At 67.6% G+C, this 55,517-nt stretch carries 53 protein-coding genes, 1 tRNA gene and 1 pseudogene (2 of these 55 cut by a window edge); 44 read left to right on the top strand and 11 right to left on the bottom strand.

Annotated elements, in window-relative coordinates:
• The 5 genes in view from CEK29_RS18225 to CEK29_RS18205 are tightly spaced (at most 21 nt apart) and all read left to right on the top strand, a layout consistent with a single transcriptional unit that may run on beyond the window.
• On the top strand, positions 1–1,137 hold the 3' portion of the coding sequence (locus CEK29_RS18225; RefSeq protein WP_094802865.1) for a carbon-phosphorus lyase complex subunit PhnI. It extends 21 nt beyond the left edge of the window; only the last 1,137 of its 1,158 coding nucleotides appear in the window; the start codon falls outside the window, past its left edge; it ends in the stop codon at positions 1,135–1,137.
• Positions 1,134–2,027 (top strand): alpha-D-ribose 1-methylphosphonate 5-phosphate C-P-lyase PhnJ, encoded by an 894-nt coding sequence (locus CEK29_RS18220; RefSeq protein WP_094858890.1) that lies wholly within the window; start codon positions 1,134–1,136, stop codon positions 2,025–2,027. The genes CEK29_RS18225 and CEK29_RS18220 overlap by 4 nt, the downstream gene beginning before the upstream one ends.
• A complete protein-coding gene (gene phnK, locus CEK29_RS18215; RefSeq protein WP_094858889.1) occupies positions 2,024–2,800 on the top strand; it encodes a phosphonate C-P lyase system protein PhnK in 777 nt (258 codons plus the stop codon). Before CEK29_RS18220 ends, phnK begins: the two co-directional genes overlap by 4 nt.
• Positions 2,801–2,802: 2 nt before the next feature.
• Complete coding sequence (gene phnL, locus CEK29_RS18210; RefSeq protein WP_094858888.1) at positions 2,803–3,531, top strand: phosphonate C-P lyase system protein PhnL; 729 nt, start codon at positions 2,803–2,805, stop codon at positions 3,529–3,531.
• Between the two features lie 21 nt (positions 3,532–3,552).
• Positions 3,553–4,752, top strand: coding sequence for an alpha-D-ribose 1-methylphosphonate 5-triphosphate diphosphatase (locus CEK29_RS18205; protein WP_094803293.1), 1,200 nt, complete (start codon positions 3,553–3,555; stop codon positions 4,750–4,752).
• A gap of 38 nt (positions 4,753–4,790) precedes the next feature.
• Here the strand turns inward: CEK29_RS18205 and CEK29_RS18200 are convergent, their stop codons facing one another.
• On the bottom strand, positions 4,791–6,113 hold the full coding sequence (locus tag CEK29_RS18200; RefSeq protein ID WP_094858887.1) for a dicarboxylate/amino acid:cation symporter: 1,323 nt from the start codon (positions 6,111–6,113) through the stop codon (positions 4,791–4,793).
• Positions 6,114–6,647: 534 nt separating this feature from the next.
• On the opposite strand from CEK29_RS18200, the gene fba reads away from it, so the two are divergent.
• Complete coding sequence (gene fba, locus CEK29_RS18195; protein WP_094802855.1) at positions 6,648–7,712, top strand: class II fructose-bisphosphate aldolase; 1,065 nt, start codon at positions 6,648–6,650, stop codon at positions 7,710–7,712.
• A gap of 243 nt (positions 7,713–7,955) precedes the next feature.
• On the opposite strand, the gene CEK29_RS18190 is transcribed toward fba, so the two are convergent.
• Positions 7,956–8,597 carry a GntR family transcriptional regulator gene (locus CEK29_RS18190; RefSeq protein WP_249279147.1) on the bottom strand — a complete coding sequence of 214 codons (642 nt, stop codon included), beginning with the start codon at positions 8,595–8,597 and terminating at the stop codon, positions 7,956–7,958.
• Positions 8,598–8,824: 227 nt separating this feature from the next.
• On the opposite strand from CEK29_RS18190, the gene gabT reads away from it, so the two are divergent.
• From gabT to CEK29_RS18140, 10 genes are all read left to right on the top strand, one after another.
• The gene (gabT, locus tag CEK29_RS18185; protein ID WP_432759250.1) at positions 8,825–10,165 is read left to right on the top strand and encodes a 4-aminobutyrate--2-oxoglutarate transaminase; all 1,341 of its coding nucleotides are present in this window, start codon (positions 8,825–8,827) and stop codon (positions 10,163–10,165) included.
• On the top strand, positions 10,162–11,142 hold the full coding sequence (locus CEK29_RS18180; protein ID WP_094802851.1) for an aminopeptidase: 981 nt from the start codon (positions 10,162–10,164) through the stop codon (positions 11,140–11,142). Before gabT ends, CEK29_RS18180 begins: the two co-directional genes overlap by 4 nt.
• Positions 11,139–11,912 carry an enoyl-CoA hydratase/isomerase family protein gene (locus CEK29_RS18175; protein WP_094858886.1) on the top strand — a complete coding sequence of 258 codons (774 nt, stop codon included), beginning with the start codon at positions 11,139–11,141 and terminating at the stop codon, positions 11,910–11,912. The genes CEK29_RS18180 and CEK29_RS18175 overlap by 4 nt, the downstream gene beginning before the upstream one ends.
• 13 nt (positions 11,913–11,925) lie before the next feature.
• Positions 11,926–13,128, top strand: a complete 1,203-nt coding sequence (locus CEK29_RS18170; RefSeq protein WP_094858885.1) for a CaiB/BaiF CoA transferase family protein — start codon at positions 11,926–11,928, stop codon at positions 13,126–13,128.
• Between the two features lie 161 nt (positions 13,129–13,289).
• Positions 13,290–14,531 carry an ABC transporter substrate-binding protein gene (locus CEK29_RS18165; RefSeq protein ID WP_249279146.1) on the top strand — a complete coding sequence of 414 codons (1,242 nt, stop codon included), beginning with the start codon at positions 13,290–13,292 and terminating at the stop codon, positions 14,529–14,531.
• A 13-nt stretch (positions 14,532–14,544) separates the two neighbouring features.
• The gene (locus CEK29_RS18160; protein ID WP_094802843.1) at positions 14,545–15,420 is read left to right on the top strand and encodes a branched-chain amino acid ABC transporter permease; all 876 of its coding nucleotides are present in this window, start codon (positions 14,545–14,547) and stop codon (positions 15,418–15,420) included.
• A 5-nt stretch (positions 15,421–15,425) separates the two neighbouring features.
• Positions 15,426–16,322, top strand: a complete 897-nt coding sequence (locus CEK29_RS18155; RefSeq protein WP_094802841.1) for a branched-chain amino acid ABC transporter permease — start codon at positions 15,426–15,428, stop codon at positions 16,320–16,322.
• The gene (locus CEK29_RS18150; RefSeq protein WP_094802839.1) at positions 16,319–17,080 is read left to right on the top strand and encodes an ABC transporter ATP-binding protein; all 762 of its coding nucleotides are present in this window, start codon (positions 16,319–16,321) and stop codon (positions 17,078–17,080) included. The genes CEK29_RS18155 and CEK29_RS18150 overlap by 4 nt, the downstream gene beginning before the upstream one ends.
• Positions 17,077–17,832, top strand: coding sequence for an ABC transporter ATP-binding protein (locus CEK29_RS18145; RefSeq protein ID WP_094858884.1), 756 nt, complete (start codon positions 17,077–17,079; stop codon positions 17,830–17,832). The genes CEK29_RS18150 and CEK29_RS18145 overlap by 4 nt, the downstream gene beginning before the upstream one ends.
• Positions 17,829–19,163: an amidase gene (locus tag CEK29_RS18140; protein WP_094802835.1), complete on the top strand. Its 1,335-nt coding sequence runs from the start codon at positions 17,829–17,831 to the stop codon at positions 19,161–19,163. Before CEK29_RS18145 ends, CEK29_RS18140 begins: the two co-directional genes overlap by 4 nt.
• An 18-nt stretch (positions 19,164–19,181) precedes the next feature.
• On the opposite strand, the pseudogene CEK29_RS18135 reads toward CEK29_RS18140, so the two are convergent.
• Positions 19,182–19,645: pseudogene (locus CEK29_RS18135) on the bottom strand (GFA family protein).
• Positions 19,646–19,927: 282 nt separating this feature from the next.
• Here CEK29_RS18135 and CEK29_RS18130 point away from each other — a divergent pair.
• The 14 genes from CEK29_RS18130 to CEK29_RS18070 all read left to right on the top strand — a co-directional run bounded on the left by CEK29_RS18130 (position 19,928) and on the right by CEK29_RS18070 (position 32,683).
• The gene (locus CEK29_RS18130) at positions 19,928–20,809 is read left to right on the top strand and encodes a phosphoribosylaminoimidazolesuccinocarboxamide synthase (RefSeq protein WP_094802833.1); all 882 of its coding nucleotides are present in this window, start codon (positions 19,928–19,930) and stop codon (positions 20,807–20,809) included.
• 168 nt (positions 20,810–20,977) lie between these two features.
• A complete protein-coding gene (locus CEK29_RS23955) occupies positions 20,978–21,130 on the top strand; it encodes a DUF5993 family protein (protein ID WP_170948523.1) in 153 nt (50 codons plus the stop codon).
• Between the two features lie 16 nt (positions 21,131–21,146).
• Positions 21,147–21,824, top strand: coding sequence for a disulfide bond formation protein DsbB (locus CEK29_RS18125; protein ID WP_255176188.1), 678 nt, complete (start codon positions 21,147–21,149; stop codon positions 21,822–21,824).
• A gap of 78 nt (positions 21,825–21,902) precedes the next feature.
• Complete coding sequence (gene purE, locus CEK29_RS18120; RefSeq protein WP_094802831.1) at positions 21,903–22,418, top strand: 5-(carboxyamino)imidazole ribonucleotide mutase; 516 nt, start codon at positions 21,903–21,905, stop codon at positions 22,416–22,418.
• A 98-nt stretch (positions 22,419–22,516) separates the two neighbouring features.
• Complete coding sequence (locus CEK29_RS18115) at positions 22,517–23,704, top strand: 5-(carboxyamino)imidazole ribonucleotide synthase (protein ID WP_094858883.1); 1,188 nt, start codon at positions 22,517–22,519, stop codon at positions 23,702–23,704.
• The gene (locus CEK29_RS18110; protein WP_094802827.1) at positions 23,701–24,750 is read left to right on the top strand and encodes an L-threonylcarbamoyladenylate synthase; all 1,050 of its coding nucleotides are present in this window, start codon (positions 23,701–23,703) and stop codon (positions 24,748–24,750) included. The genes CEK29_RS18115 and CEK29_RS18110 overlap by 4 nt, the downstream gene beginning before the upstream one ends.
• Before the next feature lie 152 nt (positions 24,751–24,902).
• A complete protein-coding gene (locus CEK29_RS18105; protein ID WP_094858882.1) occupies positions 24,903–25,925 on the top strand; it encodes an amino acid ABC transporter substrate-binding protein in 1,023 nt (340 codons plus the stop codon).
• A gap of 97 nt (positions 25,926–26,022) precedes the next feature.
• The gene (locus tag CEK29_RS18100) at positions 26,023–26,838 is read left to right on the top strand and encodes an IclR family transcriptional regulator (RefSeq protein WP_094802823.1); all 816 of its coding nucleotides are present in this window, start codon (positions 26,023–26,025) and stop codon (positions 26,836–26,838) included.
• 275 nt (positions 26,839–27,113) lie between these two features.
• A complete protein-coding gene (locus CEK29_RS18095; RefSeq protein ID WP_094803289.1) occupies positions 27,114–28,022 on the top strand; it encodes an arginase family protein in 909 nt (302 codons plus the stop codon).
• A gap of 28 nt (positions 28,023–28,050) precedes the next feature.
• On the top strand, positions 28,051–28,842 hold the full coding sequence (locus CEK29_RS18090; RefSeq protein ID WP_094858881.1) for an ABC transporter substrate-binding protein: 792 nt from the start codon (positions 28,051–28,053) through the stop codon (positions 28,840–28,842).
• 19 nt (positions 28,843–28,861) lie between these two features.
• The gene (locus CEK29_RS18085; protein WP_094802819.1) at positions 28,862–29,554 is read left to right on the top strand and encodes an amino acid ABC transporter permease; all 693 of its coding nucleotides are present in this window, start codon (positions 28,862–28,864) and stop codon (positions 29,552–29,554) included.
• Between the two features lie 3 nt (positions 29,555–29,557).
• Positions 29,558–30,316: an amino acid ABC transporter ATP-binding protein gene (locus CEK29_RS18080; protein WP_094858880.1), complete on the top strand. Its 759-nt coding sequence runs from the start codon at positions 29,558–29,560 to the stop codon at positions 30,314–30,316.
• Positions 30,317–30,498: 182 nt separating this feature from the next.
• Complete coding sequence (locus CEK29_RS18075; RefSeq protein ID WP_094858879.1) at positions 30,499–32,058, top strand: acetolactate synthase large subunit; 1,560 nt, start codon at positions 30,499–30,501, stop codon at positions 32,056–32,058.
• 184 nt (positions 32,059–32,242) lie between these two features.
• Complete coding sequence (locus CEK29_RS18070; RefSeq protein WP_094802813.1) at positions 32,243–32,683, top strand: MaoC family dehydratase; 441 nt, start codon at positions 32,243–32,245, stop codon at positions 32,681–32,683.
• Between the two features lie 74 nt (positions 32,684–32,757).
• Here CEK29_RS18070 and CEK29_RS18065 read toward each other — a convergent pair whose 3' ends face one another.
• Together CEK29_RS18065 and CEK29_RS18060 are read right to left on the bottom strand one after the other, a co-directional pair.
• On the bottom strand, positions 32,758–33,951 hold the full coding sequence (locus CEK29_RS18065; RefSeq protein WP_094802811.1) for an acyl-CoA dehydrogenase: 1,194 nt from the start codon (positions 33,949–33,951) through the stop codon (positions 32,758–32,760).
• Positions 33,952–34,035: 84 nt separating this feature from the next.
• Positions 34,036–35,736 carry a thiamine pyrophosphate-binding protein gene (locus CEK29_RS18060; protein ID WP_094858878.1) on the bottom strand — a complete coding sequence of 567 codons (1,701 nt, stop codon included), beginning with the start codon at positions 35,734–35,736 and terminating at the stop codon, positions 34,036–34,038.
• A 199-nt stretch (positions 35,737–35,935) separates the two neighbouring features.
• Between CEK29_RS18060 and CEK29_RS18055 the strand changes: the two genes are divergently transcribed.
• The 3 genes from CEK29_RS18055 to ybaK all read left to right on the top strand — a co-directional run bounded on the left by CEK29_RS18055 (position 35,936) and on the right by ybaK (position 38,371).
• A complete protein-coding gene (locus CEK29_RS18055) occupies positions 35,936–36,850 on the top strand; it encodes a LysR substrate-binding domain-containing protein (RefSeq protein WP_094802807.1) in 915 nt (304 codons plus the stop codon).
• A gap of 73 nt (positions 36,851–36,923) precedes the next feature.
• Positions 36,924–37,856: a site-specific tyrosine recombinase XerD gene (gene xerD, locus CEK29_RS18050; RefSeq protein ID WP_094858877.1), complete on the top strand. Its 933-nt coding sequence runs from the start codon at positions 36,924–36,926 to the stop codon at positions 37,854–37,856.
• A 20-nt stretch (positions 37,857–37,876) separates the two neighbouring features.
• Positions 37,877–38,371: a Cys-tRNA(Pro) deacylase gene (gene ybaK, locus CEK29_RS18045; protein ID WP_094858876.1), complete on the top strand. Its 495-nt coding sequence runs from the start codon at positions 37,877–37,879 to the stop codon at positions 38,369–38,371.
• Between the two features lie 45 nt (positions 38,372–38,416).
• Here ybaK and CEK29_RS18040 read toward each other — a convergent pair whose 3' ends face one another.
• Both CEK29_RS18040 and CEK29_RS18035 read right to left on the bottom strand, forming a co-directional pair.
• On the bottom strand, positions 38,417–39,226 hold the full coding sequence (locus CEK29_RS18040; protein WP_094802801.1) for an IclR family transcriptional regulator: 810 nt from the start codon (positions 39,224–39,226) through the stop codon (positions 38,417–38,419).
• Complete coding sequence (locus CEK29_RS18035; RefSeq protein ID WP_094858875.1) at positions 39,223–39,855, bottom strand: flavin reductase family protein; 633 nt, start codon at positions 39,853–39,855, stop codon at positions 39,223–39,225. The genes CEK29_RS18040 and CEK29_RS18035 overlap by 4 nt, the downstream gene beginning before the upstream one ends.
• A 245-nt stretch (positions 39,856–40,100) precedes the next feature.
• Here CEK29_RS18035 and CEK29_RS18030 point away from each other — a divergent pair, with 245 nt between their 5' ends.
• The 8 genes from CEK29_RS18030 (at position 40,101) to CEK29_RS17995 (ending at position 46,001) form a co-directional block, all read left to right on the top strand.
• Positions 40,101–41,066 (top strand): Bug family tripartite tricarboxylate transporter substrate binding protein, encoded by a 966-nt coding sequence (locus CEK29_RS18030; protein WP_094858874.1) that lies wholly within the window; start codon positions 40,101–40,103, stop codon positions 41,064–41,066.
• Between the two features lie 41 nt (positions 41,067–41,107).
• Positions 41,108–41,488 (top strand): RidA family protein, encoded by a 381-nt coding sequence (locus tag CEK29_RS18025; protein ID WP_094858873.1) that lies wholly within the window; start codon positions 41,108–41,110, stop codon positions 41,486–41,488.
• Between the two features lie 10 nt (positions 41,489–41,498).
• A complete protein-coding gene (locus CEK29_RS18020) occupies positions 41,499–42,371 on the top strand; it encodes an amidohydrolase family protein (RefSeq protein WP_094858872.1) in 873 nt (290 codons plus the stop codon).
• Positions 42,368–43,252 carry a fumarylacetoacetate hydrolase family protein gene (locus tag CEK29_RS18015; RefSeq protein ID WP_094802791.1) on the top strand — a complete coding sequence of 295 codons (885 nt, stop codon included), beginning with the start codon at positions 42,368–42,370 and terminating at the stop codon, positions 43,250–43,252. The genes CEK29_RS18020 and CEK29_RS18015 overlap by 4 nt, the downstream gene beginning before the upstream one ends.
• A complete protein-coding gene (hpaH, locus tag CEK29_RS18010) occupies positions 43,242–44,024 on the top strand; it encodes a 2-oxo-hept-4-ene-1,7-dioate hydratase (protein ID WP_094858871.1) in 783 nt (260 codons plus the stop codon). Before CEK29_RS18015 ends, hpaH begins: the two co-directional genes overlap by 11 nt.
• A 10-nt stretch (positions 44,025–44,034) precedes the next feature.
• Positions 44,035–44,802: an HpcH/HpaI aldolase family protein gene (locus CEK29_RS18005; protein WP_094802787.1), complete on the top strand. Its 768-nt coding sequence runs from the start codon at positions 44,035–44,037 to the stop codon at positions 44,800–44,802.
• 138 nt (positions 44,803–44,940) lie between these two features.
• Positions 44,941–45,519 (top strand): DJ-1/PfpI family protein, encoded by a 579-nt coding sequence (locus CEK29_RS18000; RefSeq protein ID WP_094802785.1) that lies wholly within the window; start codon positions 44,941–44,943, stop codon positions 45,517–45,519.
• Positions 45,520–45,614: 95 nt separating this feature from the next.
• Complete coding sequence (locus tag CEK29_RS17995) at positions 45,615–46,001, top strand: ribbon-helix-helix domain-containing protein (protein WP_094858870.1); 387 nt, start codon at positions 45,615–45,617, stop codon at positions 45,999–46,001.
• 106 nt (positions 46,002–46,107) lie between these two features.
• Here the strand turns inward: CEK29_RS17995 and pbpG are convergent, their stop codons facing one another.
• The 4 genes from pbpG to CEK29_RS17975 all read right to left on the bottom strand — a co-directional run bounded on the left by pbpG (position 46,108) and on the right by CEK29_RS17975 (position 52,065).
• On the bottom strand, positions 46,108–47,223 hold the full coding sequence (gene pbpG / locus CEK29_RS17990) for a D-alanyl-D-alanine endopeptidase (protein ID WP_094858869.1): 1,116 nt from the start codon (positions 47,221–47,223) through the stop codon (positions 46,108–46,110).
• Between the two features lie 362 nt (positions 47,224–47,585).
• Positions 47,586–47,660, bottom strand: a tRNA-Arg gene (locus tag CEK29_RS17985).
• Positions 47,661–47,762: 102 nt separating this feature from the next.
• Positions 47,763–48,692, bottom strand: coding sequence for a response regulator transcription factor (locus CEK29_RS17980; RefSeq protein ID WP_212590920.1), 930 nt, complete (start codon positions 48,690–48,692; stop codon positions 47,763–47,765).
• Positions 48,661–52,065 (bottom strand): hybrid sensor histidine kinase/response regulator, encoded by a 3,405-nt coding sequence (locus CEK29_RS17975; RefSeq protein WP_094858868.1) that lies wholly within the window; start codon positions 52,063–52,065, stop codon positions 48,661–48,663. Before CEK29_RS17975 ends, CEK29_RS17980 begins: the two co-directional genes overlap by 32 nt.
• 233 nt (positions 52,066–52,298) lie before the next feature.
• Between CEK29_RS17975 and urtA the strand changes: the two genes are divergently transcribed.
• From urtA to urtC, 3 genes are all read left to right on the top strand, one after another.
• A complete protein-coding gene (gene urtA, locus CEK29_RS17970; RefSeq protein ID WP_094802777.1) occupies positions 52,299–53,570 on the top strand; it encodes an urea ABC transporter substrate-binding protein in 1,272 nt (423 codons plus the stop codon).
• Between the two features lie 81 nt (positions 53,571–53,651).
• Positions 53,652–54,569: an urea ABC transporter permease subunit UrtB gene (urtB, locus tag CEK29_RS17965; protein ID WP_094858867.1), complete on the top strand. Its 918-nt coding sequence runs from the start codon at positions 53,652–53,654 to the stop codon at positions 54,567–54,569.
• 17 nt (positions 54,570–54,586) lie between these two features.
• A protein-coding gene (gene urtC / locus CEK29_RS17960) for an urea ABC transporter permease subunit UrtC (RefSeq protein ID WP_094858866.1) crosses the window boundary here: on the top strand, positions 54,587–55,517 show its 5' portion. 191 nt of this gene lie beyond the right edge of the window; only the first 931 of its 1,122 coding nucleotides appear in the window; it begins with the start codon at positions 54,587–54,589; the stop codon falls past the right edge of the window.

Here is a 55,517-nt window from a genome sequence, read left to right as displayed (position 1 = left end):
GGCGAACGTGCCATCCTCAATTCGTACCGCCTGCTGGACGCCTATCGCCGCGGCGACGTGGCCCTGCCCGAGCTGAGCGTGGCGCAGATCCGCGAACAGATGCCGCTGGCGGTGTCGCGCGTGATGGCCGAAGGCGCGCTGTACGACCGCGATCTGGCGGCCCTGGCCATCAAACAGGCCGCGGGCGACACGCTCGAGGCCGTCTTCCTGCTGCGGGCCTATCGCACCACGCTCTCGCGATTCGGCTACACGGAGCCCGTCGACACCGGCCGCATGCGGCTGGATCGGCGCATCTCGGCCACGTTCAAGGATCTGCCCGGCGGCCAGATGCTGGGTCCGACCTACGACTACACCCAGCGCCTGCTCGATTTTTCGCTGATGGACGAGGGCGAGCCGGACGCGCCGGGCGATGCGGCGCAGGCCGATGCCGCCCGCGCCGAGGCGGCCGTGCAGGCCCATACACCGCGCGTCACCGATCTGCTGGCCCAGGATGACCTGATCGACCCGGAGCTGCCGACACCGGATGCGCCCGCGCCGTTCGATCTGACGCGCGAGCCGCTCAGTTTCCCGGCGCCGCGCTCGGCGCGCCTGCAGAATCTGGCGCGCGCCGACGAGGGTTTTCTGCTGGCGATGGGCTATTCCACACAGCGCGGTTATGGCAATACCCACCCCTTCGCGGCCGAGATCCGTTACGGCAGCGTCGAGGTGGAGCTCATGGTCGAGGAACTGGGCTTCGCCGTCACCATCGGCGAGATCGAGCTGACGGAATGCCAGATGGTGAGTCAGTTCGGCGGCGCGCCGGGCGAGGCGCCGCGATTCACGCGCGGCTATGGCCTGGTGTTCGGTTACGGCGAACGCAAGGCCATGTCGATGTCACTGGTCGATCGCGCGCTCAAGGCGGCCGAACTCGGCGAAGCCGCCGATTCGCCGGCAAACGACCAGGAATTCGTTCTCTATCACAGCGACAACGTCGAGGCCTCGGGCTTCGTCCAGCATCTGAAACTGCCGCATTACGTGGACTTCCAGGCCAACCTGGAACTGGTGCGACGCCTGCGTGGCGAGCACGCGCAAGCCGAGGCCCGCGCGCAGCCGCCGGCCGGGGCTCCCCTTTCTCCCGTCACCGAGGCCGCCGCATGAGCCACGCCAGCCCCCTTACCGAAGGCGCGTACAACTTCGCCTATCTCGACGAGTCCACCAAGCGCATGCTGCGCCGCGCCCTGCTGAAGGCGGTGGCCATCCCCGGCTACCAGGTGCCGTTCGGTGGCCGCGAAATGCCCTTGCCCTACGGCTGGGGCACCGGCGGCATCCAGGTCACGGCGGCGATCATCGGCCAGCAAGACGTGCTCAAGGTGATCGATCAGGGATCGGACGACACGACCAACGCCATCAACATCCGGCGTTTCTTCGCCCGCGTGACCGGCGTGCGCACCACCGAGGCGACGCGCGAGGCCAGCATCATCCAGACGCGCCATCGCATTCCGGAAACGCCGCTCGCCGAAGGCCAGATCATGGTCTATCAGGTGCCGATCCCCGAGCCGCTGCGCTGGCTCGAGCCCAGCGAAACCGAGACCCGCACGATGCACGCGCTGGCCGAGTACGGCGGCATGCACGTCAAGCTTTACGAAGACATCGCGCGCCATGGCCATATCGCCACCACCTACGACTATCCGGTCATCGTGAACGATCGCTACATGATGCGGCCCTCGCCCATCCCCAAGTTCGACAATCCCAAGCTCGACGCCAGCCCGGCGCTGATGCTGTTCGGCGCCGGCCGCGAGAAGCGTGTGTACGCGGTGCCGCCGTACACCCGCGTGCGCAGCCTGGACTTCGAGGATCACCCGTTCGAGGTCGAGCGCTGGGACGGCAGTTGCGCGCACTGCGGCGCCACCGACAGCTATCTCGACGAGATCATTCTGGATGACCAGGGCACGCGCCGGTTCGTGTGTTCCGACACGGAGTATTGCGCCACGCGCCAGGCCGAAGGCCATCACGGCTGCGACACCGCGCCGGTGGAGGTGCAGGCATGAGCGCGCATCCCTTGTTGTCGGTACGCGGCCTGACGTACACCTGGGACGGTGTGCACGGTTGCCGCGACGTGAGTTTCGATCTGTGGCCGGGCGAAGTGCTGTGCGTGGTTGGCGAATCGGGATCGGGCAAGAGCACCTTGCTGCAGGCGCTGTCGTGGCAGGTCGTGCCGCAGGACGGCAGCATCTGGTTTGACACGCGCGACCAGGGGCCGGTGTCGCTCGCGTCGCTCACCAGCGCGCGGCTGCGCTTGCTGGCGCGCACCGATTGGGGCTTCGTGCGGCAGAACCCGCGCGATGGCCTGCGCATGCGGGTGAGCGCGGGCGCCAACGTGGCCGAGCGATTGATGGCGATCGGCGATCGCCATTACGGCGAACTGCGCGGCGCGGCCTCGGAATGGCTGCGCAAGATGGAGATCGATGTGGCGCGCCTGGACGACGCGCCGGCGAAATTCTCGGGCGGCATGCAGCAACGCCTGCAGATCGCGCGCAACCTGGTCACGCATCCGCGCCTGGTGTTCATGGACGAGCCCACCGCGTCGCTCGACGTGTCGGTGCAGGCGCGTCTGCTCGACCTGTTGCGCCAGCTCGTCGCCGATCTCGGTCTCGCGGCCATCATCGTGACGCACGATCTCGCGGTCGCGCGCCTGCTGGCGCACCGCACGCTGGTGATGCGCGGCGGGCGTGTCGTGGAGAGCGGCCTCACCGACCAGATCCTCGACGATCCGCAGCACCCCTACACCCAGTTGCTCGTGTCTTCCATCCTGCAGAGCTGATCATGACCGACCTTTCCCTCGTTTCCGGCGCCATGGTCTCGGTGCACGGACTGAGCAAGACTTTCACGCTGCACAACCAGGGCGGAACGGCGCTGCCGGTACTCGACGCGGTGGATTTCACCGCGCATGCCGGCGAGTGCGTGGTGCTGGACGGCCCCTCGGGCACGGGCAAGAGCACCTTGCTGCGCTGTCTGTATGGCAACTATCTGGCCAGCGCGGGCTCGATCCGGGTGCGCGATGGCGCGGCCAGCGTCGAACTCACCCAGGCCCCCGAGCGCGAGGTGCTGCGGCTGCGGCGCGACGTGATCGGCTACGTCAGCCAGTTTCTGCGCGCGGTACCGCGCGTGAGCGCGCTCGACGTGGCGGCCGAGCCGCTGCGGGCCCGGGGCGTGGCCGCGGCCGAGGCGCGCGATGCCGCCGCGGCCTTGCTGGCACGGCTCAACCTGCCCGAGCGGCTCTGGTCGCTGCCGCCCGCCACGTTCTCCGGCGGCGAGCAGCAGCGCGTGAACATTGCACGCGGCTTCATCGGCGGTCATCCGATCCTGCTGCTCGACGAGCCGACGGCCTCGCTCGACGCGGACAACCGCAATGTGGTGGTGGGCCTGATCCGCGAGGCGGTGGCCGAAGGCCGCTGCCTGATCGGCATCTTCCACGATGAAGCGGTGCGCCACGCCGTGGCCACGCGTCTGTTGTCGCTGCGCCCGGCCGCCGTGCCGGCCTGCGCGGCCTGAATCGACTCCAGGAGCATGATGATGAGCAAGCAATACCTGACCGGTGCGCGCGTGGTGCTGCCGGATGCCGTGCTGGACGATGGCGCGGTGCTGATCGAGGACGGCCGCATCGCCGCCGTGAATCCGGTCAGCGGCATGGCGGGCGCCCAGGAGTTCCGGCTCGACGGCCAGACCCTGCTGCCCGGGCTGATCGACCTGCACTGCGATGCGATCGAGAAGGAGGCGGAGCCGCGCGCCAGCGTGCTGTTTCCGCTGGACTTCGCCGTGGCGCAGGTGGATCGTCGCAATGCCGCGGCCGGCATCACCACGCCGTTTCATGCGATGTCGTTCGCCAACAAGGAATGGGGCGTGCGCAACAACCAGACCGCGGCCGAGATCATCCGCCTGGTGCATGCGTTCCGCGGACACAGCCTGGTCGATAACCGCGTGCATTGCCGCTACGAGGTCACCGATCCGGCGGCGGTGGAGGTGCTTTGCGCGCTGATCCGCGAGGGCGTGGTGGACCTGCTCTCTGTCATGGATCATTCGCCCGGTCAGGGGCAGTTCAAGACGCTCGAAGCCTATCTCAAGTACATGATGGGCAATCACGCCATGACGCGCGACGAGGCCGAAGCGGCCGCCAGCGCCAAGCTCGACGGTCAGGCCGGCGCGAGCGGCCGGGTGGAGCGATTGCTGGGCGTGGCGCGCGAGTGCGGCATTCCCACGGCCAGCCACGACGACGATTCGGTGCATCGCATCGCCACCATGCGCAACCTGGGCGTGGCGATGAGCGAGTTCCCGATCAACCTCGACACGGCCACGGCGGCGGTGTCCTGCGGTCTGCCCACCATCTTTGGCGCGCCCAACGTGCTGCGAGGGCAGAGCCAGAGCGGCTCGATGCGCGCCATCGACGCCGTGCGCGCCGGCGTGGCGAGCTGCCTGTGTTCGGATTACCAGCCCTCGACCCTGATCGCCTCGGTGTTCAAGGTGATCGAGCAGACCGATCTCGGTCTGCCGCAGGCGGCCGCGCTGGTCACGGCCAATCCGGCGCGCGCCGCCGGCCTGCATGACCGCGGCCGCATCGAGGCCGGGCTGCGTGCCGACCTGGTGGCGGTGATGCCGGTGGGCAGCATGCCGCTCGTGAGTCAGACCTGGTCCGCCGGCAGGCTGGTGTTCGGCGCGCACTACGCGCCCGCGGTGCCGGCGCGCGTGGTGGCCGGCGCCGACATGCTGGCCGCCTGAGCGCGTGCGAGGGCCGCTCAGGGCGGCCCGCTGCTAACTCAGGCGCGCTGACGCCCGGCGGCGGATGCCACCGGAGCCACGGCCGATTGCGGCTCGGTCTCTTCCGCCGAGGCCTCGGCGATCTCCTCGGGCGAGGCGCGATCGCCTTCCAGCTTGGCGATCACGGCGGTGGCCAGGCTGTTGCCCACCACGTTGGTGGCAGTGCGGCCCATGTCGAAGAACTGGTCGATGCCCATGATGAGCAGCAGGCCGGCTTCGGGCAGGTTGAACATCGGCAGCGTGGCCGCCACCACCACCAGCGACGCACGCGCCACCCCGGCCATGCCCTTGCTGGTGATCATCAGCACCAGCAGCAGCATGAGCTGCTGGCTCAAGCTCATCGGAATCTCGTAGGCCTGCGCGATGAAGAGCACCGCGAACGACTGATACATCATCGAGCCGTCGAGGTTGAACGAATAGCCCAGCGGCAGCACGAAGCCCGAGATCCGCTTGGACACGCCGAAGCGCGACAGGGCTTCGATGGTCTTGGGATAGGCGGATTCGCTGCTCGCGGTGGAGAAGGCCAGCAGCGTGGGCTCTTTGATGAGCCCGCCCAGCCGCACGATGGACCGGCCCAGAAACAGGTAGCCCACGCCGAACAGCACGGCCCACAGCAGGGCCAGGCCGAGATAGAACTCGCCGATCAGGAGGCCATAGCCCACCAGCACGCCGAGGCCTTCGGTGGTGATGGCGGCCGCCATCGCGGCGAACACGCCGATCGGCGCGAAGCGCATCACATAGTCGGTGACGCGGAACATGACCTTGGCCAGCTCATCGATCGCGTTGACGATGGTGGTATGACCCTGGCCGCGCACATAGGCCAGGCCGGCGCCGAAGAACAGCGAGAACACGAGAATCTGCAGGATCTCGTTGGTCGCCATCGCCTCGATGATGCTGCGCGGGAACACGTGCGTGATGAAGGCCTTGAGCGTGAAGTCACCGGTCTTGAGCGCCGTGTGCGCCGCCGCGTCGGGCAGGGTGAGATTCATGTGCGTGCCGGGCGAGAAGATGTTCACCAGCAGCAGGCCGAGCAGCAGCGATGTCACCGAGGCGAGCACGAACCAGATCATGGCGCGCAGGCCGATGCGGCCCACGGCGCTCGAGTCCGTCATGCTGGCCAGGCCCGACACCAGCGTGGCGAACACCAGCGGCGCGATGATCATCTTGATCATGCGCAGGAAGATGTCGGTGAGCATGCTGAAGTAACCCGCCAGTTGTTTGGCGTGGGCCGCGTCCTGGGCCGTGCGATTGCAGATGTATCCCACTACGATGCCCAGCACCATGGCGATGCCGATGTAGCGAGTCAACTTCTTGGTATTCATGATAGGCAGAACTGAGGGTTGGAGCAGGTCGCCGGCGCCGCGCATCAGCGGGCGAACAAGGGCCGGCGGGTGGGTGGCCCGGGCAGCCTGGGCCTGAATGCGGCGAGGCGGCGGGCACGCGTCGGGCGACGCGGACGGCCCCGATGAGGGGGGCCCGGCGCGATAGTAAGCGCGGCTGGCTGACAGACAGTTGTCAGTGCGGCCCGGCACCTCGGGGCTGGGGCGGCGCGGTAACAACCAATGACAAAATGGCCGGGGTAGGCCGACGTTGCCGTCGGTCGGCGGCGGGATGCCGGCGGTAAGTGATGGCGGGCCGCCGCCGCCGGGCCGGGGAGGCGGGCGGCTTAGGGCCGGGAAGTACTGCGCGCGAGCCCGTAATGGCGCGGCGGTGGGGCCGCCGGACAGGCGCCGGGGCGGGTTTGGTTACGCCTTGTCGGCTCGTGCACAAGACCTGGTTTCAAAGCACGGCTAAAATCGCTGCATTCAGCCGCATTTCAACCATCACAATCAACCGGTAATCAAGGAGGTCCTTTCATGGCCCTAGTTTCCATGCGCCAGTTGCTCGACCACGCCGCCGAGCACGGTTATGGCATCCCCGCCTTCAACGTCAATAACCTGGAACAAGTCCAGGCCATCATGGAAGCGGCCGCCGAGACCGACAGTCCGGTGATCATGCAGGCCTCCGCCGGTGCACGCAAATACGCGGGCGAAGGCTTCCTCAAGTATCTGATCCAGGCCGCCGTCGAGTCGTATCCGCACATCCCCGTGGTGATGCACCAGGATCACGGCCAGTCGCCGTCCGTCTGTCAGGGTGCGATCAATCTGGGCTTCTCCAGCGTCATGATGGACGGTTCGCTGAAAGAAGACGGCAAGACCATCGCCGACTACGACTACAACGTCGACGTGACCCGCAAGGTCGTCGACATGGCGCACAAGCTGGGCGTGACGGTCGAAGGCGAACTCGGCTGCCTGGGCTCGCTCGAAACCATGGAAGGCGACAAGGAAGACGGCCACGGCGCCGACGGCAAGCTGACCATGGATCAGCTGCTGACCGATCCCGAGCAGGCCGCCGACTTCGTGCGCCAGACCCAGCTCGACGCCCTGGCCATCGCCATCGGCACCAGCCACGGCGCCTACAAGTTCACGCGCAAGCCCACCGGCGACATCCTGTCGATCAAGCGCATCAAGGAAATCCACGCCCGCCTGCCCAACACCCACCTGGTGATGCACGGCTCGTCGAGCGTGCCGCAGGAGCTGCTGGCCGAGATCCGCGAATTCGGCGGCGACATGAAGGAAACCTACGGCGTGCCCGTCGAAGAGATCCAGGAAGCCATCAAGTTCGGCGTGCGCAAGATCAATATCGACACCGATATCCGTCTGGCCATGACCGGCGCGATCCGCCGCTTCTTCGCCGAGAACCCCACCAAGTTCGACCCGCGCGAATACCTCAAGCCCGCCCGCGCCGCCGCCAAGGCGATCTGCGTGGCCCGCTACACCGAGTTCGGCACGGCCGGCAACGCCAGCAAGATCAAGGCGCTGCCCCTGACCGAGATCGCGCAGCAGTACGCCAGCGGCAAGCTGGCCCAGGTCGTGCAGTAAAGCTGACGGGGCCGGCAACGGCCCTGAAGAAAAAAGGCCGGACGCCTCGTGCGTCCGGCCTTTTTTTGTCTTAGGGCCGCCCCAAGACAGAAAATCTCCCTCGGGGGCAGCAAGCCGAAGGCGCGGCGTGGGGGCCTTTTTTGTCGCCGGGCCGCCCCAAGACAAAAAACGCCCCCTTGGGGGGCAGCAAGCCGAAGGCGCGGCGTGGGGGCCTTTCCCCCCGTTTTTCCTGCAGCGCGGCGGTCAGATCAGGTAGTCCTTGTAGCGCTGGATCGAATCGCGCGCGCCCTGGTTGAGCGCGCGCACGCAGCGCTCGGCCCGGTCGTAGTCGCCGGCCACCATCGCCGCGAGCAGGTCGCGGTATTGCAGGATCCCGGTGTCGGCACGGCCGGGCAGCAGCGCCACGCGCCGCATCGTCACGCGCGTGCGCTCGTAGATGCGTTCGATGAGGTCGCTGAGCACGGGGTTGGCGGCCAGCTCGGCCAGCCGGTCGCGGAACCGCATGATGGTGTTCACGTGGGCCTCGATATCACCGTCGCGCAGGCTCTGCTCGAACGGCGGGCCCAGCCATTCCTGCAGCTCGACCCAGTCTTCGGGCCGGGCGTGTTGCATGGCGAGGCGCACGGTCAGGCTATCGAGCGATTCACGCACTTCGTACAGACGATAAGTGGTCTCCATGTCCACCGGCACCACGACCGCGCCCTTGTTGGGAACGCGCTCGATCAGGCCGCGGTCTTCGAGGGTGGCCAGCACCTCGCGCGCCTTCGCGCGGGTGATGCCGTAGTGCTGCGCCAGATCTTCCTCGGGCAAGCGCGAGCCCGGCAGCACTGACTGCGACGCGATGCGGGCGCGCACATCGCGCAGCACCGCCTGGGTCGACACCATGGGTCGCTTCGGCGCCGGGTCGGCACTGTCTACGGGTTTGTCTCGGGTTGCCATTTTCACGTCCCTGATCGCCATTTTTTTGAGGAGAAAATCATATCATCGCATCGAACTCAAAATTGTGCACAATCAAGATAACTAAATTGTGATTTGGAATTGACACAATATTGTTCCGGGAATAACCTGCAGTCGTCCGATGTCTTGGGACGCACGATTTCAGGAGAATGGCTTTGCAGATCGAATCTTCGAAGGCGGCCGGCCCGGGCCCGCGCTGCCAGGAATACATGTCACGGCGCGCGGCGCATGTCGCGCGCGGCGTGGTCAACGGACCCCCCGTGTTCGCCCGCCATGCCAGCGGCGCCACGATCACCGACCTGGATGGTCGGGAGTACCTGGATTTCGCGGGCGGCATCGGCACCTTGAACGTGGGCCATGCGCATCCGGAAGTGGTGGAGGCCGTGAAGGCCCAGGCGGATGCCTACCTGCACACCTGCTTCAACATCGTGATGTATCCCGGCTACATCGAACTCGCCGAAGCGCTGATCGAGCGCGTGCCCGGTGACTGGCCCAAGAAGGTCATGCTGCAGAGCACCGGCGCCGAAGCGATCGAAAACGCCATCAAGATCGCGCGCCGCGCCACGGGCCGCGCCGCCGTGGTCGCATTCGAAAACGCATTTCACGGCCGCACCTTCATGGCCTTGTCGCTCACGGCCAAGGCGCCCGGCTACAAAACGGGCTTCGGGCCGCTCGCCTCCGAGGTGTACCGGGCGCCGTTCCCGGTGGCCTATCGCAGCCGGGACGACGCCGAGGCCAGCGGCCGGCACGCGTTCGATCGCCTGCGGCGCATGATTGAAAGCGAGATCGGCGCGGATCAGGTCGCGGCTGTCGTGATCGAGCCGGTGCAGGGGGAGGGCGGTTTCCATGTCGCGCCGCCCGAGTTCATGCGCAGCCTGCGCGATTACTGCACCCGGCACGGCATCGTGCTGATCGCCGACGAGATCCAGTCGGGCTTTTGCCGCACCGGCCATTGGTTCGCCACCGAGCATGCGGGCGTGCAGGCCGACCTCTACACGCTGGCGAAGTCGATGGGCGGCGGAATGCCGATCGCGGCGGTCGTCGGCCGTGCCGAATTGATGGACGCGCCCGACCTCGGCGGGCTGGGCGGCACCTATGCCGGCAACCCGCTGTCGTGCGCCGCCGCGCTCGCCACGCTGAAGGTGATGGCGCGCGACGACTACGCGGGCAAGGCCCGGCGCATCGGCGAGATCCTGGAGGCGCGGTTTGCACGCTGGGTCCGCGAGATCGAAATCGTGGGCGACGCGCGCGGCGTGGGCGCGATGCGCGCCGTCGAGATCGTGCAGGACAAGGCCGGCGCGGAGCCCGCGTCGGCGCTGGCCGCGCGGATCGTGCAACGGGCGTACGAGGCCGGCCTCATTCTGGTCAAGGCGGGCTTTCACGGCAATGTGCTCCGTTTTCTCGGACCCCTGTGCATGAGCGAGGCCGAGCTCGCGCGCGGCCTCGACATCCTGGAGCAGGCCATCGTGCACGTCGCCGGGGAGGCACGCGCATGAATACCCTGCTCAAACTCGACAATGCGCGCAAGGTCACCCACGTATTGGGCGGCGCGCGCCAGGGCATGAACGTGCTGGTGCTCTACGACTTCTATACCGAGCACAATGTGCAGCCGCTTGCGATCGCCCTGCAGGAGTGCGGCGCGACCCTGCATCTGTTGCAGATCGCCGGCAGCCGCCAGCATGGCGGCGGCTTCTCGGAAGTGGTGGCCCAGGCCATGCGCGCAGCCGATCTCGTGATTGCGCTGACGCGCGCCAATGCGGCGCACACCGAAGCGCGGCAACAGGCCACGAAGGCGGGCGTGGGCGTGATCGTGCTGCCCGAATCGGACAAGCCCGACTTCTTCCTTGCCGAAGGCTGGAAGGCGGATTTCGACGCGCTCAGACCCGAGATTCAGGGGCTTGCCGATGCGCTCACGCAGGCCAGCCATGCGCGTGTCACGAGCGCGGCGGGTACGGATATCCGCATGAGCATCGCCGGGCGGCGCGGTCGCGCGCTGCACGGGTTTGCCAACACGGTCGATATCTCGGCCGGCTACTGCCTCGAATCCAGCCTCGCGCCGGTCGAAGGCACGGCCGAGGGCGTGATCGTGGTCAATGCCAGCATTCCCGGCGTGGGCCTGGTGCAGAACGAGCCGGTACGCATCGTATTCGAACGCGGCATGGCGGTATCCATCGAGGGTGGCGCGCTCGCCACGCGTTTTCGCGAGCTGCTCGCCGGTTTCGAGGATCCGCTGGTTTACAACCTCGGCGAGCTGGGCGTGGGCATGAACCCCTGCTGCACGCTGGACGGGACCATGCTGTCCGACGAAAGCGTCTATGGTTCGATCCAGCTCGCGCTCGGCACCAGCGCTTATATCGGCGGCACCGTCAAGGCGGCCGCGCACTACGACACCATTGTGACCGAGGCGCAGCTCTGGCTGGACGACAGGCTCGTCCTGGACGGCACGCGCCTGCTGCTGGAGCCACGGCCATGACCGTACGCCTGACCATCGAAGACAACGGGGTGGCCCGGGTCCTGTTCGACCGGCCGGCCAAGCGCAATGCCTTCACCCTGGAGATGTATCGCGAGTTCGGCGCCGTCTTCGATGCGCTCGATGCGGACGACGCCGTCCGCTGCATCGTCCTGCGCGGTGCCGGCGGCGCGTTCTGCGCGGGCAGCGACATCGGCGGATTCGACGAAGACCGGGAAGGCGCGGCGCAGGCGCGCGACTATGCCGAATTCACGCTCGCCATGACCGATCGCCTCAAGCTCGTGCGCCATCCCACGGTGGCCTGCATCGAGGGCGCCTGCGTGGGCGGCGGGCTCGAGATCGCCGCCATGTGCGATGTGCGGATCGCCGCGCGCAGCGCGCGGTTCGGAATCCCCATCAATCGCATCGGGCTCACCCTCGATTACCGCGAGCTGGCCGATCTCGTCGCGCTGATCGGGCCGGCGCACGCCCTGGAGATGCTGCTCGAAGGCTCGGTTTTCGACGCCGCCGAGGCGATGTCGAAGGGGCTGCTCACGCGCGTGGTCGACGACGCGGCGCTCGAAGAGGCCGTGGCGCAGTGCGTGGAGCGGATCGTGCGCGGGGCGCCGTTGGCCAATCGCTGGCACAAGCGCTTCGTGCGCCGGCTGGCCTCGGGCGAGACCCTGAGCGAGGCGGATCTGCTCGAGCCCTACGCCTGTTTCGACACCGAAGATTATCGCGCCGGCAAGGCCGCGTTCCTGCGCAAGGAAACGCCGGTCTTCGTCGGTCGCTGACAGGAGCGAATTCATGACGACTTCCGCAACGCAGCCCCTGGCCGGCCTGAAGGTTCTCGATCTGTCGCAGATCATGGCCGGTCCGTACTGCACGATGGTATTGGCCGACCTCGGCGCCGAGGTGATCAAGGTCGAGAAGCCGGGCAGTGGCGATGACTCGCGCGAGATGGGCCCTTATGTGAACGGCGAATCGACCTGCTTCGCGCAGATCAATCGCAACAAGCTCGGCATCTCGCTCAACCTCAAGCATCCGGCCGTGCGCGAGATCGTGCTCGATCTGGTGCGCTGGGCCGATGTCCTGGTCGAAAACTATCGGGTGGGCGTGACGCGCTCGCTCGGGCTCGATTATGAAACCCTGAGCGCCATCAACCCCCGCCTGGTGTACTGCTCCATCTCGGGCTATGGACAGACCGGCCCGTACTCGGGCAAGGGCGGCTTCGACCTGGTGGCGCAGGGGATGACCGGCATCATGAGCATGACCGGCGAGCCGGACGGCCGACCGCTCAAATCCGGCATCGCCATCTACGACATCGGGGCGGGCCTGACCGCCTCCTACGCCATCCTGGCCGCCTGCATGCACCAGCGCAGCACCGGCGAGGGCCAGCTCATCGATATCTCGCTCGCCGAGTGCGGCCTGCCGTGGTTCATCTGGGAGGCGGCCGCCTACTTCGCGGAGGGCACGATTCCGCGCGCCACGGGCAGCCGGCATCGCGTGTCCGCGCCCTACCAGGCCTTCCATACGGGCGACGGCTACATCATCGTCGGCGCGGCCAACCAGCGCACCTGGGAGCGGCTGTGTGCGGACGTGCTGGGCCATCCCGAATGGATCACCGATCCCCGCTTCGTCACGAACACGGAGCGAATGGCGAACATCGAGGTGCTCGAGGCGCTGCTGGAGGCGGAGTTCGCCCGTGCGAGCGCCGCCGAGTGGATCCGCCGTTGCGAGGAGGCCGGTGTGCCGTGCGGGCCGATCAACGACTTCGGCCAGACGGTCAACGATCCCCACTACGCCGCGCGCGGCATGATCCAGGAGCTCGATCACCCGACCATCGGCCGCATGAAGACGATCGGCATTCCGACCCACTTCTCGCGCACGCCCGGACGCGTGACGCGGCCCGCGCCGCTGCATGGTGAGCACACCGACGAGGTCCTGGCGCGCTTCGGCGTGGATGCCGGACGCCGGGAGCAGTTGCGGCGGGAGGGCAGCATCCAGTAAGACGAACCTGTTCCAGCGTCGGGACGCAGCCGCGTCCGTGCGCCAGGCACGAGACCCCGCAGCGCACGATAGGGGTCGATAACAACAGCATCAAGGGGCCGGGCAATCCTTGCCGGCATATTCGAAGCAGCGAAATGCGCACTGCGCAGAAAGGAACGAATATGAAGCCGAGTACCACTTTGAACCGCCGTCAGTTTGTTGCCACCAGCGTCGCGATGGGAACGCTCGCCATGCTGCCCTGGGCAGCCCGGGCACAATCCGGCGCCCTGGCGCCGTTCCGCCTGGGGGCGCTGAACTCGATCACCGGGGTGGGCGGACCGTACGGCGGCGCGATGCTGCAATCGATACGCATCGCGGTCGACGAGGTCAACGAGGCCGGGGGCGCAGCGGGTCGCAAACTCGCGCTCTATGCCGAGGACGACCAGACCAAGCCGGATGCGGCCGTGCTGGCGGTCAAGAAGCTGATCGAGATCAACAAGGTCGAGGCGGTGGTGGGGATCTGGCCGTCGGCGGTGGGATTGGCGGTGATGCCCATCACGAACAACGCAGGCGTCATCATGATGAACACCTGCGGCGCGCCTGAAATGCAGACCGAGAACAAGCGCGGCCTCGCATGGATGTTCCAGGCGTCTAACGCGGTGTTCGGCAAGGCCTTCGCCGAAACCGCGCGCCGCCGCGGGTTCAAGCGTCCGGCGGTGATGGCGTTCAACAACTCCACCTTCGTGGGCCTGGCGAATTACTTCCGCGAAACCTGGGAGGCGGGCGGGGGCAAGGTCAGCGAACTGATCATCTACGAGCCCAACCAGACCACCTATCGCACCGAGCTCTCGCGGGTGCTGGCGACCAAGCCCGATGTCATTGCGCTGGGCTCGTACCGGCCCGACGCCACCATTCTGCTCAAGGAGTGGTACCAGAGCGGGCAGGACTGCAAGTTCATCATGCCCGGCTGGACGGCCAACGAAGACCTGGTCAAGGCGCTGGGCAAGGACGCCACCGAAGGCATCATCTCGATCTCCAACGTCGCGGCCTACGATCACCCCACGTACAAGAGCTTCGCCGAGCGCTTCCGCGCCAAGACGCGCCGCGAACCCGATATTTTCTCGGCGCAGAGCTACGACATGGTCATCGCCCTGGCGCTCGCGATCGAGGCCGCCGGCGCCAACGCCACGCCGCTCGAGGTGAATGAGCGCATCAAGCCGGTCACGGGCCAGGGCGGGCAGAAGGTCAGTTCGTTCGCGCAGGGCCGCGACGCGCTGAAGGCGGGGCAGGACATCGACTACGACGGCGCATCCTCCGGCCTGCAGTTCGGCGCAAAGGGCGAGACGGTGCCCGACTTCGGCGTGTTCGAGATCAATCAGGGCAAGCTCGTTCTCAAGGAGACGTTGCCTGGGTCGCTGGCCTGAGGCGGGAGCGCACATGGACGCTATCGCCATCCTCAATGCCACCATCAATGGCCTCGTGCTCGGAACGCTGCTCGCGCTTCCGGTCCTGGCCATCACGATGGTCTTCGGCATCGCGCGCTTTCCCAACGCCGCCACCGGTGACTACATGACGCTGGGTGCCTACACGGCCATCGCCGTGCAGACCTTCGTCGGCAGCTCGCTGGTGCTCGGGGTGGTGGCCGCCTGCCTGGTCACCGCGCTGGTATCGGTCGGGTTCTATCTCTGGGTATTCCGCGCGCTCGCCCATCGGTCCAATGTCTCGCGGCTGGTGGCCTCGCTCGGTGTGGCGTTCGTGGTGCGCAACACCATCACGTTCTTCGCCGGCCAGGATCAGTACAACCTGGACGTGCCGCTGGTGCGCGCATGGAACTTCAACGGCGTGCGCATCCTGCCGACCGACGTCTACATCCTCGCCACCGCCGCGGCGGCCCTGGTGCTGGTGTTCGTGCTGCTGCATGCCACGCCGCTGGGCCGGCGCATGCGGGCGGTGGCCGACAACCCCGACCTCGCCGCGGCGAGCGGAATCCGTTCGCGCCGCGTGATGCTGTGCCTCTGGACGCTCTGCGGCGTCTTCTGCGGGCTGGGCGGCGTGCTGCTCGGCATCAAGGCGGTGGTGGTGCCCGAACTCGGTTTCGAACTCCTGATGCCGATGTTCGCGGCGGTCGTGCTGGGCGGTATCGGCCATCCGGTGGGCGCGGTCGTGGGCACCTTGCTGTTCAGCGTGTCCCAGGAAATCGCGAGCCTGTATGTCGAGCCGTCGTACAAGATCGTGCTGGCCTTTTCCGTCCTGCTGGTGGTGCTGCTGGTTCGCCCGCAGGGTCTGTTCGGCCGCCCGGTCGCAGCGAGGTAAGCAACATGGAAGCCTATCTGATCGCCATTTCCATTGGCATCCTGATCTACATGCTCCTGGCCGTCGGCCTGTCGCTGCACTATGGCTTCACGGGCCTGGTGAACTTCGGCCACGTGGGGTTTTTCGCCATCGGCTCGTATGCGTCGGCCTTGCTGTCGATGCAAGGCGTGCCGATCCCGCTGGCGATGGCCGGCGCCACCGTGCTCACCGCGCTGGCGGCCTGGCCGCTCGGCATGGTGGCCTTGCGGCTCGGCAGCGATTATCTCGCCATCGTGACGCTGGGTTTCTCGGAAACCGTACGCATGATGCTGCAGACGGAAGAGTGGCTCACGCGCGGCATGCATGGCCTGCCCGGGATCCCGCGCCTGTTCGACGGTCTTGTGCCGGCCTCGCAGATCGACTTCTGGATTCTGATGAGCCTGCTTGCCGCCAATGCGGTGGTGTTCTGGCTGGTGACGCGGGTCGTGCGCAGCCCCTTCGGCCGGGTGATCGGCGCGATCCGCGACAACGAGGTAGCCGTCCGTGCGCTGGGCAAGGATCCGGCGCGGTTCAAGACGCGCTCCCTCATGCTGGGCGCGGGCCTGGCCGGTCTGGCGGGCGCGTTCCAGGCGCACTACCTGACCTTCCTCAGCCCCGACCAGTTCGTGCCGCTCATTACGTTCTACATCTGGATCGCCGTGTTTGTCGGCGGTGTCAACCGGCTGCGCGGCGTTGCCCTGGGCACGGTGATCCTGGTGGGCTTTCTCGAAGGATCGCGCTTCGTGCGCGAGTTCATGGGAGGGATCTCCGAGGTCCAGATGGCGAGCGTGCGCATCTGGGTGATCGGGATGGCGCTCATTCTCGTGGTGCTCTACCGGCCGCAGGGTGTGCTGGGCGAGCCGGCGGGAGGGAAGAAGTCATGAAAATGCTCGAAGTCAGTAACGTGAGCGCAAGTTTTGGCGGCTTCAAGGCGCTCGACGGCGTGAGCCTGCATCTGGACCGGGGCGAGCTGCTCGGCCTCATCGGCACCAACGGCGCGGGCAAGAGCACGCTGTTTTCGGTGATCACCGGCTATGTGCCGAAGCAGTCGGGCCAGATCCGCTTCGAGGGGCAGGACATCGACGACCTGCCGGTCCACCGGCGCGTGCGGCGCGGCCTGGCCCGGACGTTTCAGGTGCCGCGCGAATTCTCGCAGCTGTCGGTGCTGCACAACATGATGGCCGCCGCGCCCGACATGCACGGCGAGAAGCTGCTCGGCCTGTTTTTCTCGCCCCGCCAGGTCGCGCGCGAAGAGCGCCGCGCGGCCGAGATGGCCCGCGAATGGCTGGATTTTCTCAACCTGACGCGGGTGATCGATCAGCCGGCCGGAAAACTCTCCGGCGGGCAGAAGAAGCTGCTCGAACTGGGCCGCCTGCTCATGCTGGAGCCCCGCTGCATCATGCTCGACGAGCCGTTCGCGGGCGTCAACCCCGTGCTGATCGGCGAGCTCTCCGAGCGCATCGTGGCCCTGAACCAGCGGGGCATGACCGTGCTGATCATCGAACACAACCTGGAAGAGCTGGCCCGCATCGTGCCCCGCATGTATGTGATGGATCGTGGCCGGGTCATCGCCGAGGGCGGCCCCCGCGCGGTGCTGGCGCAGCCCGCGGTGCGCGAAGCCTACATGGGAGGCGTGATATGAGCGGCAACGCAGCGATCGGGCAGGGCCTGCTCTCGGTGCAGGACATGGCGGCCGGCTACGGCGACGTCGACATCGTGAGCGGCATCGACCTGCATGTGGGGGCGCGCGAGATCGTCACCATCGCGGGCACCAATGGCGCGGGCAAGTCCACGCTGATCAAGGCGGTGATGGGCCTGTTGCCGCGCATGAGCGGAAGCCTGCGATTCGATGGACATGACCTGCGGGCCATCGACGTCGAAGACCGGGTGCGCGTGGGCATCTCCTACGTGCCGCAGGTGCAGAACGTGTTCGGCGACCTCACCGTGCTCGAGAACCTCCAGGTCGTCGAACACGTACGCGAGCCGCGCGCACGCATCGAGGCCATGCTGGAGATGTTTCCGGCGCTGGCGCAGCGGCGCCGCACGCACGCCGGCAATCTCTCCGGGGGAGAGCGCCAGCAGCTCGCCTTCGCGCGTGCGCTGATGCCCTCGCCGCGGCTCATCCTGCTCGACGAACCCTCGGCCGCCTTGTCGCCGGCGCTGACCGAACAGGTCTTCGACGAAGTGCGCCGGCTGCCCGGCCTCGACGTGGCGGTACTGATGGTGGAACAGCGCGCGCGCCAGGCGCTGCAGTTCAGTGATCGCGGCTACATCCTGGATTCGGGGCGCATCGTGCTGACCGATACGGGCGCCAACCTGCTTGCCAATGAAGACATGGCCGAGTTGTACATCGGCCGCGGCCATGCCGCCTCCGAAGAAGGAACTCACGCATGAACACCGAAGCTAGACAGGGACCGCGTCGCCCCGCGCCCTCCGATATCGCCCGTCTCACCATGGCGCAGGGGTTGCGCGCACTGGATGCGGGAACGCTGACCTGCGAGGCCTGGGCAAGGGCCTGCCTCGAGCGCATCGCCCTGCGGGACGCCGAGGTCCATGCGTGGGTGCATGTGGCGCAGGCGGCCGCGATCGAGCGCGCCCGTACCGTCGACCGGCTGGGCCGCACGCGGCCGTTCGACGGCGTGCCGCTGGGCATCAAGGACACGATCGACACGGCGGACATGCCGACCGAACTGGGCGACCCGGCCATCTTTCCGGGCCGGCAACCCACCGTCGACGCGCCCGTGGTGGCGCGCGCACGCGCGCTCGGATTCAATCTGCTCGGCAAGAACACCGTGTCGCGCCACGCCATCATGCTGCCGGGCCCGTGCCGCAACCCGCACGACGTGAGCCGCACGCCGGCCGCTTCCTCGGCCGGCTCGGGCGCGGCGGCGGCCGACTTCATGGTGCCGCTGTCGATCGGCACCCAGACCGCCGGCTCGATCCTGCGTCCCGCCTCGTTCTGCGGCGCCGTGGGCTTCAAGCCCACGCTGGATCTCATCCCCTATGTGGGCATCCGCACCTATTCGCGGCCGCTCGATGTGGTCGGCCCGCTGTGCCGGTCGGTCGAGGACGTGCAGTATTTCATGCGCGGTTTTGTCGGCGACCCGCGTTACGCCTCTCCGGTGCCGGGCGGCATGCCGCGTCTGGGCGTGTGGCGGCCGCGCGACTGGCCGCAGGCCGACGCCGTGGCGCAGCGCATCTTCGAGGAGAACCTGCGCACGCTCGCGGACGCGGGCGCGGTGCTCACCGAGCTGTCCATGCCGGCGTCGTACGAACAGATCGGCGATCTGCAGGATGTCATCATGGCCTACGATCTCGCCCGCGAATACGACGCCATCCGCCGCGATCATGCCGAGCACTGCGACCCCGAGCTGCTCGCCTATCTGGATCTGGGCCGCACGTACAGCGATGCCGATTACGCGCGTGCGCTGGACGCGGCTGATGCCTGCCGGCGCCAGTTTCACGACATCGCGCGCGACATCGACGCCATCGTCATGCCGGCGACGCTGGGTGAGGCCCCCACGGCGGACAGCACCGGAAGCTCGGTGTTCATTCGTGCGTGGTCGCTTCTGCACAACCCGTCGATCTCGCTGCCGGTGGCGCGTGGCGACCTGGGGCTGCCCATCGCGATCCAGCTGGTCGGCTTCCGTCACGAGGATCCGGCCCTGCTCGCCTGGGCACGACGGGTGGAGGCGGTGCTCGGCTCGCGGGCCCACGACGACTGAAGGGCAGGGCGGCCAGCGTCAGCCCGGCGCGTTGTGCGGAAAGTGCGGGTGCGCGGTGTCGATGGTGTGCCAGGGCGGCGCCGACGCGGTCCAGAGGGTGAGCTGGTTGGCGAAGCGGGCCGGCTCGTCCAGCGCGCCCGCCCGCACGATCACGTAGTCGGCGCCTTCGGCCTGGCCGAACAGCGGCGTGCCGCAGGCGGGGCAGAAGCTGCGCATGACCTGGCGGCCCGAGTCGCTGCGATACACATACTCTTGCGGGGCGCCGCGTTCGATCTTCAGGCTGGCCGCGGCCAGCAACAGCGCATGGGCCGGCGCGCCACCGCTCAGAAACTGGCAGTCGCGGCAGTGGCAGGTCGCGGCGGTCAGGGCGGGGCCGGTCGTGCGAAAGCGCACCGCCTGGCAATGGCAGCCGCCGGTGTGAGGCTTGAATGCGGTATCTGTGCTCATGCGGGTCTCGGTGAAAGAGAGCAGGGAGAGGGCAGGATCGGGCCAACAGCGGCGCCTGCGGCATGGCCGCGCACCGGTGAACCCGAGGCTAACGGCGGGGCGGCGGCGCGTCCATCGGCGGACAGGACTAGGGTATTTGCAGTAACCTATCGCCTGCGCGAACCGCGCCTCCTGCCCCCGCCGCGCGTCCCCTGGTGTTCGCATGCGGCCGTAACACCGGGCAGCCGCGGCAGCCCCCTTTTCTTTCTCTTTCCGTCAGGCCTGCGCGCAGCGGCGCGCACCGGCGGGACGCTTATTTTTTGCCATAGGCCATCTCCGTGACTTCCGCTTTGCACGAATCCAGCATCAAGTCCCTGCCGCTCCTGGGTCGCGGCAAGGTGCGTGACATGTACGCCGTCGGCGACGACAAGCTGCTGATCGTCGCGTCCGACCGCATTTCCGCGTTCGACGTCATTCTTGATGATCCCATTCCGGGCAAGGGCCAGGTGCTCACCGAGCTGACCGAGTTCTGGCTGCAGAAGCTCGCTCACATCCTGCCGAACCACTCCACCGGCGTGCGTCCCGAAGACGTGGTCGCCCCCGACGAAGTCGATCAGGTGCGCGGTCGCGCCGTGGTGGTCAAGCGCCTCAAGCCCATCCTGGTCGAGGCGGTCGCGCGTGGCTATCTGATCGGATCGGGCTGGAAGGACTACCAGACGACCCGTTCGGTGTGCGGCATCTCGCTGCCGGCCGGTCTGCAGCAGGCCGGCAAGCTGCCCGAGCCCATCTTCACGCCGGCGGCCAAGGCCGAGTTCGGTCTGCACGACGAAAACGTCGACTTCGCCCACGTGGTCAACGAAGTCGGCCAGGAAATGGCCGAGCGCATCCGCGACGTCACGCTGCGCCTCTACAGCGAGGCCGCCGCCTTCGCCGCCACCAAGGGCATCATCATCGCCGACACCAAGTTCGAGTTCGGTCTCGACGACAACGGCACCCTGCACCTGATGGACGAAGTGCTGACCCCCGATTCCTCGCGCTTCTGGCCCGCGGACGGCTACCGCGTCGGCATCAGCCCGCCGTCCTTCGACAAGCAGTTCGTGCGCGACTGGCTCGAAACCCAGCCCTGGGACAAGACCCCGCCCGCGCCGCGCCTGCCGCAGGAGGTCCTCGAAAAGACCGCCGCCAAATATCGCGAAGCGCTGGATCGCCTGATGGCCTGAGCGCCATTAGCGCCACAAAACCCGCCCGCGCGCCTGCGCCGGCGGGTTTTTTCTTGCCTGCGTTACGCACAATCGACAAAATTGGAAAGTTTGCTGGCAGTCACATATATTGCTGTTTGTTACGTTATACTCCGGCGCAGCCCTGCGACGAGGAGGCCGATTTTGTTGATGATTTTGCCCTTCCTGACGGGCGGCCTGGCCGTCTGGTTCGCCATTCTGGGCCGACGCCAGCCCTGCTTCACATTCTGGTTGCTGACGCTGGGCCTGTTCATCGCCGGCGTCGGCACTCATATGAGCGGCCCGCTGCCGTTCACGCTCTGACGCCCCGGGTTCCGTCATGATCTTTCTGCACAACCCGGCGCGCGGATCGCGTTGGCTCAACAGCCTGTTTCTGATCATCGTGAGCCTGATGCTGCTGGGCAGCCTGGCGCTGCATTGGCGCGCCGGACGTGGCGTGCCGCCGCTCGCGCTGTTGCAGCAGGCCGCCTACGTGATGGCGGGCATCGGCCTGCTGCTCAATATGCGCCTGGGCCCGTCGCCTCTGCACTACGCCATGGTCACGGCATCGGCGCTGGGCGGCATGGCCGCGAGCGCCTGGGTGCTGCTGCAAACAACGGCCGGGCTCGCCGCGCCGTGGGGCGGGCTGCGCGCCGATACCTGGCATTTCCTGGTGTGCGCCAGCCTGGTCGGCTTCGCCGTGCTGATGCAGGCCAAGGATCGCAAGTGGGGCGACAACGCCATCAAGAAGCCCGTCTCCGTGCCGATGGGCGTGGTGATGGGGTTCTTCGCGCTGGCGGTGCTGGCACAGCTGGGCCATACCGGCTATGCCTGCGGCGTGGCGGAATGCGCGGCCACGGCTTCCACAGGCTCCACGACCTCCACGGGCCCCGCAGCCTCCACGACGCCCGCGACGTTCACCGCCCCCACGGCTTCCACGGCCGCGCCGCAGCCCGCCGCCGACGCGGGCGCCGCCCTGCAGGGCGCCGAGGCGCCGGAGTCTGCCCGAGGCGGGTAAAATACCGGGTTTCGCGGCGTCGAGCCGCCAATCCCCGCACGCGCACAGCCCTTGTCCGCGTGCCTACCCGCAACGGTCATGAACACTAAGGTAACTGCTACCGGCGCTCCGGTCGTCGGCGTCATCATGGGCTCTTCCAGCGACTGGGAGGTCATGAAAAATGCCGTCTCGATGCTCGAGTCGTTCGGCGTGCCCTACGAGGCGCGCGTGATTTCGGCGCATCGCATGCCGCAGGACATGGCCGATTACGGCGCCGCGGCTCGCTCGCGTGGCCTGCGCGCCATCATCGCGGGCGCCGGCGGCGCCGCGCACCTGCCCGGCATGATGGCCGCCCTGACCGAAGTGCCCGTGTTCGGCGTGCCGGTGCCGTCCAAATACCTGCGTGGCGAAGATTCGCTGCTGTCCATCGTGCAGATGCCCAAGGGCGTGCCGGTGGCCACCTTCGCGATCGGTGAAGCCGGTGCGGCCAATGCCGCGCTGCACGCCATCGCGACCCTCGCTTGCACCGACGATGATCTGCATGCCAAGCTGGTGGCGTTCCGCGCCGCGCAGACCGAGACGGCGCGCAACATGAAGGTGCCGCCCGAGGCCTGATTCGTGGGCCGGCCATCGTGATGCGCCGGCCCGGCTTTTTGTCATTCGCGACCCCTCATCGGGTCGACCTGCGAACCCCCATCGAGGGGCTGTGATCCATGTCGCAACACTCCACCGCAATCGTCGCTCCGGGCGACTGGCTCGGCCTTCTGGGCGGCGGCCAGCTCGGCCGCATGTTCTGCCACGCCGCGCAAAGCCTCGGCTACAAGGTCGCCGTGCTCGACCCCGCCGACGAGTGCCCGGCCGGCATGGTTGCCGATCTTCATATCCAGGCGGCCTATGACGACACCGCGGGCCTCACGCGCCTGGCCGAGCGTTGCAGTGTGGTCACCACCGAATTCGAAAACGTCCCGGCCGACAGCCTGCGCTTCCTGCAGGCGCGCTGCCGGGTGAGCCCGTCCGCCGACGCCGTCGCCATCGTCCAGGATCGCAACGCCGAAAAGGCGTTCATCGCGAGCCAGGGCATTGCCGTCGCGCCCAACGTCCCGGTGCTGAGCGAGGCCGACCTCGCGGCCGCGCCAGACGACCTGTTTCCCGGCATTCTCAAGGCCGCGCGCCTCGGCTACGACGGCAAGGGGCAGGCCCGCATCGCGTCGCGCGAGCAGGCCATCGAGGCGTTCCGCGAGTTCGGTGGCGTCGCCTGTGTCCTCGAGGCACTGATGCCGCTCGACCACGAGATCTCGGTGGTGATCGCGCGGGGCTTCGACGGCGCCGATGTGGTGTTTCCGATCGCCCGCAACGAACACCGCGACGGCATCCTGGCCGTGTCGACGGTGTCCGGCGGCGGCGCCGACGCGTCGCCGCAGGCCCAGGCCACCCTGGCCGCGCAAAAGATCGCGGCCGGCCTCGGCTACCACGGCGTGTTGTGCGTCGAGTTCTTCGTGCTCACCGATGGCAGCCTGATCGTCAACGAGATCGCGCCGCGTCCGCACAACAGCGGCCACTACAGCATGGATGCCTGCGTCACGAGCCAGTTCGAACAACAGGCCCGCGTGATGGCCGGGCTGCCGCTGGGTACCACGCGTCTGTTCGCGCCGGCCGTCATGCTCAACATCCTGGGCGACGTCTGGTTCGAGCCGGGCAGCGACACCCCGCGCGAACCCGACTGGGCCGGCGTGCTGGCGGTCGAGGGCGCCAAGCTGCATCTGTACGGCAAGGCCGAGGCGCGCCGCGCCCGCAAGATGGGCCACGTCAACATCACCGGCGTCACGCTGGCCGACACCCAGGCCGCCGCCGCGCGCGTGGCGCGGGTGCTGGGCATCGCGCCCGCGGAATCGCACGCATGAGCGCGGCCGCGGATCCGCACGAGATCGCCCTGGCCGCGCAGCGGCTGATGGCGGGCGAGCTGGTGGCGTTTCCCACCGAGACCGTCTATGGGCTGGGCGCCGACGCCGAGAATCCCGAGGCGGTGGCGCGCATCTATGCCGCCAAGGGCCGGCCGTCCAATCATCCCGTCATCGTCCACATCGCGCCCGAGGGCGACGTGGGCTACTGGGCCGTCGACGTTCCGCCCGAAGCACGGGCGCTGATGCAGGCCTTCTGGCCGGGCCCGCTCACGCTGATCCTCAAGCGTGCGCCGCACATCGGCGACGCCGTCACCGGCGGCCAGGACAGCATCGGGCTGCGTTGCCCTTCGCATCCCGTGGCGCAGGCCCTGCTGCGTGCGTTTGCCGCGGCCATGCCCAACGGGCAGGGCGGGGTGGCCGCGCCGTCGGCCAACACGTTCGGCCATGTGTCGCCCACGCAGGCCGAGCACGTGCGCGCCGAGTTTCCGCGCGAAGTCGCCGAGGGCATGCCGGTCCTCGAAGGCGGGGCCGCCGAGGTCGGTATCGAATCCACCATTCTCGATCTGTCGCGCCTGGCGCAAGGCGTGGGACCCGTGCTGCTGCGTCCGGGGCACGTGAGCGCCGCGCAGATCGAAGCGGTGCTCGGTGTGCCGGTGCGCCGCCCCGACGCGGCCGCGCCGCGCGCCTCGGGCACGCTCAAGGCGCACTACGCGCCGCGCACGCCGCTCGAGCTCGTCGACGGCGCGCAGCTGGCCCAGGCCGTGGCCGCGCGGGCGTCCGCGGGCAGGCTCGCGGTCGTGGCCTTCGAGGCGCCCGCCGCCGGCGTCACGCCGTCGTCCACGCTCGAGTGGGTGCGCGTGCCGGCCGACCCCGCGCACTACGCGCAGTCGCTGTATTCCCGGCTGCGCGAGCTCGACGCGCAAGGCTATGCCCGCATCCTGGTGCAGGCGCCGCCCACGGATTCCGCCTGGGATGCCGTGAACGATCGCATCGGCCGCGCGGCCGCTGCCTTCTCGCTCGATACCACCGATCTCTCCGCCACCTGAGCGTGGCGTCGCCCGCCTAGGGTAGCCGCGCATTGTGGCGCGGCCGCCCCGGGCGTACTCTCCTTGCGCCGGGCAAAATCCGCCTGGCGAAACAGCGCGGGCCGGCCTTTATCCAGGGCCGCCACTGCGCAACATCACCGAGGAGACGATTCATGAAGCGGCAATTTGCCATGGTGGCGGGCGCGCTCGCGCTCGCATGCGCGACCCAATCGGCCATCGCCGGCCCCACGCTCGACGCCGTCAAGAAAAAAGGCTTCGTGCAATGTGGCCTGACCGATGGCGTATCCGGTTTCAGCGCCACCAACAGCAAGGGCGAATGGGAAGGCATGGACGTCGACATCTGCCGCGCGGTCGCGGCAGCGGTGTTCGGCGATGCCACCAAGTTCAAGGGCACGCCGCTGTCGACGCAGCAGCGCTTCACCGCACTGCAATCCGGCGAGGTCGACGTGCTGCTGCGCACGGTCACGCTCACCCAGACGCGCGATACCTCGCTGGGCCTCGCCGCGGTGGCGCCGAGCTTCTACGACGGCCAGGGCGTGCTGGTGCGCAAGTCGCTCAACGTCAAGTCGGCCAAAGAGCTCAACGAGGCCACGATCTGCGTGCAGCCGGGCACCACCACCGAACTCAACCTGGCCGACTGGTTCCGCGCCAACGGCATCAAGTTCACGCCGGTCGTGATCGACAAGGTCACCGAGGTGGTGCGCGCGTTCGAATCGGGACGCTGCGATGCGTTCACCGACGACGCCTCCCAACTCGCCGCGGTCCGCGCGACGCAGGTCGCCAAGGCCGACGACTTCGAGATCCTGCCCGAGCGCTTCTCCAAAGAGCCGCTCGGCCCCATGGTGCGCCAGGGCGATGAAAACTGGCTGGGTATCGTGCGCTGGACGCTGTTCGCCCTGATGGAAGCCGAGGAATACGGCATCAACCAGAAAAACGTCGACGAGATGCTCAAGAGCAAAAACCCCAACGTGCTGCGCATCCTCGGCGTGACCCCGGGCGCCGGCAAGAACATGGGCGTGGACGAAAAGTGGGCCTACAACGCGATCAAGGCCGTGGGCAACTACGGTGAGATCTTCGAGCGCAACGTCGGCAAGGGCAGCAAGCTGGGCCTCGAGCGCGGCGTGAACGCGTTGTGGAACCAGGGTGGCGCCATGTACGCCTGGCCAGTGCGCTGAGGCATTGCCAGGCGGTTCGGTGTCACTCGGATCGCCAGGCGATACGAACGGTTCGGAATGCGGTACGCTACGGTTACCCTGACCGAACCGTTTTTTTATGGCCCATCCCGAGGATTCGCCCCTGTTCGTGGCCGCGCTGGCGCGTGGCATTACCTTGCTCACGGCCTTCAATGAAGGCCGGCCCGCCATGACGCTGCCCGAGCTGGCCGAAGCCACCGGTCTCACCAAGAGCGCCGTGCAACGCTTCGCCCACACGCTCTGGACGCAGGGCTATCTGCGCAAGCACCCGCAGACCAAGCGCTTTTCGCTGGCGCCTCAGTCGCTCGAGCTCGGCATGCGCTACGCCCAGACCAGCGCGCTCGTGCTGGGCGGCAACCCGTTCCTGCATTCGCTCAACCGCACCAGCCAGGAAACCTGCAGCCTGGCCGAGCCCGACGGGCTGGACATGGTGTATGTCGCGCGCTTCGCCACCCACAAGCAGATGTTCGTGCACATGCCCGTCGGCATGCGCCTGCCGATTCATTGCACCGCCGCCGGTCGGGCGGTGCTGTCGCGCCTGGATCCGGAGCGCGCGCGGGCGCTCTTGCTGCGCTGCGAGCGCAAGCCCTACACGGCCAACACGCTCACCGAGATCGAGGCGCTGATGGCAGAGCTCGATTTCGCGCGGGCCAGCGGTTTCGCCCGCGCCAACGGCGAGTTCTATCAGGGCGACATCACCATCAGCGCGCCGGTGCTTGACCCGGTCGGCACCCCGGTGGGCGCGGTCAATGTGTCGGTACCCTCGAGCCGCTGGACCTTCGAACAGGCGCAGACCGTGTTCGGTCCGCAGGTGCTCGAAACGGCCCACGCCATCAGCGCGTCGCGCACCATCGGACTCACCCAGCCGTTCTATGCGATGGAGTCCGCCGCCTAGCCACGGCGCCCCAGTGCAACGCCCCGACCCGGCCATGGCCGGGTTTTTTATTGCGGTGCGTCAATCGGACGTCGGCCATGCGGGAGCCGGGCAATCCCTAGTACCCGAGCCTGCCGCGCCGGATTAATCTATTTGCGACACGATCATATCGCAGAGCGATACGATAAATAATGCATCCGCTACGACGCGGTCGCGGCAAACCTGGGAGTTGTGCTGTGCAGCAAATCACGTCGGCCTGGACCGATTCCACGCTTTACACCCCGGCCGCCGGGTTCATGGGACTGCCGGCGCCGTCCTCCACGCAGGCTTCGGCGCCGCGCGCCTGCGTGCTGGGCATTCCGTTCGACTGCGGCACCCATCCGTTCCGCGTGGGCTCGCGGCAGGGCCCCGATGCCATTCGCGAACAATCGCGGCTGCTGCGCCCGTTCGACCTGTTCCGCCGTGCCGGTCTGGACAATCCGCCCGAGTACCTGCGCGTGGTCGACGCCGGCAATGTCGTGTGCTGGCCCGGCGACCCCGAACGCTCGTACCCGCAGATCGAAGCCGCGCTCGGCCGTGTGCTCGATGCGGGCGCGATCCCGATCACCATGGGTGGCGACGGCGCGGTCACGTTGCCGCAGCTGCGCGCCGTGGGCCAGCGCCATCCCGGCGTGGTCGTGCTGCATTTCGACTCGCATACCGACACCTATCCGATCGCCGGCTACAACACCGCCACCACTTTCACGCGGGCGGCCGAAGAGGCCGTGGTCGACGTGGCCGCGAGCTATCACGTCGGCACGCGCGGCAATTCCTTCATGGGCGGCGTGGTCGAGTACGGGCGCGAGGTGGGCTACACGGTGGTGCCGTTCGACGAGTTCGATCGCGATCAGGCTGCCGTGCTCGACGACATCAAGCGCCGCGTCGGCGACCGCCCGGTGTACCTGTGTTTCGACATGGACATTTTCGATCCGTCCTGCGCGCCCGGCGTGTGCACGCCGGAGTGGGGCGGGCTGTCGGCCAAAGAGGGGCTGGCGTTGCTGCGACGCCTGCACGGCCTCAACTTCGTCGCCTTCGATGTGAATACGGTGTCGCCGCCGCAGGACGTGGGCGGCGCCACGGCGTTTCTTGCCGCCACCGTGATGCAAGAGTTCTTTGCCCTGGCCGCCAGCGCGGTCCAGGCGTATCCGCAAGGCCGGCCCGCCTGACGGGCGGTCAACGATTCAAGGGGAAAATATGAAAACCACGAAACTTCTGGCCAGCCTGATGGCGGCCGCCACGCTGGCCTGCGCCGGCACCGCGCTCGCGCGTCCGCTCGACGAGATCAAGGCGGCCAAGACGCTGAATGTGGTCACGACCGCATCGGCGCCGCCGCACGGCTTCAAGAATCCGGCCAGCAATCAGCTCGAAGGCATCATGGTCGACGTGGCGCGCGCCGTGGCCGCCCACCTCAAGGTCGAGATGAAGCTGGCCGACGTGCCGTTCTCCGGCCTGATTCCGACGCTGACCTCGGGCCGCGCCGACGTGATGTCGGCACCGCTCTTCATCACCGAAGAGCGTGCCCGCGCGATCGACTTCTCCGCGCCCGTGTACGAGTGGGGCGAGGGCATCGTGGTCAACGAAAAGAACACCCGTCAGTACCCGCGCTTCCAGGACATGAAAGGCCAGCGCGTCGGCGTGCTCGTGGACTCCGTGCAGTTCAACATGATCAAGGACATGCCGGACACCAAGGTCACCACCTACCAGGACTACGCCACGCTGCTGGCCGATGTGCGCGCCGGCCGCATCGACCTGGGCATCGTCGATCCGCCCAGCATCATCTACCAGATCACCACGCGCAAGATTCCCGGCGTGAAGCTCTACAACGGCTACGTGCCCGAGAAGAAATGGCAGGTGGGCATGGCGGTCGAGAAGGGCAACAAGGCGCTGCTCGATGCCGTGAACGCCGCGCTGGCCGACATGAAGAAGAGCGGTGAGCTGGCCGAGATCGGGCGCAAGTGGGGCGTCTCCGATCTGATGAGCAAGTAAGCGACAAGGAGGCACGACAATGGACCTCGAAACCCTGCGCATGTACCTGACGCCGCTCGCCGAGGGCTCGGTCTGGACCCTCGCGCTCTTTTTCTGCTCGGCGTTTCTGGCGGTGGGGGTAGGCCTGGTCGTCTGTCTGTGCCGACTGTCGAAGTCGCCGGTGCTCTCGCGCGCCGCCCGCTTCTACATCGAAGTGATCCGCGGCACGCCGCTGCTGCTGCAGCTCTTCTACATCTATTACGGCTTGCCCGAAATGGGCGTGGTGATCGACGGCTTCACGGCCGGCGTGCTGGGGCTCACGCTCAATTTCGGCGCCTACCTGGCCGAGCTGTTCCGCAGCGGCATCCAGTCGGTCGACTCGGGGCAGTACGAGGCCGCGCGGGCGCTCGGCCTGAGAAAGGTCGACCGGCTGCGCCGCATCGTGCTGCCGCAGGCGCTGCGCACCGTGTTTCCGGCGTTGGGCAACTATGCGCTGGTGCTCGTGAAAGAAACCTCGCTGGTCGCGGTGATCAGCGTCTACGAGCTGATGCGGGCGGGCGAAATGCTGGCCGGGGCGACCTTCCAGGCGCTGACGGTCTACACCATGGTGGGCGTCATCTACTTCGCCATGTGCAGCGTGCTCTCGTATTTGTTTCGCCGCTCCGAAAAGCGGCTCGCGGTGCCCGGCTACTGGAATGGCGGCGGCGAAAACCACGACATCTCCAAGGCCTGACCCATGCTCACGACTTCCACTTCCGCACCCGTCATCCGCCTGCGCAATGTGAGCAAATGGTATGGCGACTTCAAGGTGATCGACGACCTCTCGCTCGATGTGCACGCCGGCGAAAAGCTGATCCTGTGCGGCCCGTCGGGCTCGGGCAAGTCCACCACCATCCGGCTCATCAACCGGCTCGAAGAACACCAGGAGGGCAGCATCGTCGTCAATGGCGTCGAGCTCGACGACACGCTGTCCAACATCGAACGCATCCGCGCCGATGTGGGCATGGTGTTCCAGCACTTCAATCTCTTTCCGCATCTCACGGTGCGCGAGAACTGCACCATCGCGCCGCGCCTGGTGAAGCACGTGTCCGAGGCCGAGGCCGACGCGCGCGCGATGCAGTTTCTCGAGCGCGTGCACATTCCGCATCTGGCCGACAAGTACCCCGGCCAGCTGTCCGGTGGCCAGAAGCAGCGCGTGGCGATCGCGCGTGCGCTGTGCATGCAGCCCAAGGTCATGCTGTTCGACGAACCGACCTCGGCGCTCGATCCCGAAATGGTGAAAGAGGTGCTCGAGACCATGGTGGAGCTGGCGCGCGATGGCATGACCATGATCTGCGTGACGCACGAGATGGGCTTTGCGCGCGAGGTCGGTGATCGCGTGGTTTTCATGGACGGCGGCCGCATCGTCGAGACGGCCGCGCCGCAACACTTCTTTTCCGCGCCGCAGACCGAGCGTGCCCAGGCCTTTCTGGGGCAATTGCTGCCTGCGATGTGAGGCACGCACGCCGCGTCTCAGGGTCTACCCTAGGCGCGGCGGCCGTGCGCGGAGTGGTTCCATGCCGCCACCCCGAAATGGACCTAGCCGCGGTGCCGGTCTATCCCTATCATGGGTCCCATCCTGCGGCCGCACTCCGGCCCGCGTCCCCGTACCCCACTTTTCATTGCACATCACAGACCATGAACGGCGCCGATAGCCTTTGCGATACCCTGCTGGCCAACGATATTGATGTCTGCTTCGCCAATCCCGGCACCTCCGAGATGCACTTCGTGGCGGCGCTCGATCGCAAGCCGCGCATGCGTTGCGTGCTGGGCCTGTTCGAAGGCGTGGTCACCGGCGCGGCCGACGGCTATGCCCGCATGGCCGACAAGCCCGCCGCCACGTTGCTGCATCTGGGCCCGGGCCTGGGTAACGGCCTGGCCAATCTGCACAACGCGCGCCGCGCCCGCACGCCCATGGTCAACGTGGTGGGCGATCACGCCACCTATCACGTCCAATACGACGCCCCGCTCACGAGCGACGCCGAGGGCGTGGCGCGGCCCATGTCGCACTGGGTCGATCGCATCACCGACGCGGCGTCGGTCGCACGCCAGACCGGCGAAGCGATCCGCGTGGCGCGTAGCGCACCGGGCAACGTCACCACGCTGATCCTGCCGGCCGACGCGGCCTGGACCGATCTGCCGGACAACACGCCGGCGCCCACGCCGGTCCAGCCCGACGCCCCGAAACCGGTCGCGGCCGAGGCCGTGCGCGCGGCGGCCGAAGCGATCCGCTCGGGCCAGAGCACCACGCTGCTGCTGGGCGGCACCGCGCTGCGCGGTCGCGCGCTCGCCGCCGCCGGTCGCATCGCGCAGGCTTTCGGCGTGCGCCTCGTGAGCGAAACCTCCAACCGTCGTATCGAGCGCGGCATCACGCGCGCGCCCGTCACGCGTCTGCCGTATCCGGTGGATCAGGCTGTGGCGTTCCTGAAGGACGTCAAGCATCTGATCATGGTGGGTTCGCGTTCGCCGGTGGCGTTCTTCGCCTATCCCGGCAAGCCCAGCCTGCTCGCCCCCGAAAGCGCCAACCAACTGGTGCTGGCCGCGATCGACCAGGACCTGACCCAGGCGCTGGAGTGGCTGGCCGAAGAGCTGGGCCTCAAGAGCGACGCGCCCGGCCTCATCGCCAAGCCGCTGACCGACGGCCCGCCCACCAGCGGCAAGCTCACCGGCGCGGCCATCAATCGCGTGGTGGCCAGCCTGATCCCCGACAATGCGATCCTGGTCGACGAGTCGATCACGCAGGGCCGCGAGTTCGGCAACTTCAGCGAAGTCTCGGCGCCGCACGATCTGCTGCAACTGACGGGCGGTGCCATCGGCATCGGCCTGCCGATGGCGGCCGGCGCGGCCGTCGCCTGCCCGGATCGCAAGGTCATCACGCTGCAGGCCGATGGCAGCGGCATGTACACGGTGCAGGCGCTCTGGACCCAGGCCCGTGAAAGCCTCGACTGCCTGACGGTGGTGTACGCCAACCGCACCTACGCCACGCTGCACGGCGAGATGAAAAACGTGGGCGTGCAGGAGCCCGGCGTGAACGCGCGCCGCATGCTCGATCTGGATCAGCCCGAGCTCGATTGGGTGTCGCTCGCCCGCGGTCTAGGTGTCGAAGCCGTGCGCGTGGATTCGATCGAAGCCTTCACGAGCGCCGTGCAGGCCGGCCTGGCGCGCAAGGGCCCGTTCTTGATCGAAGCCCTGATCTGACCGCACCGTGGACCATCGAGGGTTTTCGCCTGCGGGCCGCGTCTAGGCCACACGCCCCAAGGCGAAACGCCTCTTCGATGGCCTGCAGGCCGAAGGCGCGGCGTGGGGACTGACAACTCCCCATTGGTGCGCGCCCTCGCTTGGTCTATCCTGGATTCAGGACCACGCACGCACGGAGGAGTACATGAAGTTCGCCGAGTTTCGTCAGGGCATGGTGATCAAGGGCGGCCCGATGGTCGTCAAGGAAGACGAGATCCTCGAGTTTGCCCGGCGCTACGATCCGCAGTGGTTCCACACCGACGTGCAGCGCGCCGCCGAAGGCCGCTGGGGCGGCCTCATCGCGAGCGGCTGGCACACCTGTGCCATGGCCATGCGCATGGCGGTCGATGCCGTGCTGCATGATTCCGAATCCTTTGGCTCGCCCGGCCTGGGCGAGGTGCGCTGGCGTGTGCCGGTGCGGCCGAACGACACGCTCACGCTGCATATGCGCGTGCAGGGGGCACGCAGCTCCTCGTCGCGCGAGGACCTCGGCATCGTGACCTGGGTCTGGGTCGTCTACAACCAGCACGACGAGGCCGTCCTCGAGCTCGACGCCACCAGCCTGTTCGATCTGAGCGAAGCCTGAACCGCACGTTCGCAAACAAAAGGCCCCGCGGCGTGAGCCACGGGGCCTTTTTTTCGCCTGAGCGCCCGCCGCGATCAGAAGAACGCTTGCAGGCCGGTCTGGGCGCGGCCCAAAATCAGCGCGTGCACGTCGTGCGTGCCTTCGTAGGTGTTGACCACTTCGAGGTTGACCAGGTGACGGGCCACGCCGAACTCGTCGGAGATGCCGTTGCCGCCCAGCATGTCGCGCGCGAGGCGGGCGATGTCCAGAGCCTTGCCGCACGAATTGCGCTTCATGATCGAGGTGATTTCGACGGCGGCGGTGCCTTCGTCCTTCATGCGGCCCAGGCGCAGGCAGCCTTGCAGCGCCAGCGTGATTTCGGTCTGCATGTCGGCCAGCTTCTTCTGGATCAGCTGGTTCTGCGCCAGGGGGCGGCCGAACTGCTTGCGATCCATCGTGTACTGGCGGGCGGTGTGCCAGCAGGCTTCGGCGGCGCCGACGGCACCCCAGGCGATACCGTAGCGGGCCGAGTTCAGGCACGTGAAGGGGCCGCGCAGGCCGCTCACGCCAGGCATCATCTGGTCTTCGCTGATCTCGACTTCGTCCATGACGATTTCGCCGGTGATCGAGGCGCGCAGGCCGACCTTGCCGTGGATGGCCGGGGCCGACAGACCCTTCATGCCCTTTTCGAGGATGAAGCCGCGGATCTTGCCGTCGAATTCACCGCCCACGCACTTGCCCCACACCACGAACACGTCGGCGATCGGCGAGTTGGTGATCCACATCTTGCTGCCGCTCAGCTTGTAGCCGTCGGCGGTCTTGACCGCGCGGGTTTCCATGCCGTTGGGGTCGGAGCCGTGGTTGGGTTCGGTCAGGCCGAAGCAGCCGATCCACTGGCCGCTGGCCAGCTTGGGCAGGTACTTCTGCTTTTGCGCTTCGCTGCCGAATTCGTTGATCGGCACCATGACCAGCGACGACTGCACGCTCATCATCGAGCGGTAGCCCGAATCGACGCGCTCGACTTCGCGGGCGATCAGGCCGTAGCTCACGTAGTTCAGGCCAGCGCCGCCGTATTCGACGGGTATGGTGGCGCCCAGCAGGCCCAGCTCGCCCATTTCGGCGAAGATCGCCGGGTCGGTCTTTTCGTTGCGGAAGGCTTCGAGCACGCGCGGCGCCAGCTTGTCCTGGGCATAGGCCTGGGCAGCGTCACGCACCATGCGTTCTTCTTCGGTGAGCTGCTGGTCCAGCAACAGGGGATCTTGCCAGTGGAAGGAGGGCGTCGAGGACATGCGGTACTCCGGTACGGGATGCGAAAGTTTAAATGTAAAGTATTTTGCCGACGGGCACGCGCGGGGTTTACCCGCGCGCGGCCCTTATTTGCCGGCCTGTTGCGCGGCCGCGCGGATCTTGTCCAGCGTGGTCGACGGCGTGATGGTCTGCGGATCGATCAGGCAGTGCAGGATGGCCGGCTTGCCGCTGGCCAGCGCGCGTTCGTAGGCCGGGCCGAATTCCTCGGCCGTCTCGACGCGCTCGCCATGACCGCCGAAGGCGCGGGCATAGTCGGCGAAATCGGGGTTCTTCAGTTCGGTGGCCGACACGCGGCCGGGGTAGTGCTTTTCCTGGTGCATGCGGATCGTGCCGTACATGCCGTTGTCGACCAGCACCACGATGATGGGCAGATCGTATTGCACGGCCGTGGCGAACTCCTGGCCGTGCATCAGGAAGCAGCCATCGCCGGCAAAGCAGATCACGGTCTTGTCGGGCCAGACGCGCTTGGCGCCCACGGCGGCCGGCAGGCCATAGCCCATCGAGCCCGAGGTCGGGGCGAGCTGGGTGCCGAAGCGCGTGAAGCGGTGGAAGCGGTGCAGCCAGGTGGCGTAGTTGCCCGCGCCGTTGGTCATGATGGCGTCGGCCGGCAGCTTGTCTTCGAGATAGGCCATGACTTCGCCCAACTGCAGGCGGCCCGGCGTCTTGACCGTCGTGGGATCGCTCCACTTCAGGTAGCTCTCGCGCATCGTCTTCGTGCCCTCGGCCCAGGCCGGGGTGGCGGCGGGCGCCGGCACGGCGGCAAGCGCGGCGCAGAACGCCGACGGCGAGACGTTGACGGCCAGGTGCGGGCGATACACACGCGCCAGCTCGGCGCTGTCGGGATGCACGTGGACCAGCTTCTGGCGCGGCACGGGGATGTCGAGCAGGGTGTAGGCCTGGCTCGGGTTTTCGGACATGCGACCGCCCACCAGCAGGATCAGGTCGGCGTCGTTCAGGCGCTGGAGCAGCGCGGGATTGATGCCCAGACCCACGTCGCCGATGTAGCAGGGGTGATCCGCCGGGAACAGCATCTGACGGCGGAACGACACGGCCGTGGGCAGCGCGTGCGCACGGGCGAAATCGGCGAACTGTTGCACCGCGCGGGCATCCCAGCGGGTGCCGCCCAGGATGGCGACCGGATTGCGCGCGCCGGCCAGCAGGCTGGCGAGCTCGTCGATCTGGCCCGCGGCGGGCGCGGCGTCGATCACTTCGTAATGCGGCGCGTCCGGCACGGAGGCGAACTCGACCAGCATGTCTTCGGGCAGCGCGATCACGACCGGGCCGGGGCGGCCCGAGGTGGCGATATGAAACGCGCGCGAGAGCAGCTCGGGAATGCGTTCGACCTGATCGATCTCGGTGACCCACTTGGCCTGCGTGCCGAACACGGCGCGGTAGTCCATTTCCTGGAAGGCTTCGCGCTCCCGCATGCCGCGTTCGATCTGGCCCACGAACAAAATCAGCGGCGTGGAATCCTGCTTGGCGATGTGCACGCCGGCCAGCGCGTTGGAGGCGCCGGGGCCGCGCGTGACCATGCAGATGCCGGGCTCGCCGGTCAGCTTGCCGTGCGCGTCGGCCATCATGGCGGCGCCGCCTTCCTGGCGGCAGACCGTCACATCGATGTTGGCATCGTGCAGACCGTCCAGCACCGCGAGATAGCTTTCGCCGGGCACGCAGAACACATGCTTGACGCCGTGGGCGACCAGTTGGTCGACCAGGATGTGGCCGCCCATGCGGGCGGCGGGAGTGGAAGAGGTTTGGGTGTTCATTGGACAGGCCACGGGGGAATATCACGCGAGGATAGTGTTCCTCACTTGCACAACGCAATTGATAAAATTGCACATCATGTTGACCTGCGGACACGTCAGCCGGTGCTGCGTTGCAGCAACCGGGGCTGGCCGCGGGTGGCGGCGATTCCTCCCCAGGAGGCTGCCGCCGCGAACCAGGAGGGGGCCGCGAGCCCGGGCCATGAGAAACGGAATTCCCAATCTGAGCGCGCTACAGGCTTTCGAGGCGTCCGCCCGCCTGGGCAGCTTCTCGCGGGCGGCCGAAGAGTTGTCGCTCACCCACAGCGCCGTCTACCGCCAGGTGGCCAGCCTCGAGGCCCGGCTCGGCGTGGAGCTGTTCACCCGGGTGCGGCGCCGCATCGTGCTGACCGACCACGGTGCCGAGTACGCCGGCCGTATCCGTCACCATTTAGATCAGATCGAGAAAGATACCTTCGGCCTGGTCAGCCGCACCGGCATGGGCCGCAGCATCCACATCGCCGTCGTGCCGACGCTGGCCACCACCTGGCTGATTCCGCGCCTGGCCCGGTTTCAGGAGGCCCAGCCCGACATCACGGTGAGTCTGTCGGTGCGCACACTGCCGTTCCAGTTCAAGGACCAGCCCTTCGACGGCGCGCTCTACCATGGCGACGGCATCTGGCCCGGCACGCAGGGGGCGTTGTTGTTTCCCGAGCGCGAGCTGGTGCCGGTGTGCGCGCCGCATCTGGCCGCCGGGCTGGCCGAGGAGGGCGGTGCCGCGCGCGCCACGGAGCGCGGCGCCGCGCCGTTGCCGGGGCTGATGCATCTGCACCTGGCCTCGCGGCCGGATGCGTGGCGGCAGTGGTACACGGCCAACAATCATGTCTACGGCCCGCAGGCGGCGGGCGGCCCGCGCTACGAGCTGTTCACCATGGTGATGGCCGCGGTGCAGGCCGGCCTGGGCGTGGGCCTCATGCCGCGTTTTCTGGCGCAGCCCGCGCTGGACGCCGGCACGCTGGTGATGCCGGTGCCGCAATCGCTCGCGGTCAGTCAGGGCTACTACTTCGGCTATCCGCAGCGCAGCGAGCGATCCGGCGCGCTGCGGGTCTTCGAAGACTGGCTGCGCGCGCAGGCCTGAACGCCGCGTTCCGTGCCATTCCGGACGCCTCCACTAGAATGAGCCGCTTCCTCCGACCCGTGACGTCCCACCCATGACCGACCGCGCCACCCTGGTTTCGCAAGCCGACATCGACGCCTTCATCGATGCCGTCTGGCTCGAGGACGGCCTTGCCGCCAACACGCTGGCCGCCTACCGGCGCGACCTGAGCGCGTTCGCGCACTGGCTCGAGCATCCGGGCGAGCACGGCGGGCTGGCCGGCGCCGGCCAGCTCCGCGAGGCGGGCGCCGCCGACATCTCGGCCTGGTTCGCCGCGCGTCACGAAGAAAGCCGTCCCACCACCGCCAACCGCCGGCTCGCGGCCTTGCGCCGCTTCTATGCCTGGGCGTTGCGCGAACATCTGGTTCAGGCCGATCCCTGTCTGACGCTGGTGGCGGCCAAACAGCCGCTGCGCGTGCCCAAGACCCTGTCGGAGAACCAGGTGGAGGCGCTGCTGGCCGCGCCCGATCTCAAGACCGCGCGGGGCCTGCGCGATCGGGCCATGCTCGAAACCCTGTATGCCACGGGCTTGCGCGTCAGCGAGCTCGTCGGCGTGAAAGTGCTCGACGTGAGTCTGAACGAGGGCGTGGTGCGCGTGGTGCAGGGCAAGGGTGGCAAAGACCGGCTCGTGCCGCTGGGCGCCGAGGCCGCGCACTGGCTCGATCAGTATCTGCGCGAGGCGCGGCCCGAGCTCGCGGGCGGGCGTGCCGCCGACGCGATGTTTCTCACGGCGCGCGCCGAGGCGATGTCGCGGCAGGCCTTCTGGCAGCTGGTGAAAAAATACGCGCTGCTCGCTGACGTGCGCGCGCCGCTGTCGCCCCACGTGCTGCGCCATGCCTTCGCCACGCATCTGCTGAACCACGGCGCCGACCTGCGCGTGGTGCAGCTGCTGCTCGGCCACGCCGATATTTCCACCACCCAGATCTATACTCACGTCGCGCGTGAACGCTTGCGCGCGTTGCATGCGGCGCATCATCCGCGCGCCTGAGCTCACTTCCCGATGCCATCATGAGCAAGACCAGCCGTCACGTCTCGGAAACCCCCGCCACGCAGTTCCTCAAGCAGAACAAGGCGGCCTATACCGAGCACACCTATGACTACGTCGACCACGGCGGGGCGCGGGAGTCCGCGCGCCAGCTGGGCGTGGATCCGCATGCGGTGGTCAAAACGCTCATCATGGAAGACGAGGCGGCGCGGCCGCTCGTGGTGCTGATGCACGGCGACCGCGAGGTCTCCACCAAGAACCTCGCGCGTCAGGCGGGCCTGAAGAAGGTGGCGCCCTGCCAGCCCGAGGTGGCGCAGCGTCACTCCGGCTATCAGGTGGGCGGCACCTCGCCCTTCGGCACGCGCAAACGCATGCCGGTATTCGTGGAGGCCACCGTGCTGGACCACGAGCACATCTATATCAACGGCGGACGCCGGGGCTACCTGATCGGCATCGCGCCGCGGGTGCTGGTGGACCTGCTGGGCGCCAAGCCCGTCAACGTCGGCCTCGAAGCCTAGCCGCCATCGCGGCCGGCGCGGGTCGCACCCGGTGGGCGAGGCGCTTCAGGCCGTCACGCGCTTTGCGCTCGCTTGCGCCAGCTGCGCGTGCCGCGCCGCGATCGCCGCCGCCGTCTCGCGCATCCGCGCGGTCACCATCCCGAAGCGTTGCGGCGCCAGGCGCTCCGCCATCGCCGTGACCGTCACCGCGCCCAGGGCCTCGCCCGCGGGGGTCAGGATCGGCAACGCGACCGCGCTGGTGCCGGGCATCAGGCCGGCCGGCGCATGCGCCAGCCCGCGCTCGCGGGCCTGTTCGACACGCGCGAGGATGTCGTCGACCCGTTCGCCCAACACGCCGAGCCGGGCGGCGTTGTCTTCGACCAGCACGCGGCTCAGCGCCGGGTCCAGGTTCGCCAGCAGGGCCACGCCCGACACGCCCACGCCCAGCGGCCGGCGCACGCCCACCTCGATGGACAGCACCTGAATCGGATGATGACCGGTGCAGCGGCCGATGCAGATCGAATCGTGTCCGTGGCGGATGCTCAGGAACACCGTGTCGCCGACTTGATCGGCCAGCTCGGCCAGATACGGCTCGGCCAGTGTCAGCAACGGAAACCGCCGCGTGCGCGCCAGCCCCAGCAAGCTGACCTCGGGCCCGATCAGATAGCGCCGCGTCGCCGCGTCCTGTTCCACGGCGCCTTCCTGGATCAGCGTTTTCAACAACCGGTGCACGGTCGGGCGGTTCAGCCCGGACATCCGCTCCAGGTCGACCAGGCGTACACCGCGCTCCTGGCCGCACGCGACCAGGCGCAGCAAGGCCAGCGCGCGGCGCACGGTCTGGGCGCCGCCGGCGCCTTCGTCGGCAGCGGTGGTCATGGGGTCTCGGACGGCATGAGGGACTTGGCCGTCTGGCGGATCGCGCGCTTGGTCACGATCGGACCGAGCGCGGCGTAGTTGGGGCCGCCGATGCGGCACACCGGGCGCAGCAGCGTGGTGTCGATCTTGCCGTCCTGCAGCAGGCCATCGCGGATATGGAAGCGCAGCACCTCGCCCACGAAGAACTCGGCGCCGGTGGCGCCGAACGGCGTGACACTGTGATAACGGCACTCCAGGCTGATCGGCGCGTCGGCCAGGCGCGGCGTGGCGATGGTCTCGCCGGGCAGCACCGCCAGGCCCAGCAGCTCGGCCTCGCTGATCTCGGGCGGGTGTTCCTCCGCGCTCGCGTGGATGGCGTCGAGCAGCGACTCATCGCCGATGTTCACGACGAAGTGGCCGTGCGCGAGGATGTTGCTCGCGGTGTCCTTGCGCACGCCCGCCTTGCGGCCGATGTTCACGCCCACCATGGGCGGCGTGTTCGACACGAAGGTGTAGCAGCTGAAGGGTGCGAGGTTGACGCCGCCCGCGGGGCTCAGGGTGCTGATCCAGGCGATGGGCCGGGGCACCACGATGCCGCTCATGAGGCGGTAGGTCTGTTCGGGATTCAGGTCGCTGGCGTCCAGGCGCATGGCAGTCTCGCTTCGTAGTCCGGATATTGAACCATCAATTGCGCGGGGCGCTCGCGCGGCCTCGCGGAAAACCGCTTTATTTTCGGTCTCGGAACCGCCGAGTGGCGGGCGTGGATCAGAGGCATCCGGCCGAAAAGTCCAATATTCGGAACTTTTTGCCAATTCGGCGTTGTCCGCACGCCGCCAAATTCCTAGAGTCTCATCACACAACAACAAAACGTGATTCAACGATCAGGAGACAAACCATGAACCGCAGCATGCGCCTTTGCGCCGCCGTGGCGTTGACCGCCTTCACTTCCCTGGCTCACGCGGCCTGGCCCGAGAAACCCGTCAAGATCGTGGTGCCCTATCCGCCGGGCGGCAATGTGGACGTGGCCGCGCGGCTGATCGCGCCGGGGCTGCAGGCCGCGCTGGGCCAGCCCTTCATTGTCGAAAACAAGCCCGGCGCCGGCGGCATGATCGCGGGCGAGCAGGTGGCCCGCAGCGATCCCGATGGCTACACGCTCTTCATGGCGGCCAATGGCCCGCTGCTGTTCTCGCCGCTGATCTTCAAGCGCGAGGCCTACAAATGGGATCGCGACTTCGCGCCCATCAGCTCGATCTCGTATACGCCGCTGGTGCTGCAGGTCAAACCGGCGCTGCCGGCCAAGACGCTCGGCGAGCTCATCGAGCTGGCCAAGAAAGAGCCCGGCAAGCTCAACATGGCCTCGCCCGGCGCCGGCACGACCAATCATCTCGTGAGTGAGCTGCTGCAGTCGCTCACCGGCGCGCGCTGGACCACCGCGCAATACAAGGGCAATGCGCCGGCCACCACCGACCTGCTGGGCGGCCAGGTGGACTTTAACTTCGATCAGATCTCGGTGGCGCTGCCGTACGTGAAAGAAGGGCGCCTGCGCGCCCTCGCGGTGACCACGGCCAAGCGGGTGCCGTCGATGCCCGATGTGCCGACCTTCGCCGAGGCCGGCGTGCAGGGCATGGAGGCCGCCACGTTCACGGGACTGCTGGCCCCCAAGGGCACCTCGCCCGAGATCCTGGCGCAGCTGAGCGCGGCGCTCACCAAGATCCTCGCCGAACCCGGCATCGTGCAGCGCTTCGCGGATCTCGGCGCCGAGGCGCGCGGCAGCACGCCCGAGGAATTCACCCGCTATCTGGCCGCGGAAGACGCGCGCTGGACCCCGATCATTCAGCGCGCGAACATCACGGCCAACTGAGGCCGCTCGCCCGCGCCCACTCTCACGACACGGATAACGCCATGAGCAGACGCAGCATCTATGCTGAAGGCTTCAGCCACAAGAACCCGATCCCGGCCGCGTGCCGCATCGGCCCGATGCTGTATTCGGGCAGCATCCAGGGCACCGATCCCGCCACGGGCGCCTACGGCGACACGCTCGAGCGCCAGTGCGAGCTGATGTTCGACCACGTGCGGCGCATCGTCGAGGGCGGGGGCGGCTCGCTCGCCCACATCGCCAAAATGACCGTGTGGATGCGGGATCGCGGACAACGCGCCGCGCTGAACGCCGTGTGGTTGCGGGCCTTTCCCGACCCGCAGGACCGGCCCGCGCGCCACACCATGCAGGCCGACCTCGATGGCGACAAGCTGATCGAGTGCGACTTCGTCGCCGTGATCGATTGAGGAGACGCCGATGACGCAATATCAGGCATTCAATCCCAACCCCACGGCGCCGGCCACGCGGCTGCCGCCCCTGTCCTGCGACAGCCAGTTCCACGTGTTCGGGCCTGCCGAGCGCTATCCGGTGCGGCCCGGCGCGGCCTACACCATGCCGAGCGCCACGATCGATGTCGCGCTGCGTCTGCATCGCCTGCTCGGGATCGAGCGCGGCGTGATCGTGCAGGCCACCACGTACGGCGCCGACCACGAGGTGGTGCTCGACGGCCTGGCCGCGGCCGGGCCCAACTATCGCGGCTGCGCCAATGCCGTCGTGCTGGCCGAGCGCGACGACGCCTACCTGGCCAGGCTGCACGATGCGGGCGTGCGCGGTGCGCGCTTCACGCGCCAGGGCCTGGGCATCAGCATGGCGCCTGCGGTGTTCGAGCGCGCCATCGCGCGCATCCGCGAACTCGGCTGGTACGCGAAATTTCAGCCCGAGCCCGACGGCATGATGGCGCAGGTCGCGCAGTTCGAACGCCTGGACATTCCGGTGCTGCTCGATCACATGGGCCGCGCCGATCCCACGCTGGGCGAGGCAGACCCGACGCGCCAGAAGCTCGTCGAGTTGCTCGAGCGCGGCAATTTCTGGGTGATGCTGTCGCTGACCGAGAAGCTCTCGCGCGGCGGCCCGCCCTGGGACGACGTCACGCCGCTCGCGCAGGCCCTGATCGCCGCCAATCCCGACCGGGTGGTGTGGGGCAGCGACTGGCCCCACCCCGTGTCGGTCAAGGCCACGCCCGACGAAGGCCGGCTGGTGGACCAGCTGGTGCGCTACGCCGGCGATGCCGCCACCCTGAAAAAAATCCTGGTCGACAACCCGGCCCGCCTGTTTGGATTCGACGCATGAAACTGCTTACCTTTTCGCATCAGGGCCGCACGCGCTTCGGCGCGCTGCGCGGCGATCACGACATCGTCGCGCTCGACGAGCTGGGCCACGCCAGCCTGCACACCGCGCTCGCAGCCGGTGCGCTCGACGAGCTGGCGCATGCCGCGCAGGCCCGCCCGGTCACGCACCGGCTGGCCGACGTGCAGCTGCTGCCGCCGATTCTCGCGCCCGAAAAAATCATCTGCGTGGGCGTGAACTACGGCAAGCGCAACGAGGAGTACCAGGACGGCAGCGCGCCGCCGGCCTATCCCAGCGTGTTCCCGCGCTTTCCGGGTTCCTTCGTGGGCCACGGCCAGGCGCTGCTGCGTCCGCCCGAGTCGGAGCAGCTCGATTACGAGGGCGAGATCGCCATCGTGATCGGCAAGACCGGCCGGCGCATCGCCGCCGAGGACGCCTGGCAGCACGTAGCCGGCCTGACCTGCCTGAACGAAGGCACCGTGCGCGACTGGCTGCGGCACGGCAAATTCAATGTGACGCAGGGCAAGAACTTCGACGCCAGCGGCTCGATGGGGCCGTGGCTGGTGACGGCCGACGAGTTCGACCCGGCCGCGCCCCTGACCGTGAGCACGCGCGTCAACGGCGAGCTGCGCCAGCAGGACAGCACCGACAACCTGATGTTTCCGTTTGCCGAGCTGATCCGCTACATCTCGATCTGGACCACGCTCAAGCCGGGCGACGTGATCTCGACCGGCACGCCCATCGGCGCCGGCGTGCGCTTCACGCCGCCGCGCTTCTTGAAGCCCGGCGATGTCGTCGAGGTGGAGGTCTCGGGCATCGGTGTGCTGTCCAACCCGGTGGCCGACGAGGCCGTCACGCCTGCAGGAGCCTCGCATGCTGAATGACGCCGACCGCGACCGCGCCGCGCAACTGCTGATCGAGGCCGAGCGCACCGGCGTGCCGACCACGCAGCTCGATCAAGTCTTCCCGGACATCGAGATCGCCGATTCCTACGCCATCCAGCAGCGCATCATCGACGAGAAACTGGCCGCAGGCGCGCGCCTGCGCGGCCACAAGATCGGCCTCACCTCCAAGGCGATGCAGAGCACGGTCGGCATCGACGAGCCCGATTACGGCCATCTGCTCGACACGATGTTCTTCCAGGACGGCGAGACCATCTCCACCGAGAAGCTCATCGTGCCGCGCGTCGAAGTGGAGCTGGCCTTCGTGCTGGGCAAGCCGCTGCGCGGGCCCGGCGTCAGCCTGTTCGATGTGCTGGACGCCACCGATTACGTGGTGCCCGCCCTCGAGCTGATCGATGGCCGCAGCAAGTATCCGCGCCGGATCGTCGACAACATCGCCGACAACGCCGCCTGCGCCGGCATCGTGCTCGGTGGCCGCCCGGTGCGGCCGCTCGACATCGATCTGCGCTGGGTCGGCGCGCTGCTCTTCAAGAACGGCGTGATCGAGGAGTCGGGCGTGTCGGCCGCGGTGCTCGGTCATCCGGCGCTGGGCATCGCATGGCTGGCCAACAAGCTGGCGCTGCACGACACCGGGCTGGAGGCGGGCCACATCGTGCTGGCCGGCTCCTTCACGCGCACGGTGGCCGTGGCGCGCGGCGACACCCTGCACGCCGACTACGGCAAGCTCGGCAGCATCTCGGTGCACTTCTCCTAGGACACGGCGTATGGACCTCCCGATCAATCCGTTCAAGCGCGCATTGCGCGAGCAGCGGCACCAGACTGGCCTGTGGGTCACGCTGGGCCATCCCAACAGCACCGAGCTGGTCGCGGCCAGCGGCTTCGACTGGCTGCTGATCGATACCGAGCACACGCCGGTGGTGTTGCCCACCGTGATGGCGCAGCTGCAGGCCGCCGCCGGCTACGGCAGCCACGCCGTGGTCCGCCCCTCGTGGAACGACAAGGTCCAGATCAAACAGTACCTGGACATCGGCGCGCAGACCCTGTTGCTGCCCTATGTGCAGAACGCCGCCGAAGCCGAGAGCGCGGTGGCCGGCATGCGCTACGCGCCGCGCGGTGTGCGCGGCGTGAGCGGCACCATGCGCGCCACCCGCTATGGCCGCGTGCCGGATTACATGCGGCGCTGCGAAGAAGAACTCTGCCTGCTGGTGCAGGCCGAGACCGGCGAGGCGCTCGAGAACCTCGACGCCATCATCGCGGTGGATGGCGTCGATGGCGTCTTCATCGGCCCCGCCGATCTCGCCGCCAGTCTGGGCTATCCCGGCGAGCCGGGGCATCCCAAGGTGGTGGCGGCGGTGGAAGGGGCGATCGCGCGGGTGCGCGCGGCGGGCAAGGCCCCCGGCGTGCTCACCCCCGACGAAACGCTGGCGCGCCGCTATATGGCCGCCGGCAGCCTGTACACCGCCGTGGGCGTGGACGCCGCCATTCTGGTGCGGCACTGCGACGCGCTGGCGCAGCGGTTCCGCGCGGACTGAGCGCCGCCGCATTCTGTAGCAGCTGCGGTACGGGAATACCACCCGTACCGCGCGGCGGTCTCGCACAATGCTCCGACAAGAACAACGACACGCCGCCGCATTCGCGCGCGGCCCATCCTGTCCTCACCGGAGACGCTCATGAGCAAGACACTGCTGATGCTGGTCGGCGATTACGCCGAAGACTACGAAACCATGGTGCCGTTCCAGACCTTGCTGGCCGTGGGCCACAAGGTGCATGCCGTGTGCCCCGACAAGAAGGCCGGCGACAGCGTCGCCACCGCGATCCACGATTTCGAGGGCGCGCAGACCTACAGCGAAAAGCGCGGTCATAACTTCGCGCTCAATTACGACTTCGACCGCGTCGAGCCGGAAAACTACGACGGGCTCGTGATTCCGGGCGGCCGCGCGCCCGAGTACCTGCGGCTGAACGAGCGCGTGCTCGAGATCGTGCGCCACTTCGACCAGGCCAAAAAGCCCATCGCGGCGGTCTGCCACGGCGCGCAGCTGCTCGCCGCCGCCGGCATCCTGAAAGGCCGCACCTGCTCGGCCTATCCGGCCTGCGCGCCCGAGGTGAAGCTGGCCGGTGGCACCTATGCCGAGATCGGCATCGATCAGGCCCACACCGACGGCAATCTGGTCACCGCGCCCGCGTGGCCGGCCCACCCAGCCTGGCTGGCGCAGTTCCTCGCCGTGCTGGGCACGCGCATCTCGCACTGAGGCCGCGGGGGCCGGGCGCAGGCCTTGCCCCCATTGCCCTGGCGGGCCGCCCGGCCTACATTCAAGGGATCCCCACACTCGCGGCGGGAGCCCCCATGTGCGAAATCTTCGTGCGCGCCAACGCGCAATCCTATGCCACCGAAGCCCGGTCACTGCGTCTGCACGGCGTGGCCACCAGCGTGCGCATGGAAAAGCTCTTCTGGAACGTGCTGGAGGAGATCGCGGCGCGCGACGGCATGCGCGTCACGCAGCTGATCGAGCGGCTCTACGACGAGCTGAGCGAGTACCGCGGCGAGGCCGCCAACTTCACCTCGTTCCTGCGCGTGTGCTGCCTGCGGTACCAGATGCTGCAGGCCGATGGCCGCATCCCGCGCGATGCCTCGGTCCCGATTCGCGGGCTCGACGCCCGCACCGTGTTGCAGGGCCTGCCGGCAAACCTCTACGACGAGCAGCCGCTGCGCGTGCCCGCGCATACCGCCTGATACCGGCCCAGCCTGCCGCCGCCGGCGCTGCACGCGCCTGGCGCGATTCTGCAAAAAAAACGCCGCTGTGTGAGCAGCGGCGATTTTTGTTATTGAGCGCGAGGTCTTAGAGCATGGCCACGTCGCTTTGCAGAATGCGTCGGATGCGCACGGCGTCGCCGATGCGGGACAGCTTTCCTTGCGAGTCGAGCAGCACGATGGCGACATCGCGGCCGTTGATCCGCGCCAGCATGACGAGGCATTCGCCCGCTTCGTTGATGAAGCCGGTCTTGGACACCTTGATATCCCAGTCGGGCTTGCGCACCAGCAGATTGGTGTTGCGGAAGGTTTGCGTGCGCTTGTTGATCTCGACGTCGTATTCCGTGTCGGTGGAATAGCGGTGGATCAGCGGACGCTGCGCCGTGGCACGCAGCAACCGCGCCAGATCGTGCGGCGACGACACGTTTTCGCTCGACAGCCCGGTGGGCTCGACGAAATGCGTGCTCAGCATGCCCAGCGAGCGGGCCTTGGCGTTCATCGCGGTCACGAAGGCCGACAGGCCGCCCGGGTAGTTGCGGCCCAGCGCGTGCGCCGCCCGGTTTTCGGAGGACATCAGCGCTAGATGCAGCATGTCGCCACGCGACAGGCGCGTGCCCACACGCAGGCGCGACGTGGTGTGCTTGAGCGTGTCGACGTCGTCATCGGTGACCTCGATCACCTCGTCCATCGGCAGGTTGGCGTCCACCACGACCAGGGCGGTCATGAGCTTGGAAATCGAGGCGATCGGGCGCACCACGTTTTCGTTCTTGGCGAACATCACCGTGGAGGTTTCGAGGTCCTGCACGTACGCCGTGCTGGAGCGCAGCGCGCGCGCCTCGGCGGCCGGCGAGGCGGCGACCGGCGGCATGGCCGCATCGGTGGCCACGGCGGCGGCGCCAGCCCTGGCGGCCTGCTTGCGCGTGGATGCCTTGATCTTGCTGTTGGAGTTCTTGCTGGCGGACGCCGTCTTGGCGCCGCTCTTGCTGCTGCTCTTGGCCGAGGATTTGCTGGAAGACTTGCTGGTCGGTTTCGCGGCGCTGGTTTTTTTCTTGGCTTGCGCCGCCTTGCAGGCGGACGACTTCGCGTTGGTCTTGCAGGGATCCTTGGCAGGGGCCGCGTGGGCGGCCACGGGCAGGAGCGCAGCGGCTGCCAGCGCCAGGGGCGCCAGAGCCGTCGAGATCGCTCTCATCCAGAAAAATGCCATGGGATACAAACCTTGTCTGAATGTTCAGATGTCTTGCCCGGATCTGTTTCAGTAATGCACTGAAAAAATCCAGTTGAATTAGGGGGTTACGCGCCAAATTTAAACAGCAATTTGAACTTGTGCGCAAGTGGAACTTCAACGCAGCCGCGCATGAAATAAAGGGACATATTGGCGGGCATGACAGCGGTGACGTGCCGGCGCCGGCAAGCGTATACCGGAACGGCCTGCGGCAGGCTGAATGGCGGTGCCGGGCGCGGGTATATCCCGAATGGGGACGAAGCGCAGGAAGCTGATCTCGGACGGAACGCTTCACAAGGCGCAGGATGGCGTAGCGCGAGGCGTGTGCGGGGCGGGAAGGGAGCTGGCCTCGCCGGGTGGAATCGAACCACCAATTGACCCTTAGGAGGGGCCGGTTATATCCGTTTAACTACGGCGAGCGCGCGGCAGACGGGCGGTTGGGGCAAAGCGCCCGCGCCCGTGTGGCGGAGTGCCGCATTCTAGCACTGGCGGGTGCGCGTCACCGGGCCGGGCCCCGGCCGTCAGCGGGTGCCCGCGTGGCGCGCCGCGATGGCCGCCGCGGCGGTGCGGGTTTCCACGCCCAGCTTCACGAATATGTGTTCCAGGTGCTTGTTCACGGTGCGCGGCGCCATGCCCAGGATGTCGGCGATGTCGCGATTGGTCTTGCCCTTGGCGAGCCAGTCCAGCACATCGAGCTCGCGCGGGGTGAGGCCGTAGGCGGTGGCCAGCGACTCCGACGGGGGCGCGGGGTGCGGGCGTTCTTCGAGCAGCAGCAGCGTTTCGCCCGACCGGCGCGAGGCCGACAGGCTCACCACCAGATTGCCGCGCACGCCGGGCACCACCCACGGCGGCGCGGCGGGCCCCTGCGGCAGATGGCTGGCGATCCAGTCGGCCAGGGGCACCGGCAGATCGGGAGCGTCGTCCGGGCTGCCCAGGTAATCCGACAGCCACAGCCGCGCCCGCCCGGTCTTCCAGATGGCGCGGCCCCGCGCGTCCAGTACCACCACGGCGCGCGCGGCGGCGTCCAGCGCATCGTAGGCCGCCGACAGATGGCGCGCATTGCGCAGATGCGTGTCCAGGCGCGCCAGCACCACGTCCGGGTCGAGCGGCTTGGTCACGTAATCGACGCCGCCGCTGCGAAAGCCCCGCAACACATGCTCCGGGTCGGTGAGTCCGGTCATGAAGACCACCGGCACCTGCGCGGCCGCGTGATGGGCCTTCAGGCGCGCGCAGGTCTCGAAACCGTCCATGCCGGGCATCACGGCATCCATGAGCACGATGTCCGGCACCACGTAATCCACCCGCTCGATGGCGCTGAGGCCGTCGGTCGCGATCAGCACGCGGTACCCGGCCTCGTCCAGCGCGGTGGACAGCATCTTGAGATTGTCGGGCGCGTCGTCGACCAGCATGACGAGGTTTTTATCGGGCGAGGGCATGATGGCGCTGTACATGGTCTTTGAGCAGTCGATTGAACTCGGCGAGCTGGAATTCGCTGGCCAGGGTGTGCAGGTGGCGCGTGAGCCGTGCGGCGTGCGGTTGCCGCTGGCCGATCTCGTCGAGCTTGGCGAGAATGCCCTTGATGTAGCCCATGGCGCCGAGTTCGAGCAGCGCTTCGGCGTCTTCGCGTTCCAGCGCCACGCCGTGCAGTTCGCCGTCGCTCACCGGCTGCACCGGCGCCGCGGCCTCGGTGATCCAGCGCAGGCGCAGATGCGTGCCGATGCGCGCCAGCAGATCATCGAGGATCACGGGCTTGGCGATGAAGTCGGTGTGGCCGCTCTGGGCGGTCTCCTTGGGATCCAGGCCATGCACATTGGCCGACAGCATCACGATAGGCACCGCGACGCCTTCGGCGCGCAACGCGCGGCACACGTCCCAGCCGGCCATCGCGGGCATCGAGACGTCCATCAGGATCAGGGCGGGGCGCAGCGTGTGCACGCACGCCAGGCAGGCGGGTCCGCCGTCCGCTTCGTGCACGGCGAAGCCCAGCGGTTCGAGCATGTCGCGGACCAGACGGCGCTGCGACGCCTGATCGTCGACCGTGAGGATGCGCAGCCGTTCGCCCTCATAGCCGATCACCGGTCCCGCGGGACGCGCGTCGCCGCGCGGCGAGCGCACTTCGGGCAGGAACAGCTTGAGCGTGAACGTGCTGCCCGCGCCGACCTGGCTACGCACGCGGATCTCGCCGCCCATGATGTTGGTGAGCATGCGGCAGATCGTGAGGCCCAGCCCGGTGCCGGTATCGGCCTGTTCGGCCGCGGCCCAGCTGCGCTCGAAAGGCAGAAAGATGCGCTCCATGTCGGCCTCCGGGATGCCCATGCCCGTGTCGCTCACCGCGAACTGCACCATGTCGGCGGCGTACTGGACGCGCAGGGCCACCTCGCCCGCCTGCGTGAACTTGACCGCATTGCTGAGCAGGTTGATCAGGATCTGGCGCAGACGCTTCTCGTCGATGTGCACGATCTGCGGCAGATCGGGCGCGCACTCATAGCGGAAATGCAGGCCCTTGAGCGAGGTCTGCGGCCGGAACATCTGGACCATCTGCTCCAGGAATTCGGGCAGGCGCAGCTCGCCGTTCTCGAGGCGCAGCTTGCCGGCTTCGATCCGCGCGATATCCAGCAGCCCGTCGATCAGGCCGACCAGGTGCCTGCCGCTGCGGTGGATCACGTCGATGGCCTCGCGGCGCGGCGCGGGCAATGTCGGGTCGCGTTGCAGGATCTGGGCATAGCCCAGGATGCTGTTGAGCGGCGCCCGCAGCTCGTGGCTCATGCCGCTCATGAAGCGGCTCTTGGCGAGGTTGGCGCTTTCGGCGGCCTCTTTCGCCTGCTGCAACTGCGCGTCGGTGTGGCCGTGCGCCTCGATCTCGCGCAGCAGCAGCGTGGTCTGGCGATCCGACTCTTCCTGCGCCACGCGCCGGCTCTCCTGCGTGAGCACCAGCCACCAGGCCGCCACCCCGGCGATCAAAAGCAGCGCCGCGTAGAGCTTGAAGAAGGTGGCGCGCAGCGTGGCGAGTTCCAGCGCCGCATGACGATAGCTCACGGCTTCCTGGTAATAGATCAGCCCCAGGATCGCGCCCAGCAACAGCGCGATGCCGCTCACGATGAGCAGGTAGTGCACCAGACGGGTGTGAAGCACGCCGCTCAGACCCGCGGGCAGGATGCGCTGCAAGGCGCCGCCGACCTGGTCCTGCAGCCGCGACTGGGGTTTGCAGCGGTCGTGGCAGCGTGCGTCCAGCGTGCAGCACAAGGAACAGATGGCGCCGTTGTAGGCCGGGCAATGCGCCATGTCGGGCGGCTCGAAGGGGTTGGCGCAGATCACGCAGGCCAGCGCCTGCGTGCCGGGCAGGGCCTGCGGAGGGCGCGCCAGGTTGTAGCGCCCGCGCGTGGCCCAGGCGATCAGCGGCGCGCAGGCAAACGCGGCCAGCAGCGCCACGAACGGCGACAGCGCCTGGGCCAGCGCGCCCGCCGTACCCGGAAACACGCCCGCGAAGGCCAGCAGCGCCAGCGAGATCGCGATCAGCATGCTGCCCACGCCCACGGGGTTGATGTCGTACAGATAGGCGCGGCGAAACTCGATGCGGGCGGGCGACAGGCCGAGCGGCTTGTTGATGACCAGGTCGGCCACCAGCGCGCCGATCCAGGCCAGCGCCACATGCGAGAACAGCGCGAGCACATGCTCGAGCGCGCCGAACACGCCCATCTCCATCAGCACCACCGCGATCAGCACGTTGAACACCAGCCAGACGACGCGGCCCGGGTGGCTGTGCGTGACGCGGGCGAAGAAGTTGGACCAGGCCAGCGAGCCGGCATAGGCGTTCGTGACATTGATCTTGATCTGCGACACCACCACGAACAGCGTCACCAGTGCCAGCGCCAGCCCGCCATGGTCGACCACATAGCCGTAGGCGATCAGATACATGTGGTTGGGGTCCGCGGCCTTTTCGGCGCTCACGCCGTGCCCGAGCGCCAGGTAGGCGAGGAACGCGCCGCCCAGGATTTTGGCCGCGCCGGGCAGGATCCAGCCCGGGCCCGCGCAGAGCAGGGCGGCCCACCAGCGCACGCGGTTGGCGCGCGTGCGGGGCGGCAGGAAGCGCAGGTAGTCGACCTGCTCGCCTATCTGCGTCACGAGCGAGGCGGCCACCGCCACCGCGGCGCCGAACATGAGCAGGTTGAAGTTGCCGCCGCGGCCGTCGTAGCCCTCGAAGCGCAGGAAGTCGGCGACCGCGCCGGGATCCTTGAACAGGATGAACGCATACGGCAGCAGCAACAGCAGCAGCCAGACCGGCTGGGTCCAGGCCTGCAGGCGGTTGATGAAGGTGATGCCGTAGGTCACGAGCGGAATCACGACCACCGCGCACAGCAGATAGCCGATCGTGAGCGGCAGGCCCGTCGCCAGCTCCAGGGCCAGCGCCATGATGGCCGCCTCGAGCGCGAAGAAGATGAACGTGAACGACGCGTAGATCAGCGAGGTGATGGTCGAGCCGATGTAGCCGAAGCCCGCGCCGCGCGTCAGCAGGTCCATGTCCAGGCCTTCGCGCGCCGCGTAATACGCGATGGGCAGGCCCGTCAGGAAGGTGACGATCGCCACGGCCACGATGGCCCAGAACGCGTTGACGAATCCGTAGTTCAGCGCGAGCGCGCCGCCGATCGCCTCCAGGGCGAGGAACGACACCGCGCCGACGGCTGTATTCGCCACGCGAAACTCCGACCACTTGCGAAACGACACCGGCGTGAAGCGCAGCGCATAGTCTTCGAGGGTCTCGTTCGAGACCCAGGTGTTGTAGTCGCGGCGAATCTTGACGATGCGTTGCGGTGCACTGGTTGACAAGACAGGACTCCGGCGAGGACGCGGGACAGGGCGCGGCCGCGATGAGTGCGCTTGCGGCATGCGTCGTTTGACGTACGACGTTTTGTAGCCCGGGCGGCGCGGCGTGCCTGTACGTCAATCAACGTATGTTGCAGTGCGTCATGGGTTCCTAGTATGCACCCAAGCTCCGGGCCGCGGTCTGCTCCGCACATGCTCGGTTTCCCTGGTCGTGATCTCTCGTTAGGAGTTCCCCGATGTCTGGCAAATCCCCCTTCGATCGGGCCGGCGCAGGCCCCGTGTCGCCCTCGCGCCGCCGTGTCGCGCTGACCCTGGCCGGCCTGCCGCTGCTGGGCGTTCCGGCCCTGGCGCGGGCGGCCGCCCCGGCCACGTCCGCCATCAACACCACGGGCCTCGCCATTACCGACACCGAGGTCACCGTCGGCCAGCTGCATTCCGCCACGGGCACGATGGCCATCAGCGAAACGGGATCGATCCAGTCCGAGCGCCTGGCGATCGAGCAGATCAACGCGATGGGCGGGATCCTGGGCCGCAAGATCAAGGTCATCCAGGAAGACGGCGCGTCCGACTGGCCGACCTTCGCCGAGAAGGCGCGCAAGCTGCTGGTGAGCGACAAGGTGGCGACCGTGTTCGGGTGCTGGACTTCGGCCTCGCGCAAGGCGGTGCTGCCGGTGTTCGAGAAGGAAAACGGCCTGCTCTACTACCCGACCTTCTACGAAGGCCTGGAGCAATCCAAGAACGTGTTCTACACGGGGCAGGAGGCCACGCAGCAAATCCTCTCGAGCCTGGACTGGCTGGCACGCGAGCAGAAGGCCAAGAGCTTCTACCTGATCGGCTCGGATTACATCTGGCCGCGCACGTCGAACAAGATCGCCCGCAAGCACATCGAAAACGTGCTCAAGGGCCAGGTCGTGGGCGAGGAGTATTACCCGCTGGGCCACACGCAGTTCGGTTCGCTGATCAACAAGATCAAGCTGCGCAAGCCAGACGTGGTCTTCGCCGTGGTGGTGGGCGGCAGCAACGTGTCGTTCTACAAGCAGCTCAAGGCGGCCGGCGTGACCAGCGACAAGCAGAAGCTGCTCACGATCTCGGTCACCGAAGACGAGCTGCTGGGGATCGGCGGCGAAAACGCCGAAGGCTTCTGGTCGTGCATGAAGTACTTCCAGAGCCTGGACAACCCCAACAACAAGAAATTCGTCGAGGCGTTCAAGGCCAAGTACGGCGCCAACGCCGTGATCGGCGACGTGACCCAGGCCGCGTACCTCGGGCCGTGGCTCTGGAAGATGGCCGTCGAGAAGGCCGGCAGCTTCGATGTCGACAAGGTCGTGGCGGCCTCGGCGAACCTGGAGTTCAAGGAAGCGCCCGAAGGCTACGTCAAGATCGATCCGAACCACCATCTCTGGAGCAAGACGCGCATCGGCCAGATCCGCAAGGATGGTCAGTTCAACGTGATCTACGAAACCGCGGATCTCATCAAGCCCGATCCCTTCCCCAAGGGTTATCAGTAAGCCGCGCGGACACCGCGGTGTCCGTGGCCGATCCGTGCGCGCCGAGGGCGCGCACGGCCTGTTTCATGCCGGGAGTGCGAAATGGAATCCTTCTCCGACCTCGGGGCCATTCTGCTGATGCAGGGCTTCAACGGCTTGTCGGTGTTCAGCGTGTTGTTGCTGATGGCGCTGGGGCTGGCCATCATCTTTGGCCAGATGGGCGTCATCAACATGGCGCACGGCGAGTTCCTCGCGGTGGGTGCGTACTGCACGTATCTGCTGTCCGACCTGGTGCAGCAGTTCGCGCCCGGCCTGATGCCCGTGTACTTCTTCCTTGCCATCGCGCTGGCCTTTGCCGTGACCTTCGCACTGGGATGGCTGGTGGAGTGGGCCATGATCCGCCATCTCTACCGCCGCCCGCTCGACACGCTGCTGGCGACCTGGGGGCTATCACTCATCCTGCAGCAGTCGCTCCGATCGCTTTTCGGCCCGCGTGAGGTCAGCCCCACGCTGCCCGACTGGCTGATGGGCTCCTGGCAGCCGCTGGACGGCGTGGACATTCCGATCAACGGGCTGTTCGTCATGTCCATCACCCTGGTGCTGACGGCCGGCCTGCTGCTCGCGCTGTTTCGTTCCACTTGGGGGCTGCATGTGCGCGCGACGGTGCAGAACCGCGCCATGAGCGGCGCGGTCGGCATCGACACCAAGCGCGTCGATCGCCTCACGTTCGCGCTGGGCTGCGGCATTGCCGGCATCGCGGGCGCGGCATTCACCACGATCGGCTCCACCGGGCCCACCAGCGGATCGCTCTACATCGTCGACACCTTCCTGACCGTGGTGTTCGGTGGCGCCGCGAGCCTGTTCGGCACCATCGCCTCCGCGTTCGTCATCGCACAGACGCAGTCGGTGTCGGAATTCTTCATGACCGGTTCCATGGCCAAGGTGCTCACGCTGTCGGCGGTGGTCCTCATCCTGATGCTGCGCCCGCAGGGCCTGTTCAGCGTCAAGGTCCGCAAGTGAATCGACGGGAGACCTTCATGCAGACGCTCTATCGCAACGTGCTGGGCGGACGCCACGGCCTCATCGGCCTGGGGCTGCTCGCCGCGCTGATATTCGTGGTGTTCCCGCTGGCGCTGGACGTGTTCCGGCTCAATCTGATCGGCAAATACCTGACCTATGCGTTCGTGGCACTGGGGCTGGTGCTGTGCTGGGGTTATGGCGGCATCCTGAGCCTGGGGCAGGGCGTGTTCTTCGGTCTCGGCGGCTATTGCATGGCGATGTTCCTCAAGCTGGAAGCCTCCACGCCGGAGGCCACCAAGATCCAGTCCACGCCGGGCATCCCGGACTTCATGGACTGGAACCAGCTGACGGAGCTGCCCTGGTTCTGGGTGCCCTTCAAGAGCTTCTGGTTCACCTTGATGGCGGTGCCGCTGGTGCCGTGCCTGCTGGCGCTGGTGCTGGGGCTCGCGATGTTCAAGCGGCGGGTGGGCGACACCTACTTCGCCATCGTGACGCAGGCCGTGGCGCTGATCCTGTCGGTGCTCATCATCGGCCAGCAGGGCTGGACCGGCGGGGTGAACGGCATCACCGATCTCAAGACCCTGCTCGGCTGGGACATCCGCACCGATAGCGCGCGCCTGACGCTGTACTTCATCAACGGCGGCCTGTTGTTCGCCTGCATCCTGATCGGCCGCTTTCTGCTCGCCTCCAAGCTCGGAAAGCTGCTGATGGCGATGCGCGATAAGGAAGAGCGGGTGCGCTTCTCGGGCTACGACGTGGCGAGCTTCAAGGTGTTCGTGTTCTGCGTGGCGGCCGTGTTCTCGGCCATCGGCGGGGCGATGTTCACCCTGCAGGTCGGCTTCATGTCGCCGTCCTTCGTCGGCATCGTGCCCTCGATCGAGATGGTGATCTTCGCCGCGGTGGGCGGCCGGCTCTCGCTGCTGGGCGCGGTGTACGGTACGCTGTTGG

This window comes from Bordetella genomosp. 5, assembly GCF_002261475.1.
Taxonomy (GTDB): domain Bacteria; phylum Pseudomonadota; class Gammaproteobacteria; order Burkholderiales; family Burkholderiaceae_B; genus Bordetella.
This window is presented reverse-complemented; position numbering and strand designations above follow the sequence as displayed.

Excerpts from the sequence above, each read along its gene's own strand:
- CEK29_RS18220 (WP_094858890.1), top strand. The coding sequence starts at position 1,134 with ATGAGCCACGCCAGCCCCCTTACCGAAGGCGCGTACAACTTCGCCTAT.
- phnK (WP_094858889.1), top strand. The coding sequence starts at position 2,024 with ATGAGCGCGCATCCCTTGTTGTCGGTACGCGGCCTGACGTACACCTGG.
- phnL (WP_094858888.1), top strand. The coding sequence starts at position 2,803 with ATGACCGACCTTTCCCTCGTTTCCGGCGCCATGGTCTCGGTGCACGGA.
- CEK29_RS18205 (WP_094803293.1), top strand. The coding sequence starts at position 3,553 with ATGAGCAAGCAATACCTGACCGGTGCGCGCGTGGTGCTGCCGGATGCC.
- CEK29_RS18200 (WP_094858887.1), bottom strand. The coding sequence starts at position 6,113 with ATGAATACCAAGAAGTTGACTCGCTACATCGGCATCGCCATGGTGCTG.
- fba (WP_094802855.1), top strand. The coding sequence starts at position 6,648 with ATGGCCCTAGTTTCCATGCGCCAGTTGCTCGACCACGCCGCCGAGCAC.
- CEK29_RS18190 (WP_249279147.1), bottom strand. The coding sequence starts at position 8,597 with ATGGTGTCGACCCAGGCGGTGCTGCGCGATGTGCGCGCCCGCATCGCG.
- CEK29_RS18180 (WP_094802851.1), top strand. The coding sequence starts at position 10,162 with ATGAATACCCTGCTCAAACTCGACAATGCGCGCAAGGTCACCCACGTA.
- CEK29_RS18175 (WP_094858886.1), top strand. The coding sequence starts at position 11,139 with ATGACCGTACGCCTGACCATCGAAGACAACGGGGTGGCCCGGGTCCTG.
- CEK29_RS18170 (WP_094858885.1), top strand. The coding sequence starts at position 11,926 with ATGACGACTTCCGCAACGCAGCCCCTGGCCGGCCTGAAGGTTCTCGAT.
- CEK29_RS18165 (WP_249279146.1), top strand. The coding sequence starts at position 13,290 with ATGAAGCCGAGTACCACTTTGAACCGCCGTCAGTTTGTTGCCACCAGC.
- CEK29_RS18160 (WP_094802843.1), top strand. The coding sequence starts at position 14,545 with ATGGACGCTATCGCCATCCTCAATGCCACCATCAATGGCCTCGTGCTC.
- CEK29_RS18155 (WP_094802841.1), top strand. The coding sequence starts at position 15,426 with ATGGAAGCCTATCTGATCGCCATTTCCATTGGCATCCTGATCTACATG.
- CEK29_RS18150 (WP_094802839.1), top strand. The coding sequence starts at position 16,319 with ATGAAAATGCTCGAAGTCAGTAACGTGAGCGCAAGTTTTGGCGGCTTC.
- CEK29_RS18145 (WP_094858884.1), top strand. The coding sequence starts at position 17,077 with ATGAGCGGCAACGCAGCGATCGGGCAGGGCCTGCTCTCGGTGCAGGAC.
- CEK29_RS18140 (WP_094802835.1), top strand. The coding sequence starts at position 17,829 with ATGAACACCGAAGCTAGACAGGGACCGCGTCGCCCCGCGCCCTCCGAT.
- CEK29_RS23955 (WP_170948523.1), top strand. The coding sequence starts at position 20,978 with ATGATTTTGCCCTTCCTGACGGGCGGCCTGGCCGTCTGGTTCGCCATT.
- CEK29_RS18125 (WP_255176188.1), top strand. The coding sequence starts at position 21,147 with ATGATCTTTCTGCACAACCCGGCGCGCGGATCGCGTTGGCTCAACAGC.
- purE (WP_094802831.1), top strand. The coding sequence starts at position 21,903 with ATGAACACTAAGGTAACTGCTACCGGCGCTCCGGTCGTCGGCGTCATC.
- CEK29_RS18115 (WP_094858883.1), top strand. The coding sequence starts at position 22,517 with ATGTCGCAACACTCCACCGCAATCGTCGCTCCGGGCGACTGGCTCGGC.
- CEK29_RS18110 (WP_094802827.1), top strand. The coding sequence starts at position 23,701 with ATGAGCGCGGCCGCGGATCCGCACGAGATCGCCCTGGCCGCGCAGCGG.
- CEK29_RS18105 (WP_094858882.1), top strand. The coding sequence starts at position 24,903 with ATGAAGCGGCAATTTGCCATGGTGGCGGGCGCGCTCGCGCTCGCATGC.
- CEK29_RS18100 (WP_094802823.1), top strand. The coding sequence starts at position 26,023 with ATGGCCCATCCCGAGGATTCGCCCCTGTTCGTGGCCGCGCTGGCGCGT.
- CEK29_RS18095 (WP_094803289.1), top strand. The coding sequence starts at position 27,114 with ATGGGACTGCCGGCGCCGTCCTCCACGCAGGCTTCGGCGCCGCGCGCC.
- CEK29_RS18090 (WP_094858881.1), top strand. The coding sequence starts at position 28,051 with ATGAAAACCACGAAACTTCTGGCCAGCCTGATGGCGGCCGCCACGCTG.
- CEK29_RS18085 (WP_094802819.1), top strand. The coding sequence starts at position 28,862 with ATGGACCTCGAAACCCTGCGCATGTACCTGACGCCGCTCGCCGAGGGC.
- CEK29_RS18080 (WP_094858880.1), top strand. The coding sequence starts at position 29,558 with ATGCTCACGACTTCCACTTCCGCACCCGTCATCCGCCTGCGCAATGTG.
- CEK29_RS18075 (WP_094858879.1), top strand. The coding sequence starts at position 30,499 with ATGAACGGCGCCGATAGCCTTTGCGATACCCTGCTGGCCAACGATATT.
- CEK29_RS18070 (WP_094802813.1), top strand. The coding sequence starts at position 32,243 with ATGAAGTTCGCCGAGTTTCGTCAGGGCATGGTGATCAAGGGCGGCCCG.
- CEK29_RS18065 (WP_094802811.1), bottom strand. The coding sequence starts at position 33,951 with ATGTCCTCGACGCCCTCCTTCCACTGGCAAGATCCCCTGTTGCTGGAC.
- CEK29_RS18060 (WP_094858878.1), bottom strand. The coding sequence starts at position 35,736 with ATGAACACCCAAACCTCTTCCACTCCCGCCGCCCGCATGGGCGGCCAC.
- CEK29_RS18055 (WP_094802807.1), top strand. The coding sequence starts at position 35,936 with ATGAGAAACGGAATTCCCAATCTGAGCGCGCTACAGGCTTTCGAGGCG.
- xerD (WP_094858877.1), top strand. The coding sequence starts at position 36,924 with ATGACCGACCGCGCCACCCTGGTTTCGCAAGCCGACATCGACGCCTTC.
- ybaK (WP_094858876.1), top strand. The coding sequence starts at position 37,877 with ATGAGCAAGACCAGCCGTCACGTCTCGGAAACCCCCGCCACGCAGTTC.
- CEK29_RS18040 (WP_094802801.1), bottom strand. The coding sequence starts at position 39,226 with ATGACCACCGCTGCCGACGAAGGCGCCGGCGGCGCCCAGACCGTGCGC.
- CEK29_RS18035 (WP_094858875.1), bottom strand. The coding sequence starts at position 39,855 with ATGCGCCTGGACGCCAGCGACCTGAATCCCGAACAGACCTACCGCCTC.
- CEK29_RS18030 (WP_094858874.1), top strand. The coding sequence starts at position 40,101 with ATGAACCGCAGCATGCGCCTTTGCGCCGCCGTGGCGTTGACCGCCTTC.
- CEK29_RS18025 (WP_094858873.1), top strand. The coding sequence starts at position 41,108 with ATGAGCAGACGCAGCATCTATGCTGAAGGCTTCAGCCACAAGAACCCG.
- CEK29_RS18020 (WP_094858872.1), top strand. The coding sequence starts at position 41,499 with ATGACGCAATATCAGGCATTCAATCCCAACCCCACGGCGCCGGCCACG.
- CEK29_RS18015 (WP_094802791.1), top strand. The coding sequence starts at position 42,368 with ATGAAACTGCTTACCTTTTCGCATCAGGGCCGCACGCGCTTCGGCGCG.
- hpaH (WP_094858871.1), top strand. The coding sequence starts at position 43,242 with ATGCTGAATGACGCCGACCGCGACCGCGCCGCGCAACTGCTGATCGAG.
- CEK29_RS18005 (WP_094802787.1), top strand. The coding sequence starts at position 44,035 with ATGGACCTCCCGATCAATCCGTTCAAGCGCGCATTGCGCGAGCAGCGG.
- CEK29_RS18000 (WP_094802785.1), top strand. The coding sequence starts at position 44,941 with ATGAGCAAGACACTGCTGATGCTGGTCGGCGATTACGCCGAAGACTAC.
- CEK29_RS17995 (WP_094858870.1), top strand. The coding sequence starts at position 45,615 with ATGTGCGAAATCTTCGTGCGCGCCAACGCGCAATCCTATGCCACCGAA.
- pbpG (WP_094858869.1), bottom strand. The coding sequence starts at position 47,223 with ATGGCATTTTTCTGGATGAGAGCGATCTCGACGGCTCTGGCGCCCCTG.
- CEK29_RS17980 (WP_212590920.1), bottom strand. The coding sequence starts at position 48,692 with ATGTACAGCGCCATCATGCCCTCGCCCGATAAAAACCTCGTCATGCTG.
- urtA (WP_094802777.1), top strand. The coding sequence starts at position 52,299 with ATGTCTGGCAAATCCCCCTTCGATCGGGCCGGCGCAGGCCCCGTGTCG.
- urtB (WP_094858867.1), top strand. The coding sequence starts at position 53,652 with ATGGAATCCTTCTCCGACCTCGGGGCCATTCTGCTGATGCAGGGCTTC.